The sequence below is a fragment of the Shewanella sp. Sh95 genome (assembly GCF_001308045.1).
In the GTDB taxonomy this organism is placed as follows: Bacteria; Pseudomonadota; Gammaproteobacteria; order Enterobacterales; family Shewanellaceae; genus Shewanella; species Shewanella xiamenensis.
On the sequence record NZ_LGYY01000184.1, the window covers coordinates 1 to 48,365 of the forward strand.

A 48,365-nucleotide genomic window follows, 5' to 3' on the forward strand; every position below is an offset into this window, starting at 1 on the left:
TTGGAGGTACTCAGGCGGCCTGATTATCAAATCACGGAGAAAGAATTGCTGGCGGCCTGGGTATTATTCGCCAATCAGTTGCTCAAATATGGCTATGCTATGGCTGATTTATGAGGGGATCCTTCAGTACCAAGCTTAACAAAATTTCTACAAGTGAACGTCTACAAACAAGGAGTAGCCTAGGTCATTTTGCTAATGCTGCGGATTGGTGTTTTTTACCTGAAAATTTTAAATTCACCAATAAAACATCGCCTGAACTAGAAACAGTAAAAAGTGTTTTTAATACATTACATAATATTTACCTTATCAGTTTTCTGGCCAACATCACGATCATTACCAAAGGGAAAGTAAACTATACGCTTAAAGGTTTAAAGGACATCACGGATGAATATGATTTAGTTAGCTTACGATACACAGATGCATCATCATTATTCACTTTATACAATTGGATTTACAGTGAAAATTCAGTAGATAAAATAGGTATTGCTAGAAACATTATTCCACTTCACGTAGAACAGTTGTTAAGTGTAAATGAATCAGTATTAGTATCCACATATTCAAGCTTCAATCTATCACAGAAAAAAGATGTTAAAACCTATATAGAATCGATAAATAAACTTGCTGAGCAAGTACAATCAACCTCACAGAAAGCTAACGACATTGCAGAAAAAATTTCTAACTCAATCATATCTGGAATTTGGGGGGTAAGTACTTTTGCAATATCAACAATATTATTTAGAATATTCACAAAAGGCAGTGAAATAAAGACTTATACTGACCTATTTAATTTCATTGGCTCCCCACTCTTTGTAGGGGTGATGAGTTTTGCTCTAATTATTTTTAGCATCTTATTCATTGTCACTTTGATGGAATCTAAGCGTGAACAAAAACGATTTAAGCAAATGTATGAAAGTAGTAAGAAAATATATAAAAACGCATTAACTGAAGATGACATTAAAAATATCTTATCTGATGACGAACATTTCTTAACAAATGATAAATATATTACAGACAAGCGTAATTTTTATACTCGAATATGGTTTTTAGCAATGTTTATAGCTATAACATTTTTATCTATAGCAAGCTATAATTCTAAAAACATATCTATAGAGAAAAATCATGATATATGTGAATCACCATATAGTGAATTGCATAATAAACAGGATTGCTACACCAATGATTATGGAATAATCAAAATAAATGACAACCACTTATAAAATAATAACACTAAAAACAGGACAAGAATAACTCTACACTCAATGGTTACACCAAAACTGGCATTGTTGCACCAGTGACCTTCTAAAACATGGATGTTTTAGCAGAGCCTACAAGGATGTATTTACGGCGTGTCACTGGTGTAACAGTGCGAGAGCCTGCGGCAGGCAATTAGGAAATACCATTGCCAAAAGCCATGCAAAAGTAACTTCGCACCACTCAACTCAGCAGAAACTACTTCTACAAAAACACAACTAAAACCCAAATTGCAGGCAATAAAAAAGCGAACCGCTAAGGGTTCGCTTTTCATCAAACGTTAGACCTGAATAACGTACTATTCAGCCCCTACTCGTAGTCTGATATCGGCACACATGCACAGAACAAATTACGGTCGCCGTACACGTCATCAATACGATTAACGGTTGGCCAGAACTTGTTAGTACGCACTGCGGCACTTGGGAACACGGCGACTTCACGGCTGTATGGGCGTGAATCAAACGCTGGGTCCATAATATCGGCCATAGTGTGTGGCGCGTTGTGCAGCGGGTTATTGTCCGCTGGCCACTCGCCCGCTTCAACTTTCGCGATTTCGGCGCGGATGGACACCATAGCGTCGATAAAGCGGTCCAGTTCAACCTTAGACTCAGATTCAGTTGGCTCAATCATCAGGGTTCCCGCAACAGGGAAGCTCATGGTTGGCGCGTGGAAACCGTAGTCGTTCAGACGCTTAGCGATATCCATTTCGGTCACGCCAGAGGCTTCTTTGATGGGGCGCAGGTCGATAATACATTCGTGTGCGACGCGATCGTTACGGCCGCGGAACAGTACTGGGTAGTGTTCAGACAGCTTCTTCATAACGTAGTTAGCGTTTAACAGCGCAGTTTGAGTCGACTTTTTCAGGCCCTTTGAACCGAGCAGCTTAATGTACATCCAGCTGATTGGCAGAATGCCAGCACTGCCGTATGGCGCAGCCGATACTGCACCGTTGTTATCGCTTTCGCGGCCTGGTTTCACCACTACGTGACCCGCGACGAACGGCGCTAAGTGCGCTTTCACGCCGATTGGGCCCATACCTGGACCACCGCCGCCGTGTGGAATGGCGAAGGTTTTGTGCAGGTTAAGGTGCGATACGTCGGCACCGATAAAGCCTGGTGAGGTTAAGCCAACTTGGGCGTTCATGTTGGCGCCGTCCAAGTACACTTGACCACCGTGCTGGTGCACAATATTGCAGATCTCGCGGATAGATTCTTCGTACACACCGTGGGTCGATGGGTAAGTGATCATGATACATGACAGGTTTTCTGCCACTTCAGCCGCTTTGGCCTTCAGATCTTCTAAATCCACGTTACCTTGCTTGTCACAGGCAGTCACCACGACTTGCATACCGGCTAATTGCGCCGATGCGGGGTTAGTACCGTGGGCAGATTGTGGGATTAAGCAGATGTTTCTGTGGGCTTCGCCGCGAGACTCGTGGTATTTACGAATCGCCAGCAGACCCGCGTATTCACCCTGTGCGCCAGAGTTAGGTTGGATACACACGGCATCGTAACCTGTGACATTCACTAACCATGAAGACAGTTCTTCAATCAGTTGGGTGTAACCCTTGGCTTGATCCAGTGGGCAGAATGGGTGCATGTTGGCAAATTCTGGCCAGCTGACTGGGATCATTTCAACCGCAGCGTTTAACTTCATGGTGCATGAACCCAATGAAATCATTGAGTAGTTCAATGCTAAGTCTTTGCTTTCGAGACGCTTGATATAACGCATCATCTCGGTTTCGCTTTGGTAGCGATTGAAGGTTGGGTGGCTCAGGATGGCATCTTGACGCACTAAAGAGGCAGGAATCGATTGGCTACCTTGCGCCACGATTTGCGCATCTAATGCGGCAACGTCTAAGCCATGGCCTGCACCTAAAATCACATCGAACAGCGCTTCGATATCGCTGCGGATAGTGGTTTCATCTAAGCTCACGCCGACAATGCCGTCAGCATCGAAACGCAGGTTCATTTCAGCGGCCAGTGCGCGAGCATTGACTGCTGCAACGTCTAAGCCTTTGATGCTGATGGTATCGAACCAAGTGCTGTTCACTAAGCTCACGCCTTTAGCTTGTAAGCCCGCGGCTAAGATATCAGCAAAGCGGTTGATGCGTGATGCGATAGTTTTCAGGCCTTGTGGGCCGTGGAATACGGCGTAGAAAGACGCCATGTTCGCTAACAGAATTTGCGCGGTACAAATGTTTGAGTTGGCTTTTTCGCGGCGGATATGTTGCTCACGAGTTTGCATCGCCATACGCAGTGCGCGGTTACCACGAGTGTCCTTTGACACACCGATGATACGGCCAGGCATAGAGCGTTTGTGCTCGTCACGGGCCACGAAGAAGGCCGCGTGTGGGCCACCAAAGCCCATCGGCACACCGAAACGCTGCGCGCTACCGAAGACCACGTCGGCGCCCATGGCACCCGGTGACTTGAGTAACACTAATGCCATGATGTCGGCAGCCACTGTCACAATCACGTTTTTCGCGCGTAATTCGGCGAATAAGTCGGTGAAGTCAGTGATTTGACCGAAACGGTTTGAATATTGGAACAAAGCACCAAACAGTTCGTGGTTTACTGCTTCATGGGCAGGACCTACCACCACTTCAAAACCAAAACACTCAGCACGAGTCTTCACTACGTCTAAGGTTTGTGGGAATACGTCATCGGCTACAAAGAAAATGTTCGCTTTTTTGGCTTTAGACACACGCTTAGCCAGCGCCATCGCTTCGGCGGCAGCAGTCGCTTCGTCCAGCAGTGAAGCTGAGGCTAAATCTAAACCGGTTAAATCCATCGACACTTGTTGGAAGTTTAGAATGGCTTCTAAACGGCCTTGGGCGATCTCTGGCTGATAGGGCGTGTACGCCGTGTACCAACCTGGATTTTCTAAGACGTTACGCAAAATCACATTAGGCACTTGGGTACCGTAGTAACCCATACCAATGTAGCTTTTGAAGACTTGGTTTTGTTTGGCTAAACCACGAATGTAGGCAATGCCTTCGGCTTCGCCGCAGGAATCACCAATACTCAACTCTTGGCTTAAACGGATCGACTCAGGCACGATTTGCGCGGTCAGATCGTCCAAAGACTCAGCACCAACGTAGTTCAACATTTCTTGTTGTTGGCTGCTATCCGGGCCGATATGGCGACGTAAGAATAAATCGTGCTGTTCTAACTGAGTGAGGGTTTGCTTGGTCATGATAAACCTTGTTCCAGATTTGCCGTCGCTCAGGACTGTAGGGTACTGATAAACGGGCTATTGTTATGTCAAACTTGCGCTAAAACAAACGAAGCCCCTGAGGGCTTCGTTAGCGTCGACGATTATTCTTCGTCGATTACAGCTTGGTAACCTTCTGCATCGAGCAGAGCGTCAACTTCTGATTCATCAGAAGGCATAACGCGGAAGAACCAGCCTTCGCCGTAAGCGTCGCTGTTTACCAGCTCTGGAGAATCTTCCAGTGCTTCGTTGACGGCAATCACTTCACCAGAGATTGGCGCGTAGATGTCAGAAGCCGCTTTCACTGATTCCGCCACTGCACAGTCGTCGCCCGCCGTGACAGTGTCACCCACTTCTGGCAGCTCAACGAAAACCATGTCACCTAACAGCTCTTGAGCGTGCTCAGTGATACCCACAGTGTAGCTACCGTCTTCTTCCTTGCGGATCCATTCGTGTGAAGAGGCGTATTTCAGTTCTGTCGGAATATTGCTCATTGTTCTTGTTCCTTGTTCCGTTTTTTTAAAATGCTTGTTTACCGTTGCGCACAAAGTTTGGCGCTACTACTCTAACAGCCACGCGCTTTTTACGCATCTCGACTTCCGCCGTATCCCCAATTGAACTAGGAACACGCGCCATCGCAATAGAATAGCCCAATGTAGGTGAGAAAGTACCGCTAGTGATCACGCCTTGCTGCTCAACACCCGCTGCATCGGTGAAAAATACTGGCATATCATGGCGTAACACGCCTTTTTCTTCCATCACCAGGCCGACTAATTTGTCGGTTCCCGCATCGCGCAGGGCTTCAAGCGCCTTACGACCAATAAAGTCACGGTCGGTTGGCTCCCATGCAATGGTCCAGCCCATGTTGGCGGCCAGCGGGTTGATGGTTTCGTCCATATCTAAGCCGTAGAGGTTCATACCGGCTTCGAGACGTAATGTATCGCGGGCGCCTAAACCACAGGGTTTAACGCCTTGATCTAACAGAGCTTGCCACAGAGCTTCGGCTTCCGCTTCTGGCACGATGATCTCGTAGCCCGCTTCACCAGTGTAACCTGTGGTCGCAATGAACAGAGAACCCGCTTGCTTACCGAAGAAAGGTTTCATACCTTCGATGGCGGCATTTTGCTCGCTACTGAATACGGCGGCGGCTTTGGCCTTAGCGTTAGGACCTTGAACGGCGATCATCGCCAGCTCAGGACGCTCGGTCACTGTGACATCAAAACCTTGGGATTGTTTGGCGATCCAGGCTAAGTCTTTTTCGCGGGTCGCGCTGTTAACAACAACACGGTAGAAAGTGTCGGTGAGGTAGTAAGTGATTAGGTCGTCGATGATGCCGGCATTGTCATCTAACATGCCGCCGTATAAGGCTTTACCAGGAACTTTAAGTTTGGCCACATCGTTGGCGAGCAACTTACGGAGGAATGCACAAGCGTCGGTTCCGGTCACATCAACCACAGTCATGTGGGACACGTCGAACATACCTGCGTCTTGACGCACGGCGTGGTGTTCTTCGATTTGTGAACCATAGTTGAGGGGCATATCCCAACCGTGGAAGTCAACCATCTTAGCGTTTGATTCTAAGTGCTTGTTAAACAGAACAGTTTTATTAGCCATTGTTATCCCTTTTTTGCGGCCTTCTTCAGGTCTCTGCCTAGCGTAGGGTGATACAAATCCGGCTAAATATCTGGCTAATCGGCATTTCACTTCCACGATGCATCAATTTGAAAGGGGTTCTTTCGGTCTCAATGCGTCTGTCACTGCAACGCCTGATTCGCTCTGAATTAATCAGATATTTATCGTGATTGGTATAAGTACTAGGGTCTAAAATGCGGCGAAATTATACCTTGCGTCACAAATTTGTATACAGGAGATTTTTCTAATCCGAAGCCAGTGTCATTAGATTTTCTCATCTTCAACATGTAATTTTTTTACATGCGAAAGCGAGATTTGCGCAGCTTGCCACCAATATGCTGATATTAGCAGCAATTCTGATCACATTAGCGCAACCGAGGCTAGCGACATAACTTGGGCAGCGACGACTTATTACCCATGGCCTGTTGCATGAACACTGTTTTCAGCCCAGCGACATTATCGACCAGATTCAGTCCCAGATCGCGAATGGCCTTTTTAACTGGGTTTGAACCCTCGAACAGGCGCTTAAAGCCTTCCATCGCCGCGATCATCTCCATCGCATCGGCCTTGCGCCAACGCTCTAGGGCGCGCAGCTCGGCATAATCGCCAATATCCTTACCCGCTTGCTGTAATTCGCTAATCACTTCGATAATGCTGGCGGCATCGAGGAAGCCAAGGTTTACCCCTTGGCCCGCTAATGGATGAATGGTGTGGGCTGCGTCCCCCGCGAGCACTAAACGGTGGCGGGCAAAATGGCGGGCGTAGCGCATCCGCAGTGGGAAGGCTTGGCGTTCACTCTCAAGCTTGCAAATCCCAAGGCGGCCATCGAAGGCGGCGGTGAGATTGCGCTCAAATTGCACTTTGTCCATTGCCAGTAATTCAGTGGCGCGCTCGGGCGGCACTGACCAGACGATGGAGCAGAGGTTTTCTTCATATAACGGCAAGAAGGCCAGCGGGCCATCCTGCAAAAACACTTGGCGAGCGGTGGCAAGGTGCGGCATCTCGCTTCGAATGGTCGCCACGATCGCATGGTGGCCATAATCCCAGAAGGTTAACGGGATCTTACATTGTTCACGCACCCAAGAATTGGCACCATCGGCGGCAATCACAAGTGCGGCGCTCACACTTTCTATCTCAGCACCATTGGCGAGAGTCAACCAAGCTTCACGCTCACCAAAGGCGATACGCTCTAAGCGTTGGTTTTCGATATGGGTGATATTGTCAAATTCACTGGCACGCTTGGCGAGGGCGTAGCTGATGGCGTCGTTTTCGATAATCGCGCCAAGGCTAGGTTCACTGATGCTACTGGCATCGAAGGCGATTTTGCCAAAACCGTCTTTATCCCATACCGCCATTTTTTGATAGGGCGTCGCGCGGCTGGCATCGACATAGTGCCAAGCGCCGAGGTGCTCCAGCAAACGTTGGCTCGCCTTGTTGATGGCGCTAACCCTAAGCCTTGGCTCACCGCTCACGGCCTCTGTGTGGCCCGCATCGATAACGACAACATTAAGATCGGCCTGCGCCAATCCTATCGCGGTGGCGAGTCCCACCATGCCGCCACCCACAATGGCAATGTCATAGGCTTGTGAACTTAACATGGGTACATCCTTTTCGCGTTGCGATACCAGTAATGATTATTTCCAGCCCATCGCTTTTTGAGCGACGGGGGTTTTCAGTGGCGGGAACCAAGACAACAGCCGCAATCCTAGATTACGCCCAAGGGCCAGGGGCCAATATTGGTTAGAGAAGCCACGGACTAAAAATTCAATATTGCGAATAGTGCTGTTTCTATCCGCCTCACGGGCCTGCAAATAGCCATGGGTGACGGCGACACCGCCGATATCTTCACCCTGCTCTCGCGCAGTGTTGAGCACTTCAAGCAGGCTCACCACATCCCGAAGGCCTAAGTTAAATCCCTGCCCCGCAATCGGGTGTAACGTCTGCGCCGCATTACCAATAAATACGCATCTATGGTGAATCGGCCTTGGCATGTAGGACAGATTTAATGGATAAGCATGGCGCTCGCTAACGTCGATAAACTGACCAGCGCGATAGCCAAAGGCTTGCTGCAATGCAGCTAAAAACTCGGCCTTGGGCGCTGTAAGCATCGCTTGGGCGCGGCTATCGTCGAGTGCCCAGACGAGGGATAAACGCGGCTGGCCTTGGCTATCTGCCATCGGCAGTAGCGCTAATGGACCAGTCTCGGTAAATCGTTCATAAGCCCAGTGCTGGTGCGGCTTATCAGTTTGTAGATTAGCGATAATCGCGGTTTGCTCAAACGCCACTTGGGTGATGGGCAGATTAAAACTGCTGCGCACCTTAGACTGCAAACCATCGGCGGCGACCACCAGCTTGGCGCAAATCCGCTCGCCGGAATCCAGCACCAACATGTGGCTGTCGATATCGGGGATTAACTCTGACAGTTTGGCAGGGCAATAGCGCTTAACCTGAGTTTTGTTAAGCTCGCTAAACAGCACTTGGCCGACCCTTTCCAGCTCGACCACTTGCCCCAGCGCATCTAAGTGAAACTGACTGGCATTGAGTTCCGTCATGCCAAAATGACCACGATCGGACACATGGATATCTTTAATCGCCGTGCCTAAATGCGCCAATTTCGGCCATAAACCTAAACGGGATAACTCGAAGATGGAACCATGGGCAATGGCGATAGAACGGGCGTCAAAACCGGGATGATTGTTATCGGGAAGATGCGCCTCGATTAAGGCAATTGATAACGGTTTTTCAGTACCAGACAAACGAGCCAAAGCTAACGCGAGGGTCGCACCCGCCATGGCGCCACCGACAATGGCAATATCGACATTTTGAACTGAATTATCCATGTGCTCTGCTACCGTCATGGGGTTCTCATTCAAGCTATGGCATGGCTAAAAGCGTTTCGCCATCAGGATGTTAGATTTGAAAAACAATAAAAGGCGGAATCGCTCCGCCTTTCTCTTTTAGGGATTAATGGATCACCGCGGCATCGTCACTCTCTTCGTGGCTCGGCTCTGGGCCAAACTCGGAGTAACACAAAATCGCAGCAATGCGCACAAATTCCAGCAATTCAATATAGGCGGTTTCCGACTCTTCATCGTCGGTCACATCGAATTCCACTTGGGCGATATCGGCCAGATCTTTAATCACTTCACGCACTTCGGCGGAGGCTTTATTGAGCTTAGGCTGGATAATCGCAATGCCCGTTAAAAAGCTTTGCGTCCAAAGCGATAGCGCCTCAACTCGGTGACTAAGGGATTCTTCCTCTTCGGGAAGCAATGGCATAAAACCAAAATCAAAGTCACTCAAACGGGCAACCGAGTCTTGGAACAACTCACACACCAATTGATGTAAAGGTGCGGGCAAAGGCTGACCATCGTTCATCAGGTCAAATAACGGTTTAATCCACAAATCACCGGTTTGATCTACACCACCGCAGATTAAACCCACAAGAGCACCGTGAACTTCCACGGGATGCTGACCAATTTCAGCCGCATCGAGGGCTATTTTTAAGCTTTCGATACGTAACGAAGGAGGGGTCGCCATATCAGATTCCAATCAGAATTTTCCAGCAGCAATGCTAGCAGAGTTAAAGACTTGAACCAACTCTGATCCGGCATTCTTAGGGTTGAAGATAAAAATTCCGGCAACTGCTCACACAAGCAGCAAACAAAACGGCGAATGTGCAATCCATCAGCGGCTTACCTTGCACTTTTAATATCAGCCCTATATAGTCCGCCCTATCGATGCCAACGAAAGGATCATCTTCGAATGAGTAACAGTGCAGTTGAAATCACCCTGCTGGGGCGCACCTACTCTATCGCCTGTCCGAAAGGTCAGGAAGATGCCCTACGCATTGTGGCTCAAGGGGTTGAGCAGCAACTCACCACCCTAAAAAATCGCACGAATAGCTTAAGCCGCGAAGAAATTGCCATTATGGCGGCGCTGAATATTGGCCACGAGTTGTACCAAGAAAAGCAAAAGAATAAGCATTATATGAAACAAATGGATGACCGCATCAGCCTGTTGCAGTCAACCTTGGAAAACGCCTTAGTTGAGCGTTCAACCAAATAGTTTTAGACTGTGCACTCGGTGCCAAGCACCATCTATCTGAGAAGAGTTGCACAGTGAATGGCTAACTGGCCTATACTTTTTTAAGCCAAACGATTAGCGATTCAATACCGTTTTTGCTCCCTGGGATGCAGGCCAACTGGTAATGTCCCTGTGCCGATAATTTTGATCTCAGGGTGAATGCTTTACTGACATTGAGCATGCTCGGCTCGTACCGAGAAGCCTTAGGAGGTAATCATTTACCCGCCTTGAACCTACGGTTCAAGGGCTACACCGGTAGCGGCATTCTGGGGAGCATCTTATTTATGTCTATCACTTCACCTGTATCGAACTCTTCGGCCCCAACAGTCAAGGGGCCACACGGCACTCAGTCTGCAATTGATGCCCAGTCGTTAAGCCCAACGCTAAGCCCAAATCTAAGCCGCGCCGAATTACGCAAACAAATACGTTTAGCCCGCCGCTCGCTTTCGACAGAGGTGCAAACCGAGGCAAGCCTTGCCGCATGTCAGCGAATGCTCGAAAAGCTCAGCGCGCTGAAGGCCCAGCATGTCGCACTTTACCTCACCCACGATGGCGAACTGGCAACTGCTCCGCTTATCGCAGCGCTTTGGCAACAGGGGATTCAAACCTATCTGCCACGGCTGCACCCCTTTAATGCTGGGCAATTATTGTTTTTGCATTACCACGCCGACTCGGTAATGCTACCGAATCAATTCGGCATTTTAGAGCCACGGCTAGATGTGCGTAACGTTATGCCGATTGAGCAACTCGATGTGGTGATCACCCCGCTGGTTGCCTTTGATATCAAAGGCAATCGCATGGGCATGGGCGGCGGCTATTACGACAGAACGCTAGCTAATTGGCACAGCAAAGGCAGACCACTGCCGATGGGTTATGCCCATGATTGCCAGCAAGTACCGAGTCTGCCATGCGAACATTGGGATGTGCCCTTACCCGCTATCATCACCCCAAGTCGAGTATGGGAGTTTTGAAAAGTAGGAGCTAGAAGCTAGAGCGCTTCGCTGCTAGAAAAAGCAGAGCATCGCACCATAACGACTTCTTCTTGATTGAATCTAGATTCTAGAGCCATGCAATGGCGTTCTAGAGGCCGCAGGCCGTTCTAGATTTTTCTTTACCTTAAATGCCGCCCACCATCGACATGATGGCTGCGCCCCGTGACATAGCGGCTCGCCAACAGATAATCCACTAAGGCAATAATCTCCTGATTTCCAGCTTCTTTTGGCAAGATAGCCTTAGCCAAGGTCTTTTGCCGATAGGCTTCATCATCACTTGGATTAAAAAGGATCATCGCCGGAGCGATCGCATTCACTTTGACCTCGGGCGCTAATTTAGCCGCAAAAGATAAGGTTAAATTCTCTAGCGCCGCTTTACTGGCCGCATAAGCCATGTGCTTGGCACTGCCCTTTTCGGCCACATAGTCAGTGAAATGGATAATATCGCTGGCGCCAATCTCACCCTCGGCTCCCGCACGTAATTGCGAGGCTAAGGCTAGGTTTATTTGATAGGGTACGCTCACATGCACCTGCATCATGCGCTGCATCACCTCATGGGGGGCAAGGCTTGGGCTGTTGTCTGGCAACCAGTCAGAGGCATTATGGATAATAGCGCGGATTTTGGGGTATTGGCTCAATTGCTCAATCAGGGTTTGGAGCTGCGCATTATCGTAAAAGTCGCATTGGATTAAGGTCGCGCCCAAAGACTGCAACTCATCGATGCTGGGATAATGGCTGCGATAGGTGCCAATCACCTTGTGCCCTTGGGCGAGCAAGTGTTTCGCGAGGGCGTAACCAATACGTTTACCCACGCCAGTGATAATAATGGGAGCTGTCATATCCATCCTGTTATTTGCCAAGCACTGATTAAAAGCAAACGCATTTGGCAGATTGTTAATCGCACAATCACGTAATCACACAATCACGTCACTCATCGCAATAGCTTAATGCCTCTAGCCAAGAGTGTATAACAATTAAAACCGTAAACATGTCGATCTAAATGCCTGACAACTGCGTATACTCAGGGACACACTGTAAGAGGTAGACCTAATGGAACTGCGGATTTTTTTCGATGGCAATTGCCCATTATGTAGCGCCGAAATGCGCCAACTCAAAGCGCGCGATCCCGACGATAGAATTGAACTGGTGGATCTTAATGCTGACAATTTCAGCTCAAGATTCAGCTATATCGATAAAGACTACGCCAATACCATTCTCCATGGCGAAACCGCCTCCGGCCAAGTGCTGCTCGGGCTGGATGTCACCTGCAAAGCATGGGCGCTAACAGGCACTCGCCCTTGGGTACAAGCGCTACGCTTACCGCTTATCAAACCTATCGCGGATTGGTGCTACCTGAGATTCGCCAAGCACAGATACCGTATTTCCTATCTACTGACGGGTAAAGCCCGCTGTGACAGCCAATGCCAACTCCCCAAATAGCGAGACTCAAGATTAAGAACCCCTGTTTAGAGAACAAAGTTTAAAGCATAAAAAAACGGAGCCATTCGGCTCCGTCTTCTCATAATTCAGAAGAATTACTTAACGAAATCAACGCCTAGTTTGATATCGCCTTTCAGCGTATCTAACATAGAATCACGGGCGTTAGCTTCGAATGCGCTCACTTCACCGTAAGGCAGTACTTTTTCGATACCGTTTTTGCCTAACAATACTGGTTGAGCGAAGAATTCAGCGTGTTCGCTGCCGCCGTCAACGTAAGCACATTCAACGATGTTAGCTTCGCCTTGCAGACCACGAACCAGAGACATACCGAAACGGCATGCCGCTTGACCCATAGACAGGGTCGCGCTGCCGCCACCGGCTTTAGCTTCAACCACTTCAGTACCCGCGTTTTGGATACGTTTAGTTAAAGAAGCCACTTCTTCATCAGAGAAAGTCACGCCTTCAACTTGAGACAGTAATGGCAGAATAGTCACGCCACTGTGGCCGCCGATCACGTTGATTTTAACGTCAGCAACGTTTAAGCCTTTTAATTCAGCGATGAAAGTCTCAGAACGGATAACGTCCAGAGTGGTCACGCCGAATAAACGGTTCTTATCGTAAACACCTGCTTTTTTCAGCACTTCAGCAGCAATAGCAACTGTAGTGTTTACTGGGTTAGTGATAATACCCACGAGCGCTTTAGGGCAAGTAACAGCCACTTTCTCGATCAGGTTGCGAACGATACCCGCGTTGATATTGAACAGATCTGAACGATCCATACCAGGTTTACGTGCAACACCAGCAGAGATAAGCACAACGTCAGCACCCACGAGGGCAGGCGTTGGATCTTCACCAGCAAAACCTTTGATTTCAACCGCAGTTGGGATATGACTCAAGTCAACCGCAACACCCGGAGTTACCGGTGCGATATCGTATAGAGACAGTTGAGAACCCGCAGGTAATTGAGTTTTTAACAGTAGGGCAAGAGCCTGGCCGATACCACCAGCAGCACCAAGTACAGCAACTTTCATAGTTATCTCCGTTATTTCTCGGATATGTGTGACATGGATCTAATTTGCGTTGGCGTCACATTACTGGAATGTCACGCTAATTTCAATTATCCCTTAGTCGTTGATTCAAAGATTTACTAAAACAGCGCGTTGCAATGTTGAATATTTACTCTAGTTCAACAAATACATTTATAAATGAATTAGCATAAAGTGAGTTAACTGCATTTTTATTCAGTCATTATGGTTATTTGTTGACAGTTTAACCAAAACTATTCAGAATAAGCCTGTTTTTTTGAATAAAGAATAAGACTATGCAAACGACCAAGAATCAGGATGACCTTGTTAGAATTTTTAAGGCGATTTTAAAAGAGGAGCGCTTTGGCTCCCAGAGTGAAATCGTCACCGCCTTACAAGCAGAAGGCTTTACTAATATAAACCAATCTAAAGTGTCTCGTATGCTCAGCAAGTTCGGTGCCGTGCGCACTCGCAACGCTAAGCAGGAGATGGTTTATTGCTTACCTGCCGAATTAGGCGTGCCCACTGCGGGCAGCCCGTTAAAGAATTTAGTACTCGATGTTGACCATAACCAAGCGATGATTGTTGTCCGCACTAGCCCAGGCGCCGCACAATTAATTGCTCGTTTGTTAGACTCCATCGGTAAACCTGAAGGGATTTTGGGAACCATTGCGGGTGACGATACGATCTTTATTTGTCCATCTAGCATTCAAGATATCGCCGATACCTTGGAAACCATCAAATCTTTATTCAACTACGCAGAATAAAAAAACAGGTCAGCTTGCTGACCTGTTCTATTTCCACTGTACGCTTTTCAGTCCAGGATTACCCTAATTTCAGGGCTTGTGTCCCGCTTACGTTACAGTATTTAGCCGAAACTCCTCAGCCTTAGTAAGCCACACTGATCCTTTGATTGGGATGCGCCGCTTTTTCTGCTTCATCGAGCATGGCTTTGGCGTAATCACTCACCGAAATCCGGCTACGGCCATTTGCATCGGTAAAGAAGCTATCGCCACCTAAACGGTAAGAGCCTTCGCTTGCACCAGGGTAGATCTCTGCCGCTGGGCTGACAAAAGTCCAGTTAACAGTGGTGTTGGCGGCGCGAAATCCCTTTAATGCTTCACCTTGAGCCAGAGCTTCATCCTTATAAGCGGGCGGGAAATCTGGGCTTGAAACCAAGGTTACTCCCGGTGCCACTTCTAGACTACCAGCCCCACCGACCCACAATAAACGTGGCACTTTAGCCTGTGGCAATACGGCTAATAGATTATTAACTGTTTTCGCCACTAAGCCGTGATTCTGCTCGGCGCGGCCGCCCACTGAAGCAATTAACACATCCACGCCTGCAAAGGTTTCAGCGGTTAATGGCTGAGTCAGGTCAACACTACGCACTTCTGCCGCCGTTTCACCAAGCTTGCTTGGGTCACGCACTAAGGCAACGACGTCATGACCACGGCTTAAGGCTTCATTTAAAATGGTTCCGCCAATCCAACCCGATGCACCTAATACTGCAATTTTCATTTGATAAGTCTCACTGCTGATTTAAATTGAGACCAGTTTACTTGCGATACTTAGCGTGATAAATATCGATAAATGAGCAGGATTGTTTCAGATTGAGATACTAATGGGTGTAATTATATATGGATAAAATCGCCGCCATGCGTAGCTTTATCGAAGTGGCTAACTGTGGCAGCTTTACTAAGGCCGCAGAACACCTCGATCTCAGTCGTTTACAGGTTTCTCGCCATATTCAAGAAATTGAGCAGTGGCTCAGTTTACGCCTGCTACACCGCACCACCCGCAGCGTTAGCCTGACCTTACAGGGTGAAGAAGCCCTGCAATATTGTCAGCGGGTGCTGAGCGAAGTCGCCGCAATGGAAAGCCGCGCCCATAGTCATAACACTGAATTAGTCGGCAGTATTCGTATTGCCACACCCGTCGGACTTGGGCAGCACAGTCTGTTTGATGTGGTCGATCGCTTTATAAAATTGCATCCTAAGGTCAATATTCAGCTGTTAATGTCGGACAGTTTTGCCCAGTTGGTGGATGAGCGGGTGGACGTAGCACTGCGCTATACCGAGCAGCCAGATGAGAATCTAATCGCCCGTAAACTGATGAGCATTGATGCCGTTTTATGTGCTGCGCCCAGTTACTTGGCTCAAGCCGAGCCGTTAACCCTCCCTAACGATCTGCTCAGCCATAATTGCCTTATCCATAGTTCGCAGCAACATTGGCAGCTACTCAAGGAGCAACAGAGTGAGCTGATTAAACCTATGGGGAATCTGATGGCCAATGAAATGGGAGTGCTGGTCAGCGCCGCGTTGCGCGGGCATGGGATTGCCTACTTGCCCTGTGACTTAGCCAATCCCTATCTGGCCAGCGGTCAACTGCAAGAAGTGCTCCCCGAATACACGGCGCCAGGCCAAACCCTCTGGGCCGTGTACTTATCTCGCAGCTACCAACAAGCGCTAGTGCGCGCCTTTATCGATTTTACCGCTCAGCAATGGCAGCTCGATATCAATAAGTGGACAGCGGCGAGCTAAGCCCACAAACAAAAACGCACTGAGGTTTTAAGGCTCAGTGCGTTTAGTCGCGATTTGCTAAGGGTTAATTATCGAATTGCATCAAAAAATCTAAGCTTGGGGCGAAGAAAGAAGAACCCGTCAATGCGCTGGTGAAGTGCATCAAGTGATCGTGATTACCCGCACCATCGCCAAACACCATGCTATGGAGCATCTTCTCGAAGTGATCCGGTGTGCGGCAGGTTGAAATAAACATCAAACCTTGTTCTTTGAGCGAGCCGTAAGGCATGCTCTGGCGCAAAATCTCGATGGACTTGCCGTTTTCATCCTTGAGGTTTACCCGCTTGATATGGCTGGTTAATGGCTTATCTTCCGACTCGTATTCGATGTTGTCTTGCTTGGTACGACCGATAATATCTTCTTGCTTTTTAAGCGGTAATCTATGCCACTTACTCAAGTTGTGGGCGTACTTTTGTACGTGAATATAGCTGCCGCCCTTAAATTCAGGGTCTTCATCCCCAACCAAGGCGACCTCTTGGCGATGACGCCCTTTCGGGTTTTCGGTGCCATCCACAAAGCCCGTTAAGTCGCGACTATCCATAAATCTAAAGCCGCGCTCTTCTTCCACTAGCTCGACTAAGTCTTCGAACATTTGGCTGATTTCGTTGGCGACTAAATGCAAAATGTCGTAACGATCGCAACGAAGATGCACAAACAGATCGTATTCGATAGCAGGCGCCTCGCGGTTACCCGCCTGCATCGCCGGGAAAGGCTTAAGCATTTCTGGGCGAGCATCGGGATAGAGACTGTCCCAATAGTTGGCGCCTATGGCCACAAAACCATTGAATGCACTGTCGGAATACTGATCCGTCAACTCATAAATATACTGCGCAACGTTGGCAATACAGGGACGCAATTGCGATTCAACGTTATCGTTGTCGCTCGCATTAAACATCAAATAGACGCTATGTAAGTTTCCCTCTGCACACACACCTAACTGTTCACGCGGCATATTTTGAATATCCATCTGGTTATCACCCTGTTGTCGATTCATTTTCGGCAATATTATCCGCAACTTTACCTGAAAATGACATTAAGTAACGCACAGTTTGTCCGTCTTTGTGATGTAAAGGCCTTTTGAGGCTGAAATATAAAAATTGACGAGGCCATTACGCCTCGTCAATGTTGTCTATTCTGCATTCGCTTCAGTAGAGCAAAACGAGTGATGCGTTAATATCCTGCAGCATAACCATCCTTTCGGCTTTCGGATGCACCGCGGTAAACGCCAGTTTCAGCATTAAAGCCAATGGCTTGATAGCCACCGAAATCACCGAGAACATCGCGAAGCACATGGCCTTTCTTCATCAGCTCACGGCGAGTTTCGACGGGGAAGCCTGATTCAAGGCTCACATAGCCACCGTCATTCATTATCTCCCCCGTAGGCTCAGTCGAACCTGAGTGTAAAATTCTGGGGGCATCACCTGCTTCTTGCAAGTTCATTTTAAAATCAATCAGATTGATAATAATCTGCGCATGCATTTGCGGCTGTGTTGCACCGCCCATCACCCCAAAACTGAGCCAAGGTTTACCGTCTTTGGTCACAAAGGCGGGAATAATGGTATGGAAGGGCCGCTTACCCGGCGCATAGGTATTAAATCGACCTTCGGTGAGATCGAACATCTGCCCGCGATCTTGCAGCACAAAGCCGAGATCCGGCGGCGTCATACCTGAGCCCATGCCGCGGTAGTTACTCTGGATCAGCGACACCATGTTGCCGTCTTTATCCGCGGTAGTGAGATACACAGTATCCCCATGTTGCAGCGCAGGATTGCCCGCATCGACACTCTTAGCCGCCTTGTTTAAATCAATTAACTTGGCGCGATCGTAATTATACTGCTGCGAGATCAACTCTTTTACAGGCACCTTGTTAAAGGCCATATCGGCATAAAATTTCGCGCGATCGGCAAAGGCGAGTTTTTTGGCCTCTACAAATAAGTGCACATATTCGGGACTATTAAAGCCCATGGCGGCGACATCGAAGGGTTCCATAGTTTTTAAGATCTGTAGCGCGGCAATCCCCTGCCCATTTGGCGGCAACTCCCACACATCGTAACCACGGTAGTTGACCGATACGGGTTCAATCCAGTCACTGGTATGGCTGGCTAAGTCTTCATAACTTAAATAGCCACCTTGAGCCTTGATGTATTTATCAATACTTTTGGCAATGTCACCCTTGTAGAAGGCATCGCGGCCGCCTTTAGCAATTTTCTCATAGGTGTTTGCCAGTGCAGGATTTTTGAAGATTTCTCCTACCGCAGGCATCTTGCCATTGGGCATATAGGTTTCTTTAAAACCGGGGAATTGAGCGAGCTTTTTACCGCTGCCCTCAAGGTAATAGGCAATCAACTCGGAGACAGGGAAACCTTCGCGAGCATAACGAATCGCTGGGGCTAAGTTATCGGCCATTGGCAGTTTGCCGAACTTGTTGTGCAATTCGAACCATCCATCCACCGCACCAGGAACCGATACGGGTAGCGGCCCCAAAGGAGGCAAGTAGTCTAATCCGAGGGATTTTAGCTTCTCTAGCGTTAAGGATTTGGGACTGCGACCGGAGGCATTAAGGCCATAGAGCTTTTTATCTTTAGCGCTCCAGACAATGGCAAATAAATCGCCGCCAACACCGGCACCAGTAGGCTCGACTAAGCCCAGCATGGCATTGGCCGCAATCGCTGCATCCACGGCACTGCCACCCTGTTTTAATACATCAATCGCCACCTGTGTCGCCAGCGGTTGGCTGGTCGCAGCCATCCCATGGGTGGCATACACTTCTGAGCGCGTCGCAAAGGCTTTACCCGTGATCCTATCCATGGCTAACACTCCCGATGACGACATTGCTGTCGCCACTGTGACTAGGGTACAAATTGATTTTATTGTTTTTATCATAATTCCTCCCACTCTGGAGGAATTAAGGTAACAAGGAAGGCTGAAAATATCAGCAATCTAGGTGTTTTTTACCCAAGTTAAACGTAAGCAAAAATGTCATGCTTTCAGCTGAGACACTGGCATATCGAGTGCGGTCTAGGCATTAAGACTCAAATAGCACTAGGGAATGTGGCTCAGTATTTAAGCCCACTCGCTGACCAACATTGAACTGCATAATTTGGCTACGCACTTCGACATAATGGGCGTGGGATGCCGCCTCGACTTTTACCCAATAATGACAAAATGCGCCAAGGAAGCGCCGCTCGGTAATTGTCCCTACGCCCGCATCATCGGCACTGAGCGCCAATTGCTGTGGCCGCAAAAACACTTGGCCATTAAATGCATTAGACTTTGACAAGGGCGTGAGGCTTCGCAGCTCACCAATGGGAGTGACAACACGGTGGCCATCAACGACCTCTGCGGGTAAATAGTTGCCACTTCCCAGAAAATCAGCTACATAGCGGCTATTTGGTGCGGCATATAAGTCCTCAGCTCGGCCATGTTGTACTATCACACCTTGGTTAAAAATGGCCAAGGTATCGGCAAACACAAAGGCCTCATCTTTGCTATGGGTAACAAAAACCGCACTAACATTACGCTGCTTTAGAATGCTGCGGATCTCCGCCATCATGCTGTGGCGCACCTGTGCATCGATATTCGAAAAAGGCTCGTCGAGTAACAGTAATTGCGGCTCATAGGCTAATGCGCGGGCAATCGACACCCGCTGCTGCTGACCACCTGACAACTCATGGGGATAACGCTTGGCTAAGCCTTCAAGTTTTACCAGGGCGAGCATGTCATCTAACCGCACCTTGCGCTGCGCTGGCGTTAATTTTGCCACACCAAAGAGAATATTCTCGGCGACGGTCAAATGGGGGAACAAAGCATAGTCTTGGAAAATCATCCCTATGCCCCGTTGCTCACTCGGCACAAATTGCCCTGCGCCGCTGACCGTCTTGCCATTGATTTGGATCTCACCTTGGCTAATCGCCTGCAATCCTGCCACCGCCCTGAGCAAAGTCGTTTTGCCGCAGCCACTTGGGCCGAGCAGCGCAAGGATTTCTCCTTGTGCCAGGGTTAAATCTAAGCCTTTGAGTACCTGTTGGCCCTGATAATCGCTATGAACTTGATGAAGATTGAGCGTACTGGTCATCGACTATCTTGCTCCAAAGAACGGTTTAAATAAATCAGTGGGACTAAACCCACGAGCACAATCACAATGGCGGGCAAGGCGCCATATTCAAGCTTTTCGTCAGAGACAAACTGGAAGACATAGGTCGCGAGATTCTCAAACCCTATGGGACGCAGCAACAATGCCGCCGGTAATTCTTTCATGCTTTCGATAAACACCAGCAGCGCCCCAGCAAATAAGCCCTTAGTGAGCAGCGGCAGATGCACTCTTTGGAGCAAACGTCGAGGGCTTTGCCCAAGAGTTAGACTCACCATGTCTAATGAGGGCGAGATGCGTTTATAGCTAGTCTCAACACTGCCAATCGCAATGGCAACAAAGCGCACACAAAAAGCAAAAACCAGCGCAGCCGTACTGCCAGTGAGCAAGAGCCCAGGGCCTGCCATCCCCAACCAATCGGCGACGTCGTTAATCGCAAAATCGAGCAGGGTTAATGGCACCAATACACCAATGGCAAGTACCGTTCCGGGTAAAGCATAGCCAGTTGAAGCCAAGCGCGATGGCAATGCATCACTCGTCCTTGGGCTCACACGGCGAATAAACATCAATATCAATGCAATCGCGCAGCACACTAGGCTAGTAATGAGCGCGAGGCTCAAGCTATTCACGCTCAATTGCCAGAAAATCGAATCCCAGCTCTGCTCAAAATAACCGATAGCGTAGGAGAGTAAAATTCCGCTTGGCAGCACAAAGGCCAGCAGTAACAAGGTGATGCAATAACCGAGGGCAAACAGGGTTTGCATTGGTGAGAGCCGATATAAATCGCTCGCTTGAATGCGGGACTGTTTTTGGAATAACTGCTGCTTACGGCGGGCAAAACGCTCAACGCCAATCAAGCTAAACACCACCAGCAGGATAATGGCCGAGAGCTTTGCCGCGGCGGTTAAATTGCCATAGCCCAACCAAGTGTCATATACGGCTGTCGTTAAGGTTGGCACGGCAAAGTAGTTAACTGTGGCAAAATCCGCTGCGGTTTCCATCGCCACTAATGCCACACCCACGGCCAAGGCGGGCCTTGCCATTGGCAAAGATAAACGCCAAAAACTCTGCCAAGGCGAGCAGCCCATGATCCTTGATGCATGCGCCAAACTTAAGGATTGCTCCATAAACGCGGTACGCGCTAACAGATAAATATAGGGAAATAACACCAGCGATAACACACACGCTGCACCACCTAAGGTGCGAATATCAGGGAAAAAGTAATCCTGCGGTGAGCTCCAACCAAAGAGCGCGCGCAAACTCCTTTGTACTGGGCCGGCGTAATCAAATAAATCCGTATACACGTAGGCAACAATGTAGGCTGGCATGGCCAAGGGCAATAACAAAGCCCATTGCAAATACCGTCTACCGACAAATTCACAGCGCGCCATTAACCACGCGCAGGGCAACGCTAGCAAGAGTGAGCCAGTACTCACCCACAGGATCAACCATAAGCTATTAGTGATGTATGTCGGTAATACAGTAGAAAGTAGATGACCAAAAACGGCCTCATCGGGCTGAGCCGCTTGAAGAAGTAACGCAACGAGGGGTAACACCAGTAGCACAGCTATGGCATAACCAGTAAGCGACCAGCTTCTGGCTAATCCTAAAATCATGTGGCTCCTTTAAACAAGTGCGCCAATTAATGGCGCACTTATCGATTTAACTGCCTAACTAGAGGTCAAACTGCACTTCATCTAACAATTTCACTGCTGCTTGGTGATATTCGGCCAGCTTGAAAATCGGCAACTTATCAGATTTAAACTCGCCCCAAGAGGCCACTAAGGTTGAAGGTGCAACATCGGCTTTTACTGGATATTCCATATTCACTTCGGCATAGGCTTTTTGCGCCACATCGCCAGAGAGGAATTCCATCAACTTGATAGCATTGTCTTTATTCGGCGCGTGGCGAGTAAGCACCATACCTGAAACATTGACATGGGCACCGCGGTCAGCCTGATTCGGGAAATTAATCACCACGGCTTCAGCCCAGCTCTTTTGCTCCGGATCTTGCAGCATATTGCCATAGTAGTAGCTGTTACCAATCGCGATATCACATAGGCCTTCTTTTACCGCTTGAACCTGTCCGCGATCGTTACCTTGAGGCTTGCGGGCTAAGTTAGTTTTCACGCCCTGTAGCCACGTTTTCGTGTCCGCCTCACCGTGATGAGCAATCATCGAAGCCACCAAGGCGATGTTGTAAGGATGCTTACCGCTGCGAGTACAAATCTTACCTTTGTATTTAGGATCGGCGAGTTCTTCATAACTAATCGCTTGTGGGCCTAAGCGATCTTTTGCCGTATAGAGGTTACGAACACGCATCGTCAAGGCATACCATTGCCCATCCGGATCGCGGTATTGCGCGGGAATATTGCTATTGAGCTGCGAACTTTTCACTGGAGAAGTCAGATCTTTTTCGACTAATTCGACCAAACGAGAAAAATCTGAAGTTAACACTAGATCGGCGGGCGATAAGCGACCTTCACGGGCGATACGTTCGGCAATCCCGTCTTTGGCAAACACCACATTCACGCCAATGCCTGTTTCTTCAGTAAAGCGCTTCAAGATGGGCTCAACCAAAAATGCTTGACGATAGGAATAAACCGTTAATTTTTCATCCGCATGTGCAGACTGTGCAACCGATATTAACCCAATTAAAGCGGCACAAGTTACCCATTTCATTCGCGATTTCTCCTCAAAATGATGACGTCAAACGTGAGTCGTTCTTAGATTAAAAATGATAATAGTTATCAGTTTCGCAAGAGTAATTGATCGACTTGAGGAGAGCAATAGTTAGTATAACTTTTTGTTTTTAATGAATTTAAGATATAAAAAGGCGAATTATCTCAAACCAAACTAAACTGAATCTTAATTTTTAAAAATAGTTGGGAGGTATTATGTTTAGCATGCTACTACTCTTCATTACTATTCTTGGACTAGTGATATTTATGACCTACCAAAATAGTCAAAAGCAGCACAAGTCGTTTGCCAAAACCACGAGTTTGGCAAAACGAGCAAAGCACGGAACGACGATATTGAATGCCTTCCACTGCGTGAGTATTGAAAATGAAGCAAATTGCTGCAAACAGGTCGATGCAATTAAAGGAAAACGCTTCCTGTCAAAAGAAGCGCCTGAAATTCCAATCAAAGGCTGCACCCAAAGCCAATGTCAGTGCCACTATAAACACTATGACGATAGGCGCCAAGCTGGTAACGATCGCCGAGTTGACTACGGCATGACTAAAGAGCTCTTCGGCGCATTTGGTGAACATAATCGCCGAGATAAGCCTAAAGGCCGGCGCTTAACCGACCATTGACAATATTTATTGTGGGCGAGTATCTACAAACGCAGGTAAATCACGCATTTCGCTAAACCAGATCGCAGTCGCTGGAGCAACTTTACGCCAATCGAGTTCAGGGTGTCTGAAATCCATATAATCCAACAAACAGATTAACGCTAACTGTGGTGCTTGTATGGTTGCTTGAGTAATCACGCTCTGATGCTCCATCTGCATCAACCCACGCAGCAGAGCCTGCTCAAAACGTGATGTCCAAAAAGCTGATCTCACCCCCTCATCTTCACGCATTTGCTCTTGGCGCAACTTCACCGCGCTATCAATTAATCCCTTGATCATCGAGTACTGGCACTGCAATACCCAGTTATAAGGTTGACCGCCAAACATTTCCTGTGAACCTAATTCTGCGTCCAGATAACGCATAATCACTTCGCTATCGAAAATAGGCACGCCATCATTCGTGATCAGGCAAGGAATCTGACCTAACGGATTAACATCAAGCAACTGTGCCGTATTTTCCATTGGATTAACGAGAACTTCTTCAATATCTTTAATCCCTAAATAACGGATTAAGCTACGAACACAGCGAGCATAGGGTGACGCAAGGGAGCAGAGCAACTTCATCAAAAAATCCTTCTAAACGATAACTATAAAGCAACGAATACTTTGGTAACGGATGCTAAACACTCGCATTATTACCAATATTTTTCTACGGTAATTTGCCCCGGAGCACGGCGTAAATTTTTCGAGAGTCCCTTATCAAGCAATGCCGCTTGGGCGCCGCTAATCATCCCAGGATTACCGCAAATCATCACCTGGGAATCCGCCGCACTTAAGGTTAATCCGACTTTTCGCTCGATTTCACCCGAGACTAAGCCATCGGGGATACGGCATTGCAATGCGTCATCAAGCTTTTCACGGGTCACAGTTAAACACAGGATAAACTGATCTGGATATTGCATCGAATAAGCCTTTAGTTTATCGAGGTAGGCTAAATCTTTAGCTTCGCGCACGCCATAGACAAGTATGATCTTCTCAAAACGTTGCCAAGGTTCGGCGGTATCGAGCATGGATAAGAATGGCCCGATGGCCGTACCTGTGGCTAAAAACCATAAATGCCGACCTTGTAATTCTCCCTTTGGGATCTCATCTAAGGTCATAAAACCCGTTGCCGTTGGAGTGATTTCTATTTCATCACCGATGGTAAGATTCTGTAATTGTGGGGATAACTGGCCATCCTCTACGGCAACAGCCAAAATCTCGGCATAGGGTTTATCGGGAGAATTAACAAGGGAATAAGCTCTAGCGATACGCTTATCATCTTGAAGTTGACTGAGTTTAATAAATTGACCGGGAATAAAGGGAGCTAACTCGGCCGCTATCCGCAGTGAAAATAACTTGTCGTTCCAATCAATACGTTCAATAACGCGTCCCCTAGTCCACATAACTCGCCCTCAAGCAAAACGTTAAATAGGCTCCTAGCATAGACGGTTATTCACACAACAAAAACCCCTTATTGTAAGGGGCTTAAGAGTTAAGATATGCAAGATTAAATTAAGTGTTAGTCGCTTGAGTCTCATTTGATTTTTTATTAAAACTGTCCCTAAAGGCCTGTAATCCTTCTTGAACGAGCCCATAGGTTTTATCCACACCATCGGCAATATCGCCCTGCAGCACTTTAAGACCAGATAAAATATCCCTCGCCTCTTTAAAGCCATTATCGATAGCGCCACCAATGATGGTCATAAAGCTGTCGAGCTGTTCGTCAAAACTCATATTCGAATTTTGCTGCTGATGAACACTAAAAAATTGCGTCGCGAAACTCACAATACGATCGGCAGTGGCCTCGGGGGACGTATCGACACCGTTATCATAGGCGGTTTGAATCGCGTTCTCGCCCATAGAAGGAGCTAACTCTTTGTTTATCGCTTCGATTGCTGCGCGATAAAGCAAGGTCATAGATTGATCACCCGACTTTAGGCTTACATCTTCCTGCGCCGATAGAATCGCTTGATTCATTAACTGCTTACTGGTTTGCTGCGCCGTCTGTTTAGAAGTGGCATCCACATTTTTCGTCTTATCACTATTTGCCGCGTTTTCAGCATATTTACTGTGGGTCGAAGAAGTGCTCTGTACCTGTGCAGGGTTATTGATTTCCATGATGCTAGTCCACTCAACTTGGGGAAACTTAATTATCGACCAAAATTTGAGCAACTTTAGCAATTTTATAAATTGCAGTACCATTCATACTTAATGCGATGATACAAATAGAGAATAGGTTTGTTTGTTCAATACCATCCTAACCCCCTCTTAATACTCGCCCATAAAATAAGGATATAAGGCATGGCAATCGCCCAGTATTTACATGGTTTTTTGCGGCATAATCGAAGAATCGGTTTCAATTCAGTAACGCTAATACAATCATTACTGATAAGTCTGTTATTATTCACCAGCATTGGACTTAGTCCGATCAATCAAGCTATTGCCGATAATCGATTAATCATTCTCGTAAGACATGCAGAAAAAGCTGATGAGCCCGCAGGCGATCCTCCCCTTTCAGCCAGTGGCAATATACGTGCTCAGGCGCTTATCAGCGCCTTAAAACGTACCCCCATTTCACAGCTGATTGCGACCCAATATCAAAGGACTCAGCAAACCTTATTACCGATTTCAACGGAGCGGCATTTACCGATTACTGTGCTCGAGGCAAAAAAACCTCTCGAAACCCATATCCAACATATTGTGGAACAAGTACATGCGGTTAAAGGTAACAGCTTAATTGCAGGGCACTCCAACACCGTGCCACTTATCATCAAGGCTCTCGGTGGCCCTGAAATTACCAACATCAGTGAAGATGATTACAGCCAGTTGTTTTTACTTTCCATTAATGATGGACAACCTGCCAGCTTGATCTCCACCCGCTACGGCAATGAATAGAGGATAACAAGATGCACGAATTGAATTGGTTTATGTGGGGACTAGATCTCTTATCTGGGCTGTTTTTAATCATTATCGGTTTTGGCGCTCTAGCCATTGTCTACATGTACTTTGCTGACAAATTGCAAACCAAACAGGCAGTACGCCATAACTATCCTGTGATTGGTCGTTTTAGATATTTATTTGAGAAACAAGGTGAATTTTTCAGACAATACTTTTTTGCCCAGGACAGGGAAGAACTCCCCTTTAACCGCGCAGAACGAAGCTGGGTATATAGAGCGGCTAAAAATGTCGATAGAACGATAGCATTTGGCTCGACCCGGCCCTTGGACACGACTGGTACGATTATGTTTATGAATACCGCCTTTCCGATCCAAGATGAGGACATTACACCCATTCATCCGCTAACTATTGGCGCCGATTGCCGCGAACCTTACACCACTAATACCATTTGCCACATCTCTGCCATGAGCTTTGGCGCTCTGTCCCGCCCCGCTATCACCGCCTTATCCCATGGTGCGGCGCAGGCAGGTTGTTGGTTAAATACAGGTGAAGGCGGTTTAAGCCCTTATCATTTAAAGGGCGGCTGTGATTTAGTCTTTCAAATCGGCACCGCCAAATATGGCGTTCGTAACGAGCACGGCCATTTAGACGATAACAAACTCAAAACGATTGCAGCGCACCCTCAAGTCAAAATGTTTGAAATCAAAATGAGTCAAGGTGCAAAACCCGGTAAAGGTGGCATCCTACCTGGCGTAAAAGTGACAGCGGAAATCGCCCATATTCGCGGTATTCCTCAGGGACAAGATTCCATCAGTCCCAACGGTCATATCGAGTTTAAAAATGTTGGCGATATTCTGGATATGATTGCCAGAGTGCGCGAAGTAACGGGTAAACCCACAGGAATAAAAGCCGTACTCGGCGACGTAACATGGCTTGAAGATTTTTGCGATGAAATTGAACGTCGTGGAGAAGCATCTGCTCCAGACTTTTTTACCTTAGATAGCGCCGATGGTGGAACAGGTGCCGCGCCGCAACCTTTAATGGATTGTGTTGGCCTACCGCTAAAAGAAAGTCTACCTATTTTGGTCAATATTTTGATTCAACGCGGACTGCGTAAACGTATCAAAGTGATCGCCTCTGGTAAACTCATCGTCCCTTCACGGGTTGCTTGGGCACTCGCCTTAGGCGCCGACTTTATCGCCTCAGCCCGTGGGAATATGTTCGCCTTAGGCTGTATTCAAGCATTGCAATGCAACAAGGACACTTGTCCCACTGGAATTACCACACACAATAAAAAACTTCAGCAAGGACTTGATCCAAAAGACAAATCTAACCGAGTTGCCAATTATAACCATAATCTACACCACGACTTGGCGCTAATAGCCCATGCATGTGGGGTAACAGAACCAAGGCAGCTCAAACCTTCCCATGTACGGATTGTACTTGAAAGTGGCTTGTCGGTTTCACTGGATAAATATTATTCCCATATCAATCAATAATTAATAAATTTCCAGTGCATAACATACGACTTTCATCTAAAGTTAATTCAGCAATAACTAATTTGAATGTGTGTCACAAAAGGAGTAAAATCCGTGATACACGCATTGAATTAAACCATTTCATATTTATTGTTAAGGAAACACTGTGAAATCTAGCTTTGTAAGCCAAATGTCTGACAGCAAAACTGCCAGCACAAGCTGTAAGAGCTGTAATCGCTTAACAGAGATCGAAGGCGAGCTGTTGTGTTTTCGTGAAGGTCAAGTCATTCGTCTGAAACGAATTGACGACTCGACCAATAAATTCAATCTGCTGTGTGAAGGTTGGAAGGCTGGAAAACCCAAGGGGATATAATTTTATATATCCTATTATTCTGCTTAACAAACACCATGAATATCAGCGTTATATTCATTCGTTCCACGAATAATCCCAGCCAGTCCCATATCTAGATTCAGTTTGGCCAGCGTTAACCGTCTTGTTGTCACTTTCAGACCTGCATTGAGCTCAGCATGAATTCGTTGTAGCGAATCATAATCTACACCGCGCTTTTGAAGCGTTGCCATAATTGCAAACCAGTCTGTGCTGACTTTCTCTTCTCTGCCTTCAATATTGACTCTTAATGCCATATTTTCCATGCCAAGCACCTCTTATGATTATTTGCTTGGATTCGAGTATAGAGAGCCTTAGCTGAATAAAAACTGAATTGTCGCAACGCTATTAGACTTACAGCAAACGCTTTTGATAATTACACCAAGAGCTGTTGTTGTTCATTTTGTATCCGCCACAACTTAGCGTAAAGGCCGTCCTGGGCTAATAATGCTGTATGATGTCCCTGCTCAACAATTTCGCCTTTGCTTAAAACAACAATCTGATCAGCATCAACAATAGTCGATAATCGATGTGCAACCACTAAGCTGGTGTGTCCTTTGGCCACCTCGCGAAGGGCCGTTAAAATAGCCTGTTCGGAGCGACTATCGAGGGATGAAGTCGCCTCATCAAATACTAACACTGGCGATCCTTTTAAGATCGCGCGAGCAATCGCAACTCGTTGTTTCTCGCCACCTGAAAGTTTTAATCCCCGCTCACCCACTTTGGTATCCCAACCCTGTGAAAGTGAAGCAATAAAATCTTCTAAATGAGCGAGTTTAATAGCATCGCGCACTTCATCATCACTCGCATCAGGGCGACCATAACGAATGTTCTCAACTAAAGAATCATTATATAACACTGTATCTTGTGGCACTATCGCAATCGCTCTGCGAAGCGCATCTTGTGTTAACAGGCGAATGTCGTGTCCATCAATCAAAATACGTCCTTGCTCTACATCGTAAAAGCGGAACAATAGTTTGATTAATGTGGATTTTCCCGCACCGCTATCCCCAACCACAGCGACCTTTTTACCCGCTGCAACTTTAAAACTAACATTACGCAGTATGGGTCTGTCCTCATAGTTAAAACTGACCTGCTCAAAACTGAGCTCGCCACGGGAAGGGTGAAAATCTAATGCATCGGGTTTATCTATAATACTAGGGTGTTTATCCAGCAAACTGAACATCCGCTCGATATTGGCTAAAGCGCCACGGATTTCACGGTAGACAAATCCCAAGAAGTTTAGCGGCATAAAGAGCTGCATCATAAAAGCATTGATCAGCACAAAGTCACCTATGGTCATTTCATTGTTGGTCACTTTATAAGCCGCTAGCGCCATCATCGCCGTCATCGCTAAGGCAATAATCAGCGCCTGCCCGCCGTTGAGGGCAAACAGCGATAAACGATTCTTACGCTTAGCGACTTCCCATTGTTCTAGGGCCTGATCGTATCTATCCGATTCATATTTCTCGTTATTAAAATACTTCACGGTTTCATAATTCAGCAGGCTGTCGATAGCGCGGGTATTAGAGAGGGAGTCGGCCTTGGCGGCATCGCGCACATATTCGGTACGCCACTCGGTAGCAATGACCGAAAACCAAATGTAGGCCATCACGGAGGTAAAGGTGATAGCGGCAAAGGCAAGTCCATAATTAAAAAAGAAAATGCCAATGACCATGGCAATTTCTAACAGCGTCGGCACTATGTTAAACACCATAAAACGCATCAAAAAGCTCACGCCACTGGTGCCACGTTCAATGTCTCGCGATAAACCGCCCGTGCGTCGCTCTAAGTGAAAATCCAAATCGAGTCGATGTAGGTGATCAAACACCGCAAGGCCTAAACGCCGAATAGCCCGCTCTGTTACTCGACCAAATAAGGTATCGCGGATTTCCCCCGTAATGGCTGTTAACAGTCGTACTGCGCCATAGGCCAATACTAAGCCGATAGGCACACTCAAGGCCTGCGCTGTTTTATTAACATCTAAAGTATCGACTATATCTTTGAGAACAAACGGCAAACCGACACTAGCAAGCTTAGCAACAATAAGGCAAGACATCGCCAATGCCACCCGCCCCTTATATTCAAGCAAATAGGGCCAGAGCAATTTAATCACATGCCAATTGAGCTTATCGATGGGACCTTCAAAGTACAGTGTTGGACGCATATATCTAAACCTTTGCCTAAGTCAATCAATTGTAACAGCATGGCGAATAATAAAGTGAATCAAAGGATAAAGTTTTAATAAAATCAATCAGATTTTTCTGACAGACAAACCACTTGTCACTTGGCACAATTACCACTTATACCAGCTGCCGGTACTGAAGTAATGAAACGTCTTTAATTAGATATCCGCATAGAAGTGCCTCGATATAAAAATGCCACACTAACGACTTACCCTAGGAGAAATCACTAAGGGCTTATTAACGATAAGAAATGCCGTAGTTGCAAGGTTTTATCCGAATAATGAACGCTAAAATAGGCTGCGATAACATGGATTGGAGTGTTGATTATTTTGTCGGTTTTACCCAAAATGCCCCATGGACTTAAGTTCACTAGCAGCAGGATTTGCAAACCTCTGGCCGCAGCGGCGAGTGAAGCAATATGCTCTGTACTCGTTTTGCGATAACACTAAGATAACTCAAATAAATCAAGATCGAAGGATGCTTTATGTTGGATTCAGCCAAAGTTCAATACCCGCCGTTACCACTGATCCAAACTTGGGTGTGGATGATGATCGAGTCAGGGAATCCAGAAATTCAGGACAAAGGCCGAAATAACCTGATTGCCGCTTTTGGTAGCTTAGCCAAAGCGAACGAATATTTAGCCGAAATGAGCAAAAAATAATAAAAATAAAGGCGCTGGGATAGCGCCTTTGTTTTTGATCTTTAAGCGTATTAATCGCGCTGACGACGCTCAATTACACTCTGATTTAACACCGCTAACAAACGTTCCGTATCTTCCCAGCCAATACAGGCATCGGTGACACTCTGACCATAACATAAGGCTTGACCTTCGATCAGATCTTGGCGTCCCTCGACTAAGTGACTTTCAACCATCACACCGAAAATTGCCTTATTACCCGCCGCTATTTGCTCAGCAACCTCGTTCGCAACCTGCATTTGACGTTGATATTGTTTACTGCTGTTGGCGTGGCTAAAGTCGATCATGATGTTGTCGACTAGCTTAGCCTTTTTCAACTGCTCGCTGATTTGCGCCACATGGCCTGCGCTATAATTTGGCTCACGGCCGCCACGCAAAATGATATGACAATCAGGATTACCTTTGGTCGACACAATCGCCGAATGGCCAAATTTAGTTACCGATAAAAAGTGGTGCGGCGCATTCGCGGCGCCAATGGCATCAATCGCCACCTTAATCGTGCCGTCGGTACCATTTTTAAAGCCTACTGGACAAGATAACCCCGAGGCCAACTCGCGATGTACTTGTGATTCCGTAGTGCGAGCACCAATAGCGCCCCAACACATCATATCCGCCACATACTGCGGGGTAATCATATCGAGAAACTCACCCGCGGTCGGCATGCCAGAGTCATTCAAATCGACCAAGAGTTTACGCGCGGTACGCAAACCATCGTTCAGTTTGAAGCTGTTATCCATATAAGGATCGTTGATGAGCCCCTTCCAACCCACTGTGGTACGCGGCTTTTCAAAATAAACACGCATCACCACTTCGAGCTGATCTTGATAACGTTCTCTGAGCGCAACCAGTCGCTGGCCATATTCCAATGCAGCTTTAGGATCATGAATAGAGCAAGGGCCAATAACGACTAACAAACGATCATCTTGACGAGCGAGAATGTTATGGATGCTTTGGCGGGCGTTAAACACAGTTGCAGCAGCGTTTTCGGAAGCAGGAAATCGTTCAAGAATCGCAATCGGTGGAAGTAACTCTTTGACTTCATTAATGCGAACGTCATCATTTTGGTAATACATAATTTACTGCTCCAACTCTCGTGTTTAGGCTATTTTTATCGCTGCAATAGGGATCTCGACTGCAATACTGAATTCAATTTATCCAGTCTGCGCCGCTAATGCAACCAAGTTGTCTCCATTTCAAAAAATCAGCTATAACATCTTGTTTTAACATATTTTTAAAAAATACAAATCCAAATATTTCAATGTGATATGCAAACTAAAGCCAAGCAAGTGTTGGGGTTGGAAGCAAGCGGTGATGAAAGCGGAAATAAAAAACCTCCTTTATCAGGTATTAAGCACAAACAAAGGAGGTTGAGTTAAGAATTTAGTGTTGCTGCATGGCCTGTAACTTGGCCTGATAACGATGCTTATCGGTGGCTTCGCGGCTAAGTGCCACCGCCTTTTCCATATTCTGTTTAGCGCGTTTTTCATCACCCAGCGCCCAATAGGTGCGTGACAGACCAAAGAAAAACTCATGGCGATAATCGGCCTTATCAACCGCCCTTTGATACCAAGCGAGCGCCTCACGGTATTGATGCTCATCGTAGGCCTGCTCGCCCATATCATAGTAGTAATAAGGGTTACGAATGCGCGCTAATTCAAGCACTTTATGGATCTGTGCCCACTCATCTAAACGCCCCTGTTCACCTAAGATCACCGCTAAGTTATAGAGGGTCGTCATATCGCTAGCATCAAACTTAAGGGCGTAGCGATAAACTTGCTCTGCACGTTGCTCATCGCCCTTGTGGCGATAAATCACGGCTAAGGTGTTGAGTGCAGCGATAAAGTGTCCAGATTTTAAACCCGCTTTAACCAAAGCGTAGGCTCGGTCTAAATCTCCTTCGACTAAAGACTCGGCGGCCATATTGTTGTAAAACATAGCAGTTAAGGTCTGGCGATTGATTTGCACTTTGTTGTAGCCTCGCAGGGCGCGCTCGGGCATAAAGTCGACCAAAATGGCATGGGTCGACACATAAACCGCATGCACGCTTGAAGCGGGTAGCAAGCGCAGATTGACATGGCCGTTAATCAGATAAAACTCGCCCTGTTTATCCCAAACGGGTTCAATCGCAATATCCTGAAACTCAGTGCCAATCTTAAAAATATCCGCTAGCGCCGATGTCATGACCACCAACGACATACAATTCCCCGCACGCTGGGCGTAGGTTTCGCTGGCGGTTTGAGTCAGATTATCTTGATAGTGAAAGTCGCTGTGGCCACCATCTTGGTTAGCATTGATATAACTGGCTAACCATTCGTGCACCGCAAGGGGATTTTTCGTCGAGAAGCTATAGCGATCGTAGGCACGCCGGACATCGGCTACCACAGAGGGCGGAAGACTAAAAATATCCTCGACGCTAGGAATATTATTAACCGGTGTAAACAACGAATCGGCAAACAGGGCATCTATCTCATTATCACTAGGTTTGGGAGCTGTCGAGCTGCAACCCAATAATAGTAAAAGTAATAATGAGTAGAATATACCGCTAGAGATGGTGCGCAGTTGTATCATGATACGTCCCCCAGACCATAAGGCTCCTATTTGAGCTTATTACACTTGGCCAAAAAGACGTCATTAAATGGTTACAAAAAATAACGACCTGTCGCATAGGATTGCGGCAGTTTGAGAGTTAACGCTGCGCCGGAGGGTCAACCTTGATATACACATCCTGCTGCTGATAACGGTAAGGACGATAGTTATCTTGGCCACAGCGAAAGTAACGGTATGGCTGCATCTGCACGATACACCCAAGGGGCAAGGCTTGCAGAATTTGAATTTGCTCCTGTCTTCTCAAAGACTCCTGCCATTCATTATCTTTCAGCACTTGGTCGCGAACAGCAAAAGCATCGAAAGGCTTATCCGAGCGAGTCACCACAACTTGCCCCGCAAAAGTGGGCAAGGCTAAGAGAGCACTCAGCATACTCCCGAGCAAACAGGTACGTCTAAGTGGTGCGGTGAGATCCGAGATTAAGCGCATCGTTAGCTCCTTGTTGCGGTGCAAGTAGAATCGAAGACCCATAAAAAAAGCAGAGCACTCGGCTCTGCTTTACTATCCTCTTATCCCTTAGAGGCATCAAGTGTATCAGCGCGAGTTAGCCCGCACTTTTTACTGTCACAAACTCTGGGTAAGCATCGATACCACAGTCAGATGCATCCATACCGTTATATTCTTCTTCCTCAGAAACACGGATACCCATGGTCATCTTCAGTACAAACCACACCGCAAACGACGCGCTAAATACCCATGCGAAGATAATCGCTGCACCCGTTAATTGCGCCGTGATAGTAGCGTCGGCATTTGATAACGGCACACACATTAAACCGAGGAAACCCGCTACGCCGTGTACAGAGATTGCACCGACTGGGTCATCAATCTTAATTCTGTCCAAACCCACGATAGAGAACACCACTAAGCCACCAGCAACTAGGCCAATCACACCCGCCATCAGCAGTGAAGGCGACAGCGGATCGGCGGTAATTGCCACTAAGCCCGCCAGAATACCGTTGAGGATCATGGTCAAATCTGCTTTACCCCAAATCATTTTGCACACAACGAGGGCAGAAATAGCACCAAAAGCGGCCGCGGTGTTGGTGTTCACAAAGACTTTAGCGACAGAGCTAGCGTTAGCCGCATCTGAGACCATTAATTGTGAGCCACCGTTGAAACCAAACCAGCCCATCCACAGAATAAACATCCCTAAAGTCGCCATTGGCAGGTTAGAGCCTGGGATTGGGTTGACTTGGCCGTTAGGGCCATATTTGCCCTTACGAGCACCGAGCAGTAACACCCCAGCGATAGCCGCCGCAGCACCTGTCATGTGCACAATACCGCTACCCGCAAAGTCAACAAAACCCAAGCTAGAGATAAAGCCTTTACCCCAAGTCCAGTAGCCTTCTACAGGATAGATAATGCCTGTCATCACCACGGAGAAGAACAGGAAAGCCCATAACTTCATCCGTTCAGCGACGGCGCCAGAGACAATCGACATCGCCGTTGCCACAAACACCACTTGGAAGAAGAAGTCTGATTCCAAGGCATGGTTAGCATCGCTAGCTTGTGAGCCAATTAGCGTACCGAGTGAAGGCAACCAACCGCCTTCGGCATTGTCGACGTACATAATGTTGTAGCCGATCAATAGGTACATCACACAGGCAATCGCATATAACACCACGTTTTTAGTTAAAATTTCGGTGGTATTTTTAGAGCGTACCAAGCCAGCTTCTAGCATGGCAAAACCCGCTGCCATCCACATAACTAAGGCGCCAGAAATCAAAAAATAAAAGGTGTCGAGTGCAAAGCGCAGTTCAGAGACTGTCACGCCTAATTTTGTTAGTTCTTCCATCTTCCGCCCCCTATAGCGCTTCAGTGTCGAGTTCACCCGTACGAATACGGATGGCATGTTCTAAGTCGATAACGAAAATCTTGCCGTCACCAATTTTTCCCGTATGAGCCGCAGTGGTAATTGCCTCAATCAACATGTCGAGATTTTCTGCTTTAGTGGCAATTTCTAGTTTTACTTTTGGCAAAAAATCCACCTGATACTCGGCGCCACGATACAACTCTGTGTGCCCCTTTTGACGGCCAAAACCTTTAACCTCGGTCACCGTCATCCCCTCAATACCAATACCGGCGATAGCTTCACGGACATCATCCAATTTAAATGGCTTGATGATAGCGCTGACTAGTTTCATCCTGACCTCCAAAAACGCGATTGTTATTAACTTGTAGCCAAGATAATTCAATCATTAGGCCAGAATTTTAATTTATTGATTTAAAAGAAATAATAAAGAATACACTTGAGTTAGCCGATTAAAAATGCACCAGACTTGTGCAAGCGTTGAGGCAGCGCACTCTTTTAGTGAGCAATTTAAGTGCACGGCATATTCGACTTTTGCCCTATTGGTGAGGCTGCTCAATTAGGGTTTACTAACAGTGTAAAAACACACAATTCACAAAATAAGCAGAGCAAACGCTAAACGATGCCTTTATTCCACCCGCGCAGAAGGAATACCCGATGTTAAAACCCGAAGAATGTGTACTCGTTATCGTCGATGTGCAGGGAAAGCTCGCTCAGATCATGGATAACTCAGCCAAGCTTCATCAGCAGTTGAGTACACTCATCCAAGGCGCGCAGCTGTTTGAAATTCCTATCCTTTGGCTCGAACAATTACCCGCCAAACTAGGCTCGACCACTGAAGAGTTAAAAACCTTACTCGAAAAAACGGGCTCGCCCATTGCCAAGCAACACTTTAGTGGTTGGTATTGTGATGAATTTGCTAATGCGTTAACCCAAACTCGGCGGAAACAGGTGTTGCTCGCGGGGATAGAAACCCATGTTTGCGTATACCAGACTTGCCGTGATCTGCTCGATCAGCACTACTCAGTGCATGTCGTCGCCGATGCCGTTTCTTCCCGCAGCGTTGACAATAAACAACTGGGCATTCAAATGATGACCGCCAAGGGAGCCACGTTGACCAATGTGGAGTCACTGTTATTTGAACTGCAACACGAGGCCCAAGGCGATCGATTTAAAGCGCTGATTAAGTTGATTAAATAAGGCGAAAAAAGAGCTTGTTCAAGCTCTCTTTAGCGGGTCAAAACGCGGCGACACAAACAGCAAATTTGGCACTATTGGCATAACTGCGAAAGCTATAACCGCTGGAGGCGACCGAGATAATGCCGACCTCGAATTCGGTCTCATACACTGTGCTAGACCAAGAAGGGATTGTTGAGCTCCACTGCGCACGTTGGTAGGCTGCGCGACTCTCGCCATCCCCATAGAGGGTATTTAACTCCAGCTCCGTTGGCCTGCGCCAATTGTCTTTACCAGCAAACTCGATTGAGGCCAATTTTTGGCACCAGCGGTCAAACTGACCGTTAACACCAACCTTGGCCTCATTGCCCTTGGCCGCTTCGGTGCCGGGTAAGATAACGCCCTTACCGTCCTGACGAAACTGCGCATATTCTCCTCGGCTTGGTCCAAACACAAATTCCTCCTGTACATTAAATGTCATCGCATAGGAATCGCCACTGTTGTCGGCATCATCTTGTTTTAAGTAACCCAAGGCGTTCATCACAGCGATAGAAGGCGAACTGCTAAACCATTTAGTTTGGCGATCACTTTTATCGTAAAGTGCTTTGATTTTTAAGCAGTTGGTTGATGCCAGAGTGCGGTCGTTATTGTCTAGGCCGCCATCAAAGCTAGTATCGATTGGCGTACCTTCGACATGGCCGCACAGGGGAATTTGCTCTTTTTGGCGACATTCAGTTAGTAAAAACAACAGCACTATGGCAGTGCCGAAAACGGCGATTTTGGCGGGATTAATCATCACAACAAACCTAAATCCGGTGTTGATAAAAGACAGCTACAGGCAACCTCGATGGCATTCGCATCAGGGAATTGCCTTAAGTGAATGACCAATTAAGCTATAGCGCCTTAATCACAGGCTCCTGCACCAGCAATTGATCGTTTTTGTAGACATAAAGTCTACCCACAGGACTCTCTTCGGCGCTGAGCACTATCACATCGCAAACATAGCGATAGGGACCGCTTTTAAACTGGAAAGAATGATTACCACCAGTCCCCTCACGCACCAATTGACCCTTTTTGAGGACTAAATCAGGTTTCTCGCTCAGGGATTTACCCTTTGCCCAAGCAGCATAACGGTATTGGTTATTATCGATGGCATCGACACGTATGGTAAATCGCGCGGTTTCCCACGCGAGTACTGGGCTAGCAAATTCGCGCACACTCTCGTGTAGCATCAATTTTTGCTGCGCGATTAGCTCGTCTCTTAATTTGGCTTCCTCTGGGCTTTGATAATTAATGCCCGAGATTTTGCCATCAAAGTCCAACCAGACACTGCCGTGATCGAGCATAATGCCGCGCCAGCCCATAGTCTCCCAGTTGTTCTCTGTGGTCGAATGGGCGATTTGACTCAGCAACTTGCTATCAAAGACTTGCTGGAATCTCGTCAGCATTTGCTGTGGATTTTGTATATCGGGGAGCGGATATTCCCGCTTGAGAGGATAAGCAATCTGCTTAGCAATCGCCTGAGGATCACCCGCCTTGGCCGCATCAATCAAAGCTTGCACCTGCGGCACATATTCCGCTTCTAGTGCAGCCAAAGCCTGTGGCGCAAGGCTTAGACTCCCCAGCAGCAAGCCTGCAAAAAGCCCTAAGCGCGAAAGTCGATGAATAGCTGAATATGTTCGAGAAGACAGAGCATGAGGCATGGCTTATTCCTTTAAAGTCAAAAACATCCAAATTAAGACTTGGCAAGGATAGCATAGCTAAGATGGGATAAACATAAACAATCCCATCCAAGACTATGTGTTAAAAGCCGAATCACAGCCTCGCTCAGTTCTCATTAAGCCAACAGCAAACTAGACACTATCGCCACTGCGACCGACATAAAGATCACCCCAATCACCGCATCGATGATAGGCGTCAGTCGTTGCAGCTTTTGCTGCACCTTGGCCTTAGAGAGCATCAGCGCCAAAAAGCCAAACCACAGCAGTGACAACACAAATAACAACAGCGCGGCGGCGACTTTAGTCACGGGCGTCACGCTGGGAGTGATCAGTGCGGAGAATAAGGTTATGAAAAACACTAAGGCTTTAGGATTCAATAAATTGGTATAAAGCCCTCTCATAAAACCCTGTTTAGCTGACAAAGCGTTGACCGCACCCGCCGTGGGCATATCAAGGCTGTTTTCTGATGTCGTAGTGAATCCAGAAGGATCGGCGCCCTCACCGTTCAATACGGTTTTGGGTTTACTGAAAAAAGCCACCGCGGCCTTTAGTGCGCCAAATCCCATCCACGCCAAATACGAAGCGCCCAGCAATTGCACTAAGAGATACAAGGTATGAGAGCTTTTAATCACTAAACTAACGCCGGTTAAACTCAAAATGGTATGGGCTAAAATCGCCGCCGATATCCCGACCGCCGTTGCGATTGCGGTGTTTCGCGGCTGTGAGGTGGCAATCTTCACCATAATGGCAAAGTCCGGCCCGGGGCTGACTAAGGCAACACAATGAATAACGGCTAAAGTGACTAACAGGGATACATCCATCAATAGGGCTCCGCAAAAACAGATAAGAACGTCAGTATGCCCAAGCCTGTAGCACCTGCATTGTAAGAAATTGCACGCGGTTAATTTACCGAGACAAATTATACCAATCGTATTAAAGCATGCGTCGCTGGAATTGGACGGGAGAGAGTAAAAAAGCCTGCTTAAACGCCTTATTTAGATGACTCTGGTCGAAAAAGCCTAACTGCTGTGCCACATCTACCACCAGTGCGCCATCGGTTAAGGACTTTTTCGCTAACTCTAATCGCACCCGCTTAACGTAGGCATGGGGCGTCATCCCCGTTGCCTGTTTAAACTGCCTTAAAAATTGAAACTTACTCAGGTTGACCTCATTGGCTAGACCTTCAAGCTGAGTGTTTTGCCAAGGTTCATCGTGGATTTTCTGTTTGATTCGATTTAACTGCTGCCATGATAGCCCCCTATCCTGCTCAAGTTTAAGCACTCCTGCCGGATGGCGCGTTAATAACAGCTGCATAAAATTCAGCAGATGGGACTCGGCCGCAAGCTCAGAACATTGGCCTTGGATAAGCAAATCATGCAACTGGATAAAGTACTGATATAACGCGGGGTCATCCACCATAGGTGCATTAAAGAAATGGGCCTTCAGCCCTAACTCTAGGCTGATACCATTCATATATTCCACGGGGATCGACATCACCTTAACCCGATAACCTTCGGCGTCGCAGCTTTGTCCATCGTGGGTTTCATCGGGATTGAGGGTCGATAGCCCATGTTGTCCTAGCTGATAATGGCAGCCCTTATTGATAAATTGCTGTGCCCCTTGAGTCACCACGCCTAAGTGATAATCCAGATGCACGTGTTTATCAAAACTGAAATGGGTAAATTCCGCCTGACTCAGTTCAATGCCCGAGAGACTGGGATGGCGCCAGTAATTGATATTTTCAACGGGAGTCACACGGCTCATAGGACAAGCTTCATCTCACAGGGCAAACACAACTTTAGATACTACTCATTCTAGCCGCCGAGCTCTTGGTCGGAATAGTAAATTATTGCAGCGCCCTCCCAAAAAATGCCAAATGGCGGATGAGTGCGAATGACTGCCGTGGCCGTCTTGTGCCTCAATGGCATGGCCTTCGCTATTTATAGAAGCCACTGCGACCGTGTTCGATAACGCTTTAAACCACAAAGCAAAGTAATTGTGTTAGTTCAATAAAGTAGTTGTTTTAGGCCAATGTTAGTTATATCAGCGGGCAATACCAGTGAGATCACATGGTATAACAGCTCACGATCGTGCTTGATGTTTAACGCCCGAAAGTCACCCTTGCGCTAAGTGACAGAGCACTTTCAACGGAGAAATAATGCAAATACTCGCCATTGGGAGCCTATTGTTCAAAGGTGGTGTTATCCCTTTAAATAATAGAATCTTGTCCGTCTCTTAGTAGTGTCATCTGCCAGCGTTGCCCCTTATTAGCATTGTTCACTTGGTATTGGGCTGTTAAGTGGCTTGCCTTAAACGTTGCCATTCACCTCGTTGGTAGAAGAAGCGGTAACGGAAGTGGCTAATGCCATGATTAAACTTCAGGAGATAACGGCAGCGATCCGTTTAATATTCATCACCAATTTTAGTATTGAGTGTTTGAGGGTATTCCCTTAAAGAGCGCCTACAACCCTAATGTCTAACATGACTAACTATCTTGATTTTAAAAATATTTTATTTGAGCTAGATGTCGAAATGATGATGTTAAACAGAATAGAAACGCTAAGTTTATCCTAGGTGCAGAATAAACTTAGCGTAAGGCTGGCGCTAGCAATGGTCACTCAAGTTAGAAACGATAACTGACACTCACCCGTACCATACGCGGCTCAACGGGATGATAATGCAAGTCTTCCACACCTTCAGCTGGCTCACCCGCTAGACGAGACTCGTAGAAATAATCGATATCGTGGTCTTTGCTATCAAATATATTCAATAGCTCCAGCTTAGTATCGAAGCCCGATAACTGATAACCCAGGGCAAGGTTAACTAAAGTCGTGTCATCGGCTTTATGCTCATCAAAACTATCGAGGATCCGCTCACCTAAATATCTCAGCCTGACACTGGTATACCAACCATCGCCATCGGGACGGTAGGTAATGCCCGCACTGCCAACAAAGGGCACGGCACCATCGACATATTTGCCTTCATCGAGTTCATTTTCGGTAAAACGGGCACGGGTCCAGGCCAGTTCCATATCTAAGCTCACATCATCGTTAAGCCAATAATAGGCCGTGATTTCAGCGCCGTAACGCTCAGAGGCGCGGCTTGGTTCGGTATTGCCCGCATCGCCAACGAAGAGTAGTTCAGAGTCGAGTTCCAAATACCAAAGCGCCGCCGAGAAGTTAATAAAGTCGCGATCATAGTATTTGACCCCAAACTCGCCACCATTGGAGCGCACTAACAAATCGACCTTTTCAACCGGATCGCCCGTGACTGGGTCGACCTTAATGGTTGCGCCGCGGGCATCGTTAGAATGCAATCCCTGCCCCGCATTCATATAAAGTTCCAGATTATCGTTCACTAGGTAGGAAGCGCCCGCCTTTAAGCTCAACATACCATCGGAAGCATCACCGCTGTTGAGGGGATTATCACTATCGACCTGCACATCGAAATAGTCGTATCTCAAGCCTAAATTCAAACGCCATTGGTCAGCAGGCAACCACTCCAGCTTGCCAAACAATCCCGTAGAGAGTTCCTGCACTTCATCGAGTCTCACAGTGCTGAGGCGTTCCCGTGCTTTGGTGTTATATAAACCCACGGCACCAATATCGTCGTAGCGCACATCGGCACCTAGACTGTAATTGATTTGTGTCCCCGCCAGACTCATTTGCCAGTCGCGTTTAATATCGCCGCCCCAAATGGTGCGCTCATCGACCTGCTCAAATTCATCGCCATTGATGGGATCGTTTAAGAAGTAGGTAAAGTTTGAAAACAGATCCATGGTCGAGCGTATCGCATAGGCATTGGCCTGCCAGTTGCCAGCGTCATAATTCGCCGAAATGCTGTAACGACTGGCCTCACCGCCCACATCGGTGTCGAGTGAACCGTAAAAATCAATCAGCCCAGACTCCACCGCCCGCGCCGGAATTTGATCCGCCGAATTCCAGCTATTGTCGTAGGCCATCATAGTGAGGCTAAAGTCCCCGCCATTAAGCTTGGTAAGATAGCGACCTACCACATTGATCTTGCTGACATCCTCCTTAATATCACTCCAAGGACCATCGTAAGCCTGTAATTCTGTTCCTAAAATAAATCGGCCGACCTCGGTCTTCATATCCTGAGTGGCCACCAGCCGTTGATAACCGTATTCCCCTAAGGTCACCCCAACTTGGCGATAAGCGAGTTCATCGGCGAGCTGAATTTGTGCCGCGCCCGCGCCGGAAAAGTCTGCCACTTCAGGATAATAAGCTCCTTTGGCGTAACGGATTTCCCCTAACAGCTCGGGGATTAAAAAGTTAAGATCCGTATAACCTTGACCATGACCGTGAGTCCGCATATTGACCGGCATACCTTCGACACGGGTATTAAAATCTGTGCCATGGTCTAAGTTAAAACCGCGTAGAAAATACTGATTCGCCTTACCCGAACCACTGTGCTGAGTGACGATCATCCCGGGGACAAACTCGAGGATCTCCCCTGTGCGCAGCAGCGGGCGACTCTCGATTTCCGCCGCACCCACTATCCCTTCCGACGCCGAAGTGCTATGGCCTAAGGTATTAATTTGCCTGCCACGCACTTCTAAACGCTCGATTTTATCCAGATCATCGGCCAGTGCTGTGGCCGATAAGCCGCAAAGTGGCAATAAACATACGCTGGTTAAATAGGCTTTAGCTGACCGTGTTTTTAAAATGTGTTGTTTTAGTTTCATTGAGTGTTTCCCGAGTCAACGAGTTGATGACGCGGATTTAACACTGCCTTCACAGCATAAAAGCGGATCTAGCTCAAACTCCAGTGAGAGAAAAATCGCCAACAACATTTATCTGTCAAATTTATGTGCTGAGTCGCACGCTTTTATCGGCAAAAGGACAATTTGTCCGCCACCAGATCACATTTTATTGCCGATATTGAGGTTTTTCACCGTTCGAAGAACAAGGGAGAATAAAGCTAAGCCAGTGAATTAGGATGGCTATACTCTATATAACCAGAGCTCACTATGCGTACGACAGAGTGCCTTGATATGCGCAAAAATCTGCGCATCAGTCAGAAAAATTTTTTTTAAAAATAATCATTTATAGCATTGATTTAGTTTGTTGAGTTTAGATTTTTTGACACTCGTTACCCCGAGTTCAGGTTATATAGTCAATATTAAAGGGAGTGAGCATGCCGTTTAGGAACCTTGCGGGTATATCCAATATATTAATTGGAATCGTCTTTTGCTTAAGCGCCCAATCGAGTGAAACCACACCTTCGCCAACAGCGGCGACTGTAACGGATAAACCCATATTTACTATGGCGTTTTATGAGGATCCAGAACATAGCTTTTACTTTAAATGGGCCGAACTCATTTACAGCCATGCCTTAGACCAACTGGGTTATCAATTTAGTTATGAACTCGTACCCGCAATTCGAGCCAGCAAAATGCTGGAGTCAGGTAAAGTCGATGGCGAACCCGGTAGAGTGTTCACCTATGGCGATAAAGTACAACATGTGATTAGGGTTGAAGAACCCATTATCGAAACACATTTAATCGCCTTTAGTAATAATCCGAATATCAAGCTTGCTGATTGGCAATCACTAACCACAGCAGACTATAAGGTTGAATATTACCGAGGCATATTGCGAGTAGAACAAATCCTTACAGCGCTTATCCCAGAAACGCGGCTTAGTGAATCATCTTCACCCATTAACTCATTTCGAAAATTACTTCACGGCCGGATAGATATCTACATCGATTCAGAAATAAGTTCACAACTCCTTCAGCAAACTCCTGAGTTTAAAGACGGCCTAATAAAACCGATAGCGACATTAGAGGCAATCACAAGCTATGGGTATTTAAACGAGCGCCATAGCCAACTGGCTATAAACCTTGCTGCACAACTCAAAAAAATGAAGCAGCAGGGTTTATTTGAACTGTACAAGCAACAAGCGCAAGCAAGTATTAGCAGTAAGCAAAACAAATAATCCCTCACCACGAATCACGCCACCATTTAAGCCTCTAGCTTGCAGTTAACTTTCGCCACCTCAACAGATCACGGATACATTCATAACTGGGGAATAATGCGGTAATCAACAGGACATGGCTTAACCATTTATCTAACTGTTCTACTGTAAAAAGACCATTTAAGTCAGATCCTTGAACCTGTAACAATGGCGAGTTAAACGCCAGAAAGACAAGCAATAACGCATAGGCTAGATTCATCCCCATATTCGTTAGCAATAATGTTGCCGTCCACACCTGACGGCGCAGTTGCCAAAGACTATTGAAAATAGACAGCAAGATAATGGGGCTAAACCATTGCAGCAATTGCTGTGCATTAACACTGAAGATAACTGAACGTGCCACCAGTTGCTCGGCGCTCATCCAGACACTATTCCAAATTACCAAGAGTAAAAAAAGATAAGTCGCTAGATCGAAAAACACATCACTAAAGCGGATTTGCTGCCAAGAAGGCACCACTTTGGGCAGTTGTTGCGGTTGCCAGTCTTTACTACAGCCAGCGGAAATTGATTTTCCCTGAATTGAAAAACTCCAAAATGACAACACAATTACGGTAAATGCAAAGCAAGCATCACCGATAAAGCCATGGACAATATGCAGCAGAAATCCTAATAAACTCCCTTCAGTCGCACCAAGCCATTGGGTCGCCCCACCAATCACCTGCAATACAAATAAGACGCCCAGCACCATATACAAGGTGTACTTAAACAAAGAGATATCTTCATTAGCCACTATGGGGCTTGGTGGCACAAATTGCCAAGCGACCAGTGCCGGATGTCCCATTTGCTTTAACACTGCGGCGATTTGTGATTCCGACAGATCACCTTGTTCAGCAAGGGCATCCAATTGATCACAGATATTGGCTTTGAGTTCACGACTAATTTCCTGACGTTTATCTTCGGGCAATTCCCGTTGCACAGCGGCAATATAACGGTCAACTAATTCCATATCAGTTTTCCTCTGTATTCTCATCGGTAACCTGCCCTAGCAAAAATGCCAAGGCACCATTAAGTTGCTGCCATTCCTCGGTTAGTTGGCTAAGTAGCTCAGCCCCCGATGATGACAATTGATAGTAACGGCGTTCGCGCCCTTCAGCCTGTCGCCACTCACTTTCTAACAATCCCTGCTCGGCTAAACGGCGCACTAAGGGATACAGCGTTCCCTCGTCGATATCGATACCGCCGTCCTGCAACTGTTTGCGAAGCGAATAACCATAATGGGGTTGTTTTAACAATCCCAATACCGCCAACACTAATACGCCACGGCGTAACTCGAGCCGCATTTTGACTAGCTGTGAACTTGTCATACTCAATTCCTATGATTAACACTGTGCCGTACATACTATGTGGCACACAGCAAATACTATGTGACACACAGTAATATGGCAAGTTTTCAGCGCAAAATTTAGTCAAAACGGTTTGGTGATTTGTTTTTCAAATCACATAAACCACAAGGTACTGAGGCCATCGCCCGCATAAAGCAAAGAGCATCAATCGCGATGCCACCCAGATACAAATTGCCAAAAGGCTGTAACTTGAGTAACTTAGCTGGCAGCCTTTTATGCAAGTAAATCCAGTTAGGCGCAGAATCAACTCATAAGGAAACTATCAATGCTCATGGAGAGAGGCGTACTAGTACGCTGGAACGATGAAAAGGGATTTGGTTTTATTCAGCCTGATAAAAGTGGTGATCGCGATGTGTTTATCCATATCTCAGTGCTTAAGAAGATGGCGCGAAAACCGAAAGTCGGCGATAGCATTTTATACCAAACAGAAGTCCAGAATGACGGCAAAATTAAAGCTGTAATCGCTTCAATAGAGGGCGTTGCGATACTGGCAACAACCCCCACATCAACAGCTGCAAGCCGAACGCCGCAGGTCAATCGAGGCAACAAAAGCGCCAATACCAAGAAACCCCAGACCTCACTCAACCGTTTGATTTCAATATTATTACTTGTTGCCATAGCGGGATTTGGCTATAAGGCATTTCAGCAAAGGCAAGAAACTATTATTGAGGAAAAACCAGCCACTTATTCCGAAGTACAACCTCTAAGAACAGTCGAACCTCAATTTCACTGTGAAGCAGGTAAAACCCATTGCAGCCATATGCGCTCCTGTGCTGAAGCGACCTTTTACATTCAAAATTGTCCCAACACGCAAATGGATGGTGATGGCGATGGTATTCCCTGTGAAAGCCAATGGTGCAGCTCATCCATGTTGTAACGAGGTAAAACAAAAATGATAAATAAGCTTTCACATTGGATCGATAAACTCAGCGGAGCACAAATAGCAGGGGTAATAGTATTCGGCATTATCATACTGACGGTGGGTCTATTTTTTATAGGAACACTCCTCGGCAGCAGTGCCGTAAAATGGGGATTAATTCCGTGATATTCAGTCTGTAAAAAACCAAATTAGATAGGATTGCCCATGCCTAATGCCGTTATCCACAGCATTGAAACGCCCGAGCAACTGGATGCCATACTAAAGCAATATCCAGCGGTATTACTCTTATTCGGTGCGCCAAGTTGTGGCGTGTGTCAGGTACTAAAACCGCAAATCGCCGCTATGCTAGCCAAGGATTTTCCCCAAATGCAGCTAGTCTATATCGACTGTGAAACTCACCTAGAGCTTGCCGCGAGATACAATGTCTTTAGTCTGCCCGTGGTAGAAACAATATTTTATGGCAAAAGCTTTGCGCGCTTTTCGAAGGTGTTTTCCCTTGGCGAACTTAAAGAGGCGATAGCCCGCCCCTATGAATTACTGAATGCAGAATAACTGTCACCAAGTAATAAAGAATCATACTTAAAAGGCAGCTAACACATCGGTGTACAGCCTTTTCTAAAACATTTATGCCCCCAAAACATCAAAACATGGACACCCAACCTTAATAGCATCAAAACATGGACACCCAACCTTAATAGCGAGGTAGCTAACCTCCGACTATGCTTTGGTTAAGCATTAAACATGGAGGTTTGTATGCCGCGCCCTCGCAGAACTCAGATAAGTCTTGAAGACACGCCCTATTACCATTGCTGTAGCCGCGTGGTGCGGCGGGCATTTTTATGTGGTGATGACAGTTACTCGGGTAAAAATTATGACCATCGTCGAGGTTGGGTAGAATCGCTAATGTTTGAACTTGAAGCTGTTTTTGCTATTGATATCGCAGCCTTTGCCGTGATGTCTAATCATCTGCATCTGGTGTTGCGAGTCGATATCGAGACGGCAAATCGTTGGACTGACCGCGAAGTGCTTGAGCAGTGGCATAAGTTGTTTAAAGGCGATGAGTTAACGCAAAAATTCGCTAAAGGTGAGTTAGTCGAAGCCCATCAGGTCAACCGATTAAAGCACTCAATCGCCCTTTATCGTAGTCGTTTGTGTGATATCTCATGGTTTATGCGCTGCCTTAACGAACCAATAGCAAGGCAAGCAAATCAAGAGGATAACTGTACAGGTCGTTTCTGGGAGGGGCGATTTAAATCGCAAGCCCTACTCGATGAAGCTGCGGTATTAGCCTGTATGACCTATGTTGATTTGAATCCGATTCGAGCGCAACTTGCTGATACACTAGAACAATCCGACCATACCAGTATCCAACTACGTATTCGGGCCGCATTAAAAGGTGAGCAGCCGAGTAATCTATTACCGTTTATTGGTAACGAGTGTGACAACCAACCCAATGGCATTGCGTTTTCCTTAACCGATTACCTTCAATTGGTGGAAGATACAGGCCGAATCATTCGCAATGATAAACGTGGAA

Annotated in this window: 47 protein-coding genes and 1 other RNA gene; 17 read left to right on the forward strand and 31 right to left on the reverse strand. The window is 46.9% G+C overall.

Features of this window, described 5'->3' with window-relative positions:
• Positions 1-110: 110 nt before the first annotated feature.
• Positions 111-1,217 (forward strand): hypothetical protein, encoded by a 1,107-nt coding sequence (locus AEA42_RS13290; RefSeq protein ID WP_055647972.1) that lies wholly within the window; start codon positions 111-113, stop codon positions 1,215-1,217.
• A gap of 343 nt (positions 1,218-1,560) precedes the next feature.
• On the opposite strand, the gene gcvP is transcribed toward AEA42_RS13290, so the two are convergent.
• The 6 genes from gcvP to AEA42_RS13320 all read right to left on the reverse strand — a co-directional run bounded on the left by gcvP (position 1,561) and on the right by AEA42_RS13320 (position 9,639).
• A complete protein-coding gene (gene gcvP, locus AEA42_RS13295; RefSeq protein WP_055647973.1) occupies positions 1,561-4,449 on the reverse strand; it encodes an aminomethyl-transferring glycine dehydrogenase in 2,889 nt (962 codons plus the stop codon).
• Positions 4,450-4,571: 122 nt separating this feature from the next.
• Positions 4,572-4,961 carry a glycine cleavage system protein GcvH gene (gcvH, locus tag AEA42_RS13300; RefSeq protein ID WP_011071083.1) on the reverse strand — a complete coding sequence of 130 codons (390 nt, stop codon included), beginning with the start codon at positions 4,959-4,961 and terminating at the stop codon, positions 4,572-4,574.
• Between the two features lie 25 nt (positions 4,962-4,986).
• Complete coding sequence (gcvT, locus tag AEA42_RS13305; protein WP_037428462.1) at positions 4,987-6,081, reverse strand: glycine cleavage system aminomethyltransferase GcvT; 1,095 nt, start codon at positions 6,079-6,081, stop codon at positions 4,987-4,989.
• 398 nt (positions 6,082-6,479) lie between these two features.
• Positions 6,480-7,697, reverse strand: coding sequence for an FAD-dependent monooxygenase (locus tag AEA42_RS13310; protein ID WP_037428463.1), 1,218 nt, complete (start codon positions 7,695-7,697; stop codon positions 6,480-6,482).
• A gap of 36 nt (positions 7,698-7,733) precedes the next feature.
• Positions 7,734-8,957, reverse strand: coding sequence for a 2-octaprenyl-6-methoxyphenyl hydroxylase (gene ubiH, locus AEA42_RS13315; protein ID WP_055647974.1), 1,224 nt, complete (start codon positions 8,955-8,957; stop codon positions 7,734-7,736).
• A 106-nt stretch (positions 8,958-9,063) separates the two neighbouring features.
• A complete protein-coding gene (locus AEA42_RS13320) occupies positions 9,064-9,639 on the reverse strand; it encodes a UPF0149 family protein (RefSeq protein ID WP_037414338.1) in 576 nt (191 codons plus the stop codon).
• Positions 9,640-9,864: 225 nt separating this feature from the next.
• Between AEA42_RS13320 and zapA the strand changes: the two genes are divergently transcribed.
• From zapA to AEA42_RS13330, 3 genes are all read left to right on the forward strand, one after another.
• Positions 9,865-10,167 (forward strand): cell division protein ZapA, encoded by a 303-nt coding sequence (zapA, locus tag AEA42_RS13325; protein ID WP_037414335.1) that lies wholly within the window; start codon positions 9,865-9,867, stop codon positions 10,165-10,167.
• A gap of 114 nt (positions 10,168-10,281) precedes the next feature.
• Positions 10,282-10,462: non-coding RNA, 6S RNA (gene ssrS / locus AEA42_RS21865), on the forward strand.
• Between the two features lie 7 nt (positions 10,463-10,469).
• Positions 10,470-11,156: a 5-formyltetrahydrofolate cyclo-ligase gene (locus tag AEA42_RS13330; RefSeq protein ID WP_099457005.1), complete on the forward strand. Its 687-nt coding sequence runs from the start codon at positions 10,470-10,472 to the stop codon at positions 11,154-11,156.
• Between the two features lie 140 nt (positions 11,157-11,296).
• On the opposite strand, the gene folM is transcribed toward AEA42_RS13330, so the two are convergent.
• Entirely contained in the window at positions 11,297-12,016 is a 720-nt protein-coding gene (gene folM / locus AEA42_RS13335) for a dihydromonapterin reductase (RefSeq protein ID WP_055647994.1), read from the reverse strand.
• A 211-nt stretch (positions 12,017-12,227) separates the two neighbouring features.
• On the opposite strand from folM, the gene AEA42_RS13340 reads away from it, so the two are divergent.
• The gene (locus tag AEA42_RS13340) at positions 12,228-12,617 is read left to right on the forward strand and encodes a DUF393 domain-containing protein (protein WP_037428472.1); all 390 of its coding nucleotides are present in this window, start codon (positions 12,228-12,230) and stop codon (positions 12,615-12,617) included.
• A gap of 95 nt (positions 12,618-12,712) precedes the next feature.
• Here the strand turns inward: AEA42_RS13340 and mdh are convergent, their stop codons facing one another.
• Positions 12,713-13,648 carry a malate dehydrogenase gene (gene mdh / locus AEA42_RS13345; protein WP_037414331.1) on the reverse strand — a complete coding sequence of 312 codons (936 nt, stop codon included), beginning with the start codon at positions 13,646-13,648 and terminating at the stop codon, positions 12,713-12,715.
• Between the two features lie 290 nt (positions 13,649-13,938).
• On the opposite strand from mdh, the gene argR reads away from it, so the two are divergent.
• Positions 13,939-14,409, forward strand: coding sequence for a transcriptional regulator ArgR (gene argR / locus AEA42_RS13350; RefSeq protein WP_011071072.1), 471 nt, complete (start codon positions 13,939-13,941; stop codon positions 14,407-14,409).
• Between the two features lie 121 nt (positions 14,410-14,530).
• Here the strand turns inward: argR and AEA42_RS13355 are convergent, their stop codons facing one another.
• A complete protein-coding gene (locus AEA42_RS13355; protein ID WP_055647975.1) occupies positions 14,531-15,163 on the reverse strand; it encodes an NAD(P)-dependent oxidoreductase in 633 nt (210 codons plus the stop codon).
• Positions 15,164-15,282: 119 nt separating this feature from the next.
• On the opposite strand from AEA42_RS13355, the gene AEA42_RS13360 reads away from it, so the two are divergent.
• On the forward strand, positions 15,283-16,185 hold the full coding sequence (locus AEA42_RS13360; RefSeq protein WP_037428477.1) for a LysR family transcriptional regulator: 903 nt from the start codon (positions 15,283-15,285) through the stop codon (positions 16,183-16,185).
• Positions 16,186-16,249: 64 nt separating this feature from the next.
• On the opposite strand, the gene AEA42_RS13365 is transcribed toward AEA42_RS13360, so the two are convergent.
• From AEA42_RS13365 to AEA42_RS13385, 5 genes are all read right to left on the reverse strand, one after another.
• On the reverse strand, positions 16,250-17,191 hold the full coding sequence (locus AEA42_RS13365) for a Dyp-type peroxidase (protein ID WP_037414323.1): 942 nt from the start codon (positions 17,189-17,191) through the stop codon (positions 16,250-16,252).
• A 203-nt stretch (positions 17,192-17,394) separates the two neighbouring features.
• Positions 17,395-19,107 (reverse strand): gamma-glutamyltransferase, encoded by a 1,713-nt coding sequence (ggt, locus tag AEA42_RS13370; RefSeq protein WP_055647976.1) that lies wholly within the window; start codon positions 19,105-19,107, stop codon positions 17,395-17,397.
• 142 nt (positions 19,108-19,249) lie between these two features.
• A complete protein-coding gene (locus AEA42_RS13375) occupies positions 19,250-20,299 on the reverse strand; it encodes an ABC transporter ATP-binding protein (RefSeq protein ID WP_055647977.1) in 1,050 nt (349 codons plus the stop codon).
• Complete coding sequence (locus AEA42_RS13380) at positions 20,296-21,930, reverse strand: iron ABC transporter permease (RefSeq protein ID WP_037428484.1); 1,635 nt, start codon at positions 21,928-21,930, stop codon at positions 20,296-20,298. Before AEA42_RS13380 ends, AEA42_RS13375 begins: the two co-directional genes overlap by 4 nt.
• Positions 21,931-21,988: 58 nt before the next feature.
• Positions 21,989-22,996 (reverse strand): Fe(3+) ABC transporter substrate-binding protein, encoded by a 1,008-nt coding sequence (locus AEA42_RS13385; RefSeq protein ID WP_037428486.1) that lies wholly within the window; start codon positions 22,994-22,996, stop codon positions 21,989-21,991.
• A gap of 215 nt (positions 22,997-23,211) precedes the next feature.
• Between AEA42_RS13385 and AEA42_RS13390 the strand changes: the two genes are divergently transcribed.
• A complete protein-coding gene (locus tag AEA42_RS13390) occupies positions 23,212-23,631 on the forward strand; it encodes a hypothetical protein (RefSeq protein WP_037428488.1) in 420 nt (139 codons plus the stop codon).
• Between the two features lie 6 nt (positions 23,632-23,637).
• On the opposite strand, the gene AEA42_RS13395 is transcribed toward AEA42_RS13390, so the two are convergent.
• From AEA42_RS13395 to AEA42_RS13405, 3 genes are all read right to left on the reverse strand, one after another.
• The gene (locus tag AEA42_RS13395) at positions 23,638-24,234 is read right to left on the reverse strand and encodes a glutathione S-transferase N-terminal domain-containing protein (protein WP_037428490.1); all 597 of its coding nucleotides are present in this window, start codon (positions 24,232-24,234) and stop codon (positions 23,638-23,640) included.
• Positions 24,235-24,305: 71 nt separating this feature from the next.
• A complete protein-coding gene (locus AEA42_RS13400; protein ID WP_055647978.1) occupies positions 24,306-25,055 on the reverse strand; it encodes a ferredoxin--NADP reductase in 750 nt (249 codons plus the stop codon).
• Positions 25,056-25,164: 109 nt separating this feature from the next.
• A complete protein-coding gene (locus AEA42_RS13405; protein WP_037414307.1) occupies positions 25,165-25,770 on the reverse strand; it encodes a DUF5610 domain-containing protein in 606 nt (201 codons plus the stop codon).
• Positions 25,771-25,953: 183 nt separating this feature from the next.
• Here AEA42_RS13405 and AEA42_RS13410 point away from each other — a divergent pair, with 183 nt between their 5' ends.
• From AEA42_RS13410 to AEA42_RS13420, 3 genes are all read left to right on the forward strand, one after another.
• A complete protein-coding gene (locus tag AEA42_RS13410; protein ID WP_055647979.1) occupies positions 25,954-26,547 on the forward strand; it encodes a histidine phosphatase family protein in 594 nt (197 codons plus the stop codon).
• Positions 26,548-26,558: 11 nt separating this feature from the next.
• On the forward strand, positions 26,559-28,049 hold the full coding sequence (locus AEA42_RS13415; RefSeq protein WP_055647980.1) for an FMN-binding glutamate synthase family protein: 1,491 nt from the start codon (positions 26,559-26,561) through the stop codon (positions 28,047-28,049).
• A 145-nt stretch (positions 28,050-28,194) separates the two neighbouring features.
• Positions 28,195-28,401 carry a hypothetical protein gene (locus AEA42_RS13420; protein ID WP_037414301.1) on the forward strand — a complete coding sequence of 69 codons (207 nt, stop codon included), beginning with the start codon at positions 28,195-28,197 and terminating at the stop codon, positions 28,399-28,401.
• Between the two features lie 23 nt (positions 28,402-28,424).
• Here AEA42_RS13420 and AEA42_RS13425 read toward each other — a convergent pair whose 3' ends face one another.
• Together AEA42_RS13425 and AEA42_RS13430 are read right to left on the reverse strand one after the other, a co-directional pair.
• On the reverse strand, positions 28,425-28,682 hold the full coding sequence (locus AEA42_RS13425) for a hypothetical protein (RefSeq protein ID WP_037414299.1): 258 nt from the start codon (positions 28,680-28,682) through the stop codon (positions 28,425-28,427).
• Positions 28,683-28,792: 110 nt separating this feature from the next.
• A complete protein-coding gene (locus AEA42_RS13430; protein WP_055647981.1) occupies positions 28,793-30,583 on the reverse strand; it encodes an ABC transporter ATP-binding protein/permease in 1,791 nt (596 codons plus the stop codon).
• Positions 30,584-31,086: 503 nt separating this feature from the next.
• On the opposite strand from AEA42_RS13430, the gene AEA42_RS22335 reads away from it, so the two are divergent.
• The gene (locus AEA42_RS22335; RefSeq protein ID WP_011624090.1) at positions 31,087-31,263 is read left to right on the forward strand and encodes a hypothetical protein; all 177 of its coding nucleotides are present in this window, start codon (positions 31,087-31,089) and stop codon (positions 31,261-31,263) included.
• A gap of 50 nt (positions 31,264-31,313) precedes the next feature.
• Here AEA42_RS22335 and aroG read toward each other — a convergent pair whose 3' ends face one another.
• The 5 genes from aroG to AEA42_RS13455 form a co-directional block, all read right to left on the reverse strand.
• Positions 31,314-32,372 carry a 3-deoxy-7-phosphoheptulonate synthase AroG gene (aroG, locus tag AEA42_RS13435; RefSeq protein ID WP_037414295.1) on the reverse strand — a complete coding sequence of 353 codons (1,059 nt, stop codon included), beginning with the start codon at positions 32,370-32,372 and terminating at the stop codon, positions 31,314-31,316.
• A gap of 307 nt (positions 32,373-32,679) precedes the next feature.
• The gene (locus AEA42_RS13440; RefSeq protein ID WP_082389652.1) at positions 32,680-33,867 is read right to left on the reverse strand and encodes a hypothetical protein; all 1,188 of its coding nucleotides are present in this window, start codon (positions 33,865-33,867) and stop codon (positions 32,680-32,682) included.
• Between the two features lie 118 nt (positions 33,868-33,985).
• The gene (locus tag AEA42_RS13445; protein ID WP_037414291.1) at positions 33,986-34,333 is read right to left on the reverse strand and encodes a hypothetical protein; all 348 of its coding nucleotides are present in this window, start codon (positions 34,331-34,333) and stop codon (positions 33,986-33,988) included.
• Positions 34,334-34,448: 115 nt separating this feature from the next.
• The gene (locus AEA42_RS13450) at positions 34,449-35,699 is read right to left on the reverse strand and encodes an ammonium transporter (RefSeq protein WP_055647982.1); all 1,251 of its coding nucleotides are present in this window, start codon (positions 35,697-35,699) and stop codon (positions 34,449-34,451) included.
• Positions 35,700-35,709: 10 nt separating this feature from the next.
• Positions 35,710-36,048, reverse strand: a complete 339-nt coding sequence (locus tag AEA42_RS13455) for a P-II family nitrogen regulator (RefSeq protein ID WP_011071066.1) — start codon at positions 36,046-36,048, stop codon at positions 35,710-35,712.
• A 323-nt stretch (positions 36,049-36,371) separates the two neighbouring features.
• Here AEA42_RS13455 and AEA42_RS13460 point away from each other — a divergent pair, with 323 nt between their 5' ends.
• Entirely contained in the window at positions 36,372-36,914 is a 543-nt protein-coding gene (locus AEA42_RS13460; protein WP_037414286.1) for a hydrolase, read from the forward strand.
• Positions 36,915-36,951: 37 nt separating this feature from the next.
• On the opposite strand, the gene AEA42_RS13465 is transcribed toward AEA42_RS13460, so the two are convergent.
• The 5 genes from AEA42_RS13465 to AEA42_RS13485 form a co-directional block, all read right to left on the reverse strand.
• Positions 36,952-37,686: a DUF1566 domain-containing protein gene (locus tag AEA42_RS13465; protein WP_055647983.1), complete on the reverse strand. Its 735-nt coding sequence runs from the start codon at positions 37,684-37,686 to the stop codon at positions 36,952-36,954.
• Between the two features lie 97 nt (positions 37,687-37,783).
• Positions 37,784-38,593, reverse strand: coding sequence for a hypothetical protein (locus tag AEA42_RS13470; protein ID WP_055647984.1), 810 nt, complete (start codon positions 38,591-38,593; stop codon positions 37,784-37,786).
• Positions 38,594-38,727: 134 nt separating this feature from the next.
• The gene (locus AEA42_RS13475; RefSeq protein WP_055647985.1) at positions 38,728-39,432 is read right to left on the reverse strand and encodes a LysE family transporter; all 705 of its coding nucleotides are present in this window, start codon (positions 39,430-39,432) and stop codon (positions 38,728-38,730) included.
• A 112-nt stretch (positions 39,433-39,544) separates the two neighbouring features.
• Positions 39,545-40,375 (reverse strand): AraC family transcriptional regulator, encoded by an 831-nt coding sequence (locus AEA42_RS13480; protein ID WP_055647986.1) that lies wholly within the window; start codon positions 40,373-40,375, stop codon positions 39,545-39,547.
• A gap of 859 nt (positions 40,376-41,234) precedes the next feature.
• Positions 41,235-43,316 carry a TonB-dependent receptor gene (locus tag AEA42_RS13485; RefSeq protein ID WP_055647987.1) on the reverse strand — a complete coding sequence of 694 codons (2,082 nt, stop codon included), beginning with the start codon at positions 43,314-43,316 and terminating at the stop codon, positions 41,235-41,237.
• A 452-nt stretch (positions 43,317-43,768) separates the two neighbouring features.
• Here AEA42_RS13485 and AEA42_RS13490 point away from each other — a divergent pair, with 452 nt between their 5' ends.
• Positions 43,769-44,569 carry a hypothetical protein gene (locus tag AEA42_RS13490; protein WP_055647988.1) on the forward strand — a complete coding sequence of 267 codons (801 nt, stop codon included), beginning with the start codon at positions 43,769-43,771 and terminating at the stop codon, positions 44,567-44,569.
• A 34-nt stretch (positions 44,570-44,603) separates the two neighbouring features.
• Here the strand turns inward: AEA42_RS13490 and AEA42_RS13495 are convergent, their stop codons facing one another.
• Both AEA42_RS13495 and AEA42_RS13500 read right to left on the reverse strand, forming a co-directional pair.
• Positions 44,604-45,554, reverse strand: coding sequence for a hypothetical protein (locus AEA42_RS13495; protein ID WP_055647989.1), 951 nt, complete (start codon positions 45,552-45,554; stop codon positions 44,604-44,606).
• 1 nt (position 45,555) lies between these two features.
• Positions 45,556-45,912 (reverse strand): helix-turn-helix transcriptional regulator, encoded by a 357-nt coding sequence (locus AEA42_RS13500; RefSeq protein ID WP_037414271.1) that lies wholly within the window; start codon positions 45,910-45,912, stop codon positions 45,556-45,558.
• A 304-nt stretch (positions 45,913-46,216) separates the two neighbouring features.
• Between AEA42_RS13500 and AEA42_RS13505 the strand changes: the two genes are divergently transcribed.
• From AEA42_RS13505 to AEA42_RS13515, 3 genes are all read left to right on the forward strand, one after another.
• A complete protein-coding gene (locus AEA42_RS13505) occupies positions 46,217-46,828 on the forward strand; it encodes an excalibur calcium-binding domain-containing protein (RefSeq protein WP_055647990.1) in 612 nt (203 codons plus the stop codon).
• A gap of 207 nt (positions 46,829-47,035) precedes the next feature.
• Positions 47,036-47,383 (forward strand): thioredoxin family protein, encoded by a 348-nt coding sequence (locus AEA42_RS13510; RefSeq protein WP_055647991.1) that lies wholly within the window; start codon positions 47,036-47,038, stop codon positions 47,381-47,383.
• 201 nt (positions 47,384-47,584) lie between these two features.
• Positions 47,585-48,365, forward strand: a 781-nt coding sequence (locus AEA42_RS13515) for a hypothetical protein (RefSeq protein ID WP_055647992.1), incomplete at its 3' end; no start/stop codon positions are given.

What these genes read in the sequence shown, in the direction of transcription:
- AEA42_RS13410 (WP_055647979.1), top strand. Translation starts at nt 25,954, where the DNA reads ATGGCAATCGCCCAGTATTTACATGGTTTTTTGCGGCATAATCGAAGA.
- AEA42_RS13400 (WP_055647978.1), bottom strand. Translation starts at nt 25,055, where the DNA reads ATGTGGACTAGGGGACGCGTTATTGAACGTATTGATTGGAACGACAAG.
- AEA42_RS13330 (WP_099457005.1), top strand. Translation starts at nt 10,470, where the DNA reads ATGTCTATCACTTCACCTGTATCGAACTCTTCGGCCCCAACAGTCAAG.
- AEA42_RS13320 (WP_037414338.1), bottom strand. Translation starts at nt 9,639, where the DNA reads ATGGCGACCCCTCCTTCGTTACGTATCGAAAGCTTAAAAATAGCCCTC.
- AEA42_RS13355 (WP_055647975.1), bottom strand. Translation starts at nt 15,163, where the DNA reads ATGAAAATTGCAGTATTAGGTGCATCGGGTTGGATTGGCGGAACCATT.
- AEA42_RS13425 (WP_037414299.1), bottom strand. Translation starts at nt 28,682, where the DNA reads ATGGAAAATATGGCATTAAGAGTCAATATTGAAGGCAGAGAAGAGAAA.
- gcvT (WP_037428462.1), bottom strand. Translation starts at nt 6,081, where the DNA reads ATGGCTAATAAAACTGTTCTGTTTAACAAGCACTTAGAATCAAACGCT.
- AEA42_RS13375 (WP_055647977.1), bottom strand. Translation starts at nt 20,299, where the DNA reads ATGACCAGTACGCTCAATCTTCATCAAGTTCATAGCGATTATCAGGGC.
- AEA42_RS13475 (WP_055647985.1), bottom strand. Translation starts at nt 39,432, where the DNA reads ATGGATGTATCCCTGTTAGTCACTTTAGCCGTTATTCATTGTGTTGCC.
- gcvP (WP_055647973.1), bottom strand. Translation starts at nt 4,449, where the DNA reads ATGACCAAGCAAACCCTCACTCAGTTAGAACAGCACGATTTATTCTTA.
- AEA42_RS13485 (WP_055647987.1), bottom strand. Translation starts at nt 43,316, where the DNA reads ATGAAACTAAAACAACACATTTTAAAAACACGGTCAGCTAAAGCCTAT.
- AEA42_RS13290 (WP_055647972.1), top strand. Translation starts at nt 111, where the DNA reads ATGAGGGGATCCTTCAGTACCAAGCTTAACAAAATTTCTACAAGTGAA.
- AEA42_RS13460 (WP_037414286.1), top strand. Translation starts at nt 36,372, where the DNA reads ATGTTAAAACCCGAAGAATGTGTACTCGTTATCGTCGATGTGCAGGGA.
- AEA42_RS13395 (WP_037428490.1), bottom strand. Translation starts at nt 24,234, where the DNA reads ATGAAGTTGCTCTGCTCCCTTGCGTCACCCTATGCTCGCTGTGTTCGT.
- AEA42_RS13365 (WP_037414323.1), bottom strand. Translation starts at nt 17,191, where the DNA reads ATGGATATTCAAAATATGCCGCGTGAACAGTTAGGTGTGTGTGCAGAG.
- AEA42_RS22335 (WP_011624090.1), top strand. Translation starts at nt 31,087, where the DNA reads ATGTTGGATTCAGCCAAAGTTCAATACCCGCCGTTACCACTGATCCAA.
- AEA42_RS13470 (WP_055647984.1), bottom strand. Translation starts at nt 38,593, where the DNA reads ATGCCTCATGCTCTGTCTTCTCGAACATATTCAGCTATTCATCGACTT.
- folM (WP_055647994.1), bottom strand. Translation starts at nt 12,016, where the DNA reads ATGACAGCTCCCATTATTATCACTGGCGTGGGTAAACGTATTGGTTAC.
- gcvH (WP_011071083.1), bottom strand. Translation starts at nt 4,961, where the DNA reads ATGAGCAATATTCCGACAGAACTGAAATACGCCTCTTCACACGAATGG.
- mdh (WP_037414331.1), bottom strand. Translation starts at nt 13,648, where the DNA reads ATGAAAGTTGCTGTACTTGGTGCTGCTGGTGGTATCGGCCAGGCTCTT.
- AEA42_RS13430 (WP_055647981.1), bottom strand. Translation starts at nt 30,583, where the DNA reads ATGCGTCCAACACTGTACTTTGAAGGTCCCATCGATAAGCTCAATTGG.
- AEA42_RS13445 (WP_037414291.1), bottom strand. Translation starts at nt 34,333, where the DNA reads ATGCGCTTAATCTCGGATCTCACCGCACCACTTAGACGTACCTGTTTG.
- AEA42_RS13495 (WP_055647989.1), bottom strand. Translation starts at nt 45,554, where the DNA reads ATGGAATTAGTTGACCGTTATATTGCCGCTGTGCAACGGGAATTGCCC.
- AEA42_RS13310 (WP_037428463.1), bottom strand. Translation starts at nt 7,697, where the DNA reads ATGTTAAGTTCACAAGCCTATGACATTGCCATTGTGGGTGGCGGCATG.
- ggt (WP_055647976.1), bottom strand. Translation starts at nt 19,107, where the DNA reads ATGATAAAAACAATAAAATCAATTTGTACCCTAGTCACAGTGGCGACA.
- AEA42_RS13480 (WP_055647986.1), bottom strand. Translation starts at nt 40,375, where the DNA reads ATGAGCCGTGTGACTCCCGTTGAAAATATCAATTACTGGCGCCATCCC.
- AEA42_RS13500 (WP_037414271.1), bottom strand. Translation starts at nt 45,912, where the DNA reads ATGACAAGTTCACAGCTAGTCAAAATGCGGCTCGAGTTACGCCGTGGC.
- AEA42_RS13415 (WP_055647980.1), top strand. Translation starts at nt 26,559, where the DNA reads ATGCACGAATTGAATTGGTTTATGTGGGGACTAGATCTCTTATCTGGG.
- AEA42_RS13390 (WP_037428488.1), top strand. Translation starts at nt 23,212, where the DNA reads ATGTTTAGCATGCTACTACTCTTCATTACTATTCTTGGACTAGTGATA.
- AEA42_RS13380 (WP_037428484.1), bottom strand. Translation starts at nt 21,930, where the DNA reads ATGATTTTAGGATTAGCCAGAAGCTGGTCGCTTACTGGTTATGCCATA.
- AEA42_RS13405 (WP_037414307.1), bottom strand. Translation starts at nt 25,770, where the DNA reads ATGGAAATCAATAACCCTGCACAGGTACAGAGCACTTCTTCGACCCAC.
- AEA42_RS13505 (WP_055647990.1), top strand. Translation starts at nt 46,217, where the DNA reads ATGCTCATGGAGAGAGGCGTACTAGTACGCTGGAACGATGAAAAGGGA.
- AEA42_RS13440 (WP_082389652.1), bottom strand. Translation starts at nt 33,867, where the DNA reads ATGATACAACTGCGCACCATCTCTAGCGGTATATTCTACTCATTATTA.
- AEA42_RS13455 (WP_011071066.1), bottom strand. Translation starts at nt 36,048, where the DNA reads ATGAAACTAGTCAGCGCTATCATCAAGCCATTTAAATTGGATGATGTC.
- AEA42_RS13465 (WP_055647983.1), bottom strand. Translation starts at nt 37,686, where the DNA reads ATGATTAATCCCGCCAAAATCGCCGTTTTCGGCACTGCCATAGTGCTG.
- AEA42_RS13490 (WP_055647988.1), top strand. Translation starts at nt 43,769, where the DNA reads ATGCCGTTTAGGAACCTTGCGGGTATATCCAATATATTAATTGGAATC.
- AEA42_RS13450 (WP_055647982.1), bottom strand. Translation starts at nt 35,699, where the DNA reads ATGGAAGAACTAACAAAATTAGGCGTGACAGTCTCTGAACTGCGCTTT.
- AEA42_RS13385 (WP_037428486.1), bottom strand. Translation starts at nt 22,996, where the DNA reads ATGAAATGGGTAACTTGTGCCGCTTTAATTGGGTTAATATCGGTTGCA.
- zapA (WP_037414335.1), top strand. Translation starts at nt 9,865, where the DNA reads ATGAGTAACAGTGCAGTTGAAATCACCCTGCTGGGGCGCACCTACTCT.
- AEA42_RS13360 (WP_037428477.1), top strand. Translation starts at nt 15,283, where the DNA reads ATGGATAAAATCGCCGCCATGCGTAGCTTTATCGAAGTGGCTAACTGT.
- aroG (WP_037414295.1), bottom strand. Translation starts at nt 32,372, where the DNA reads ATGTATTACCAAAATGATGACGTTCGCATTAATGAAGTCAAAGAGTTA.
- argR (WP_011071072.1), top strand. Translation starts at nt 13,939, where the DNA reads ATGCAAACGACCAAGAATCAGGATGACCTTGTTAGAATTTTTAAGGCG.
- AEA42_RS13340 (WP_037428472.1), top strand. Translation starts at nt 12,228, where the DNA reads ATGGAACTGCGGATTTTTTTCGATGGCAATTGCCCATTATGTAGCGCC.
- ubiH (WP_055647974.1), bottom strand. Translation starts at nt 8,957, where the DNA reads ATGACGGTAGCAGAGCACATGGATAATTCAGTTCAAAATGTCGATATT.
- AEA42_RS13510 (WP_055647991.1), top strand. Translation starts at nt 47,036, where the DNA reads ATGCCTAATGCCGTTATCCACAGCATTGAAACGCCCGAGCAACTGGAT.